Source organism: Janthinobacterium sp. GW821-FHT03C08 (assembly GCF_059420905.1).
Map to the genome: position 1 here is coordinate 55962 of NZ_JBWKUP010000017.1, position 57671 is coordinate 113632.

Consider the following 57671-nt stretch of genomic DNA (forward strand, 5'->3'; position numbering starts at 1 on the left):
TTGACCAGTATGGTCCTGTCGGAGCGGTTGTGCAGCGTGAAGTCGTACTCCGGCATCTCGATCGATTCGCCGTTGCGCAAGGCCTGGATGTGCTGCACCAGTAATGGCCACTCGAACGCCTGCGGATGGTCGTAATTCTGCTGGCGGCGCACTTCCGGGGAAAGGTGGGTCTGGTCGCGGTAGTAGTCGTCCTGCATCACGACAGAGACCATATCGGCGCCAAACGAGGCGAGCACTTGCTGGGATACCGTGGACTTGCCGCTGCCGCTACCGCCTGCGACACCGATGACAAATGGTTGGAAAGGAATATTATGCATGCCGAATGATACCGGAAACGCGGCCAAACGGACAGGGAGCGGCTGACTCACAATGCGGCATGCGGCAATTCCGCGGCCCCTGCCGCCCGGCCGCCCTGCGCCCCGGACGCGCTAATCGGCGCGCGCCCCTGCGGCGGCATGCCGATATTGCTCAAGCATGCCGCCAGCATAATCTACTTTCCATGCTGCAAGGCAGACTCGCCCGCAGCTCAGCGCTTTTCCTTGTTGATCGCTTGCAGCAGCTTGAACGCTTCGTGCTCGATCGCCGGTTCAGCCTCCGCCAGCTCCTTGCTCGCCCGCACGTACGCGGCCCGCTTGCGCTCCTTCTTTTCTTCCGGCGCGACGGCCGCCGTCATGCCGGGCATGATGAGCTGGGCACCGGAGTTGTACTTCTTGTGGATGACCTGCTTGCCGTAGGGGGTGGTATAGAAGCGGGTCATCTCGGTGGCCGTATCGGCGGAAATGACGCGCGTGAGCGCGGGCGCCAGGCGCTGGTATATCTCTGCGGGCGGAACCTTGTCGAGCTTGGCCAGCACGGCCTGCTTCTGGCCTTCGTTGGAGTAGCGGCTGCGGGCGGCGACGCCTTTCAATACTTTTTCAATCTGCATCGCGCCAAGCAGGTCCTGCACGGCCTTGAGATGTGCCGGCGCAGGTGCGGCGGACTGCGTTGCCGGCGCGGCGGCGGCACCGGCGGGGCCTGCGCAAACCAGCGACAGGCCCAGTACGACTTGCATTGCAAACTTCATGAGTTTCCTTTGGATGAGGAGGTAAATGCCCGCTGCACGCGCTGGCAACGCCACGGCAGACGGGGTCATGCCGGTCGAACCACGGGGCGGTCGGATCTTGCCGGCCGCCAGCAGTCACCGGTAGCCGCCAAACAGGTTCAGGGCAAGGTACGCCAGGACAACGACGATGAAGGCAATGCCGCAGTAAGTAGACCACATCATGAACTTGCCCTCGGCGCTACCCTCCTTGCTCAGCCTCGAATAATAGGCCCAAGCATCTCCCGGCTCATAGGCTTTCTTCTTGCGGTGTTTGTAGTCGATGATCTGGTTGGGGATGCCAAAAAAGATGATAAACAGCAATAAAATACCCTTTAACACTAGCATATCGCTCTCCGCCTGTCGTTGCCTGCATGTCTGTACCGCCAGGCTGGTCGTCAGCGTGGCGGATGGTTTACCGTATGGGATGGCGGCACGAGAGCATAACGAAATACCATGCAAAAAAAAGTCACACATTGTCACATTCGCATGCATGGCTGCTGATGGCGCGGTCGGTGAGCCCGGCAGCGGCACTTGGCGGACTGGTCAGCTGCCATGCAGCAGCTGCGCGTACAGCCCGGCTACCCGCCCGGCCGTGATGCCCTCGCGCTGCTCCACGGCCAGCGGGTGCTCCGTCGGCTCCAGCTCGATGGACGGACGCAGGCCATCGTCGCGCAGGTGCACGCGGGTCTTCAGGTTCAGGGTGTCGGGATAGGCAGGCAGGCGCGTGCTGAGCCAGCCGAAGAAGGGGCCGATGTGGGCCCGTTTGGCATCGTGGAAACAGGCATCCCAGGCGTCGAAGCTGTCGCCGCTCAGCGACACCCACACGCCCCAGCTGAACGGCTCATCGGACCCATGCACGGGGATATCGATGGTGGCGGGCACGAAGCAGTACGCTTCGTCGACGACGCAGGCATCGCTGTCGAGCTGGCAGCGCGCCGCCCGTTCGGCGGGCGCGATCTGCTCGTACAGCCACGGCGCATCGGCGCCGAAGCCGGGCATGCCCGTGTGGGTCTCGCCGCATTCGCGGCACAGGAAGGAAAATGTCACGCGGGAAGGACACCTTACTCGAATTGCTTGCGGAACGCCTCGAACTGTGCCGCCAGGCCGTCGAAATCGCTGCGCAGCTGCAGCACTTCCTGTTCCAGCTGGGCGACACGACTGCCCTGCTGCGGCACGCTGACGGCGCCGGCGAAACCGGCCGCCGTCTCGCTCTGCGCCAGCGCTTCCTCGCCGCCCAGCAAATGGCCGTAGCGCGGCTCCTTGGCGCCGGGCGCGACGGCCAGCCTGGCCACCAGCGGCGGGTATTTGTCGATCAGGAACTGCAGGCCGGACTCCACTTCCGCCACGGACTTGAATTCATGCACCCGGCCGCTGCGGCTGCGGATCTCGCCCGCCGTCTGCAGGCCGCGCAGCATCAGGATCGTCAGGATGGCCAGTTTATCCTGCTCCAGCGACCACTTGATGCGCATGCGGTGCTCGTACTTGGCAACCCGGGCGCCCGCCTGCGTGATGCCGTTGACGAATTTGCGCTGCATCAAGCGCTGCAGCACGTCGTACACGGTTTCCTCGGACAGAGCCATGACGGGGTCGCGGCTGGACAACTGGTTGCAGCCGTTGGTCAGGGCGTTGAGCGACAGCGGGTAGCTGTCCGGCGTCAGCGCTTCCTTTTCGGCCAGCACGGCCAACACGCGGATCTCGAAGGGGTCGAGCAGGTTCGGATTGTCGCTGCTTTTATCAGCTGCCGTCACATCAGTATTCATGCATGGATCCTTAATCGACCAGTTTGTTCATTTGCTCGGAATCAAATTTATCACATTCAGGCACGCCCTGGCAGCAGATGCCCGCCGCCTTCAGGGTGGCGAGGATGGTTTCGATGCGCTGCTCCTGCGCCACGGCATGCGTGATCAGGCCTTGCAGGGCCTTCGACAGCGGGTCGTCGCCGTTCGGCGTGACGCCATACGCGGCAAACAGGTGCGCCGTGCTGCCTTCGCGCAGGGCGTTGACGTCCTTTTGCACGATGTGCGCGGGGTTGCCGACAGCAGTGCCGCCGGCCGGCACGGGTTTCAGGAGCACGGCGTTCGAGCCCACCTTGGCGTACTCGCCCACGGTAAAACTGCCCAGCACCTGCGCGCCGGCGCCGACGATGACGCCCCGTTCCAGGGTCGGATGGCGTTTGCTGCCGCTGTGCAGCGAGGTACCGCCCAAAGTGACCCCCTGGTAGATGGTGCAGTCGTCGCCGACGACGGCCGTCTCGCCGATCACCACGCCGAAGCCGTGGTCGATGAAGACGCGCCGGCCGATGGTGGCGCCCGGGTGGATCTCGATGCCCGTGATGATGCGGCCGATATACGAAATGAAGCGCCCTACCCACTTCATGTGCCGCGTCCAGCACCAGTGCGCCCAGCCATGCATGACGATGGCGTGCAAGCCAGGATAACAGGTCAGCACCTCCCAGCCGTTGCGGGCGGCGGGGTCACGTTCGATGATGCTGTTGATGTCTTCGCGCAAGTGGTGGAACATAAGACGGATTTCTGAATGGGTAAGAGACAAGACGCAAATGGTAGCGTATTCGGCGGCGTGCTGCCGGAGAGGCAGATAAACAAGCGCCGCCTCGAGGGCGGCGGCTGATCAAAGAAGCGCTACAAAACGTTCAGGGCAAGGCGCATTGCCGAAGACAGTACGCAAGTACGGCGAGACAGTGCAACGCCGCCCTGGACGTTTTTTAGCCTTCTTTCGCGATGCGCTGGCGGCGGGCTTCGTACAGACACACGCCGGAGGCCACGGATACGTTCAGGCTTTCGACGGAGCCGAACATCGGGATGCTGACGAGGATGTCGCAGGTGTCGCGCGTCAAGCGGCGCATGCCCTCGCCTTCGGAACCCATGACGAGGGCCGTCGGGCCCGTGAAATCGGCTTCGTACAAGCCTTTTTCGCCGTCGTCCGAGGTGCCGATCAGCCAGATGCCGCGCTCTTTCAATTCGCGCATGGTGCGTGCCAGGTTCGTCACGGTGATGTACGGGACGGTTTCGGCGGCGCCGCTGGCGACCTTGGCGGCTGTGGCATTCAGGCCTACGGCACGGTCCTTCGGCACGATGACGGCATGGGCGCCGACGCCGTCGGCCACGCGCAGGCAGGCACCCAGGTTGTGCGGGTCGGTGATGCCGTCGAGAATCAACAGCAGCGGCGGGCCGTCGATGGCGTCGAGCAACTCATCGAGATTGCGCGCCAGCGACAGCTGCGAGGCAAAGGCGATCACGCCCTGGTGGCGGCGCGTGCCGACGATTTTATCGAGACGCGAGGAATCGACGGGCATGACGCGCACGTTGGCTGCCTTGGCGGCGGCGATCATGTCCTTCATGCGGCCATCGACGCGGCTGGCATCGACGAAAATTTCTTCCACGGACGACGCTTCATGACGTAGACGCGAGGTGACGGCGTGGAAGCCGAAAATCATTTTATTCTTCATTATTTATCGTTTCTTCTTGCTTGTTTTTGATGCAGATACAGTTTTTGCTGCTCGTGGTGCCGCCGCAGCGGGCGCCGCGGCTGGTTTCTTGCTGCGCTTCGGCTCGGCTGCCTTGGGAGCTGCCGCCTTCGGCGCTGCCTTGGCTTGCGCCTTGGCGGCAGGTTTGGCGCCATTGGCACGGCCGCCGGAACCATTGCCGGACTTGCCGCCGTTGTTGACGCTGGCCTTGATCTCGTGGCGCTGCTCGGTCGCGGGACCGGGCTTGACCATGGATTTCTTTTCGCCCTTGCGCTTGCCGCCGCCGTTCGGCTTGGCCGGCTCATCTTCGCCCGCCAGTTCCGCGTCGGTGACCAGACGCAGGTCGATCTTGCGCGTTTCCAGGTCGACACGTGCCACTTGCACCGTCAGGCGGTCCGTCAGCTGATAACGCTTGCCCGTGCGTTCGCCGCGCAGCTCATGGCGCGCATCGTCGTACTGGAAGTAATCGGTGCCCAGCTCGGTGACGTGCACCAGGCCTTCGACGAACAGGGTGTCCAGTTGCACGAAGACGCCGAACGTCGTCACGCCCGTGATGGTGCCCGTGAACTCTTCGCCCAATTTATCCTGCATGAAGTAGCACTTGAGCCACGCTTCCACGTCGCGCGACGCTTCGTCGGCGCGGCGCTCGTTGGCCGAGCAATGCACGCCCAGCGCGTCCCAGATGGTCAAATCGGTCTTCTTCGGCTTGCCGTCCGCCTTGTCCTTGGCCTGCTGCTTGCGCGTGGCGTTCGACACGTTGGTGTTCAGCACGACTTTATCGGACAGCTTCGGCTCGTATTTCTTGCCTTGCAGAATGGCCTTGATGGCGCGGTGCGTCAGCAGGTCGGGATAGCGGCGGATCGGGCTGGTGAAGTGGGCATACGCCTCGTACGCCAGGCCGAAGTGGCCGATATTGTCCGGGCTGTAGACGGCTTGCTGCATCGAGCGCAGCAGCATCGTCTGCAGCAGGGCCGCGTCGGGACGCTGCTTGATCTGCTGCATCAGGGTCTGGTAATCGGAGGCCGACGGCGTATCGCCGCCCGTCAGGTTCAGGCCCACCTGTTTCAGGAAGGTACGCACTTGCGTGAGCTTTTCCTTGGTCGGGCTGGCGTGGATGCGGTAGGTGCCCGGGTGCTTGTTACGCAGCAACAAGTCGGCCGCGCAGACGTTGGCCGCCAGCATGCACTCTTCGATGATCTTGTGCGCGTCGTTGCGCGTGCGGGGGATGATCTTTTCGATCTTGCCGACGCTATTGCAGACGATATACGTTTCCGTCGTCTCGAAATCGATGGCGCCCCGCTCCGTGCGTGCTTTCAGCAAGGCGCGGTAGACGGCTTCCAGGTTCTGCAGGTGCGGCAGGATGTCCGCGCGGCGTGCCGCCTCGGGTCCCTTGGTGTTGCCCAGCACGGCAGCGACTTCGTCATAGGTCAGGCGCGCGGCCGAATGGATCACGGCCGGATAGAACTGGTAAGCCTTCAGCTCGCCCTTGTCGCTGACGACGGCGTCGCACACGAGGGTCAGGCGGTCGACGGCCGGATTGAGCGAGCACAGGCCATTCGACAGCTTTTCCGGCAGCATAGGGATCACGCGGCGCGGGAAGTACACGGACGTGCTGCGTTCGAGCGCGTCGATATCGAGCGCGTCGTTCGGCTTCACGTAATGGCTGACGTCGGCAATCGCCACGATCAGGCGGAAGCAGTTGGCGCGGCCCACCTTGACGGGTTCGCAATACACGGCATCGTCGAAATCGCGCGCATCCTCGCCGTCGATGGTAACGAGCGGCACGTCGCGCAGGTCGACACGGTCCTTCAGGTCGGCGGCGCGCACTTCGAAGGGCAGCTTTTCCGCCTGCTTCAGGGCGGCAGCGGAAAAGACGTGCGGCACGTTGAATTTACGTACAGCAATCTCGATTTCCATGCCGGGGTCGTCCAGGGCGCCCAGCACTTCGACGATCTTGCCGACGGGCTGCTTGAAGCGCATGGGCTGTTCCGTCAGCTCGACGCTGACGATCTGCCCGGCCTTCGCCTTGCCCACGGAACCGGTGACAAGGATATCCTGGCCGATGCGCTGGTCTTCCGGCGCCACCACCCAGTTGCCGTTTTCCTGGATCAGGCGGCCAATGACGTGGGTGTTGGCGCGCTGCGTGACTTCGACGATCGTGCCTTCCGGGCGGCCGCGGCGGTCGGTGCCGACGATGCGGGCCATGACCTTGTCACCATGCAGTACTTTCTGCATTTCTTTCTCAGGCAGGAACAGGTCGGCGCTGGCGTCGTCGGGAATGACGAAGCCGAATCCATCGCGGTGGCTGGTGACGCGGCCGGCGACGAGCGCGCTCTGGTCGGCCAGCGAGAAGACGCCGCCGGCATCAGACTTGAGCTGGCCGTCGCGCTCCATCGCCTTCAGGCGACGGACCAGGACATCCATGGAATCGGCATGCACTTGCAGCGTTTTCCCGAGAGTCTGCGGATCGAGAGGCGCGTTGACGCTGCGGAATATGCCGAGAATGTCCTCCCGGCTGGGGATGGTGTGGGTATTTTGGCTCAAAAGTATTTCTATAGTTGTTATTGACAGTGATCAAACGGAGAACAAAGACCGATGACATCACCGTCAATATTGACACGGTGATGTCCGGTAGTGTACCGGACGACGCCTTGGTTTGCCTAACGGACAGCGTGTCGGAAACAGTACAAGACGCCCGCCGATGAAAAAAAGGAGAAAAGCTGCGCAATGCATTTGACTTCGGCAAATATTGCTCTATAATCTCGGTCTCTTGCAGCGACAAACCTTCACGGGAATGCAGTTGCAGGAAAGCGGTACAGGGTTGATGTGCAGTATGGAGCGAAAGCTCATCTGGCGCAAAACTCTTCAAGTCGCTATAATAGCAGAATTGTTGCAGTGAGTTGTTTTGCAACAAATACTCGAGCAGTAAAATGTAGTAAGTCACAGCAGCATCAGTGCCCACGTGGCGGAATTGGTAGACGCGCATGGTTCAGGTCCATGTGCCTTCGGGTGTAGGGGTTCGAGTCCCTTCGTGGGCACCATACCTAATTCGCTAAAAAGCCGCAAACTTTCACGAGTTTGCGGCTTTTTTCATTGTCGACGCCAATCATCCTGTCGGCATTCTTGACAGTTGCCAGCCTCGCAAGCGCCAAGTCCCTGATTTTAAAGCCGAGCACGCTTCTTGCCTGAAGGATGGCATCGCCATTTCCGGAGCGCTGCCATGAAAAGCCTCGTCGCCGTCCTCGCCCTGATCCTGCCTGCCGGCACCATCGCCTCACCCCTGTTCCATCTGCAATACGTGCCCGGTACCTCGCTGCAGGCGCAACTGGGATTCCAGGCGGCGGCCGCGCGCTGGTCGCGCGTGCTGACAGACAATGTCACCATCGACCTGACGGTGGGCTTCAATTCGCTGGGAGGCAATATCCTGGGACAGACGGGCTCGTCGGAAGCGTTTTACCGCTACAGCGACTTTCGCAGCGCCCTCGCCGCCGACGCCACTTCCGCCATCGACCAGCAGGCACTGGCGCACCTGCCCACGGGCGACAGCTTCGGCATGCTGATCAACCGCACAGCCAACAATCCCAACGGCCCCGGCAGCGCCCTGCCCTATGTCGACAGTAATGGCGACGCCAACAATCGCCTCTTATCATTGAGCAACGCAGAAGCCAAGGCCGTCGGCCTGGCGCCGCCGCCGCAATCACTGGACGGCTGCATCGGCAATTGCGACGGCTTCATCCAGTTCAACAGCGATTTCAACTTCGATTTCGATCCCGGCGACGGCATCGGCGCCAACAGCATCGACTTCATCGGCGTGGCCATGCATGAAATCGGGCACGCGCTGGGCTTTCTCAGCGGCGTGGACATCCTCGACTTCAATTCGCCGCCGTTGGGCGGGCCATACGACGACACGGAATTTACCTACGTCTCGGGACTGGACCTGTTCCGCCACTCCGCCGAGAGCGCCGCAGCCGGGGTGATCGACTGGACCGCCGACAAGCGCGACAAATATTTTTCGCTCGACCGCGGCGCCACGCGCGGGCCCCTGTTCGCCAACGGCGTCTACCACGGCGACGGCGACCAGGCCAGCCACTGGCGCGACAACCTGCACCTGGGCATCATGGACCCGACGGTGGCGTATGGCGAATTGCTGCGCCTGCGCTGGAACGACGTGATGGCCCTGGACGCCATTGGCTGGGATATCGCCCCGAACGCCATCCCGGCGCCGGGCACCGCATGGCTGCTATGCCTGGCGCTGATGCTGCTGGCATTGCAGCAACGACGCCAAATACGCTGAAAAAACAGGCAGTTTTCATAGGGAAAAGCCATTTTCGGAAGAAAAACCATGTTTCTTGAAGAAAAGTGCAAAATGTTGATTGACCGAATGCGCGCCAGCCCTTATGATTTTGTCCTCGCTGCAGAACATGCAGCGACAAGCAGCAAGCAGTAACAATGCCCACGTGGCGGAATTGGTAGACGCGCATGGTTCAGGTCCATGTGCCTTCGGGTGTAGGGGTTCGAGTCCCTTCGTGGGCACCACCAGCAGCGAGTTGTTCATCGTTGTGGTCCGCAGTAAAAAGTAGTAAGGTAGCAAAGTAGTCAGCAGCATAATGCCCACGTGGCGGAATTGGTAGACGCGCATGGTTCAGGTCCATGTGCCTTCGGGTGTAGGGGTTCGAGTCCCTTCGTGGGCACCACCAGCAACGAGTCGTTTTCGTTGTGATCCGCAGTACAGTAGTAAGACATCGCAGTAAGCAGCAACAAGCAGCATCAGTGCCCACGTGGCGGAATTGGTAGACGCGCATGGTTCAGGTCCATGTGCCTTCGGGTGTAGGGGTTCGAGTCCCTTCGTGGGCACCATTACCTAATTCGCAAAAAAGCCGCAAACTTTCACGAGTTTGCGGCTTTTTTCATTTCTGCATGTCTTCCACGGCAGATGCCGCGCGGTTTTCCCGCCTGCGGCACCCTTTCCTCTTGCTTACTTGCCCAGCGCCGCCTTGACGGCGTCGGCCAGGGTCGTCGTCGGACGGCCAATCAGCGCGCTCAATTGCTTGCCATGGTCTTCCAGGCCGCCCTTGGCCGCGCCCGCATCGGAATCGGCCAGCAGGTCGGCAAAGCCTTCCGGCACGCCCACGCTCACCAGCGCCGCCTTGAAGTCCGCCTGCGGCAGATTCTTGTAGACGATCGCCTTGCCCGACTGGCGCGCCACTTCGGCCGCATATTCCGTCAGGGTAAAGCCGTGGTCGCCGGCCAGTTCATAGATGGCTTGCGGCTGGGCCGCCGTCAGCACGGCAGCGGCCGCCGCCGCGTAGTCGGCGCGCGCGGCCGACGAGAAACGCCCGTCTTGCGCCGCGCCCAGCACGACGCCATGCTCAAGCACGGGTGCCAGGTGTTCCGTATGGTTTTCCAGATACCAGCCGTTGCGCAGGAATGTGTATGGCAGGCCCGAGGCGCGGATGGCCGCTTCCGTGACCACATGCTCGGCGGCCAGGCCCAGCGGCGAGGTATCGGCACGCAAGACACTGGTATAGGCCAGCAGGGACACGCCGGCGCGCCTGGCCGCGTCGATGACATTCTGGTGCTGCTGCGCGCGCTGGCCCACTTCGCTCGACGAGATCAGCAGGATCTTCGTTGCCCCCTTGAAGGCACTGTCGAGACTGGCGCCATCGTTGTAATCGGCCTGGCGCACTTGCACGCCCTTGGCGGCCAGGTCGGCGGCCTTGGCGGGAGTGCGCACGGCGGCGATGATGTTGGCTGCGGGAACGGATTGGAGCAGGCTGGCAATGACGTGATGACCCAGGTTGCCTGCGGCGCCGGTGATGACGATCATGATTTCTCCTTGGAAGGTGAGTGGTAAAACCCTATAATAAAAGTATTACTAACTTATTGTAAGTACGTACCTTTTGGTAAGTATAGGATTTCTTTTTTGCCACGAACTAGCCGCGCCTGACGGCGTCAACCAGACGGACACCCTATCATGGATATAGACACTCCCGGCGCCAGTCTGCGCGCCGCCCTTGCCCGGCAAAACCAGGCGGCCCACCTGCTGGCGGCCGCCTGCCCCTCGCGCGCCGTGCTCAGCCACCTCACCAGCCGCTGGGCCGTCCTGGTGCTCGTGTTGCTGCTGAGCGGCACGCGCCGCTTCAGCGAACTGCGCCGCGAAGTGGGCGGCGTCAGCGAAAAGATGCTGGCGCAAACCCTGGAAGCACTGGCGGGCGACGGCTTCGTGCTGCGCCAGGCCTACATGGTGATCCCGCCGAAGGTGGAATACAGCCTGACGCCGCTGGGGCGCGAGGCGGCCGAGCGGCTGGCCGCGCTGGTCGACTGGATCGAGGACAACTACCCGCGCATCGAGCAGGCGCGCGCCGACCTGGCGGCCGCGCCCGCGGCAAAAAACGCCGCGTGAACGCGACCCGTCTGCATTGCTTTTCGTCATCAAGAATTATCGTTTACTCCTACTTGCCTTGATGTAATACTAGTCCCATGAACCGCGTAAGGGCGCGACACCATGAATCAGTTGATTTCCTCCATCACCGACCGGGCCAATGTGCTGCTGGTCAGCAATTCGCCGAACGATGTGCGCGAACTGCTGTATGTGCTGGACCGCCACAACCTGGGCACGGGCCTGGCGGGCGACGTCGATGCAGGCGTGGAACTGGCCGCGGGCGGCACGGACCTGATCCTGCTCGATGCGGCCCTGGCGGGCACGAATATCGGCGCGGCCTGCATGCGCCTGCGCAATGCGGGCGGGCGCCACGGCGTGCCGCTGCTGCTGATGTCGGCCACGCCCAGCGCCGAGGAACAGGGCCGCAGCGTGGGCGCTGGCGCTTCCGACTACATCAAGATGCCCTTCAATGCGCGCGACGTGGCGGAAAAGATCCTCATGGAACTGGCGCTGCACAAGGCCGACGCGCCCATGCCCCGCCCCGCCACGCCGCCGCGTCCCCTGCACCCGCAGACGCTGGAAGTCAATTACCACTCCATCCTGGCCGGCTCGCCCGATGCCGTCCTGCTGTTCGACATCGACAACAAGCTGCTGATCGACGCCAACCACCTGGCCGAGGAGCTGTTCGGCATGCCGCTGGCCGAACTGCTGCAGGGCGGCATGGAACCGCTGTTTCCCCGCACGCAGGAAGATGGCCGCGCCTCGCCGCAGTTGCTGGAAGAAAAGATACGCGCCACCCTGCAAGGCAAGATCGTCGTCTTCCGCGCCAGCTGCTGCCACCGCGACGGCCATGCGATCGCCTGCGAAATCCGCCTGATGCGCTTGTCCGTGCCGGGCCGCCAGCTGGTGCATGCGCGCGTCATCGATTTGACGGAGCGCAACCTGGCCGAAGCGATGCGCTCGGGCCAGAGCGCCCTGCTGGAAATGGTGGCCAAGGGCGCGCCCCTGGTTCCCACCCTGAACCAGCTGCTGCTGCTGATCGAAGGCCAGTCGCGCGGCGTGTACTGCTCCATCATGCTGCTCGACGACGACGGCATCCACATGCACAGCGCGGCCGGCCCCAGCCTGCCGCCCGAATACATGGCCCTGCTCGAAGGCGTGGCCATCGGCCCCGGCGTGGGTTCCTGCGGCACGGCCATGTTCCGCCGCGAACCCGTGGTGGTCAGCGACATCATGCGCGACCCGCTGTGGGCGCCCTACCGCGAGCTGGCCGCGCCGTTCGGCTTGCGCGCCTGCTGGTCGCGCCCCATCTTCGGCCAGGATGGCGCCGTGCTGGGATCGTTCGCCATGTATTACCGCGACGTGCGCAGCCCCGATGCGCACGACCTGGGCCTGATCGACACGGCGACCGACCTGGCCGGCATCGCCATCGGCCGCATGCGCCACGAACGGGAACTGCAGCGCCACCGCACCCACCTGGAAGAACTGGTGGCCGAACGCACGGCGGCCTTGACGCAGGCCAAGGAACAGTCGGAACAGGCCAACCGCGAACTGGCAGCCGCGCTGGAAAACCTGTCCATCACGCAGGGCGAACTGGTGCGCCGCGACAAGCTGGCCGCGCTGGGCGCCCTCGTGGCCGGCATCGCGCACGAACTCAATACGCCCATCGGCAACGGCCTGGTCGTCGCCACCACCATGGCCGAGCGCACGCGCGAGATCCAGGCCAGCTTCCACGACGGCCTGCGCCGCTCCGAGCTGGAAAGCTACCTGGCGCAGGCCGGCGAGGCGGACGCCATCATGCTGCGCAACCTGCAGCGCGCGGCCGACCTGGTCTCCAGCTTCAAGCAGATCGCCGTCGACCGCGCCAGCTCGCAGCGGCGCCACTTCCTGCTGCGCCAGTTCATTGCCGAACTGATGCTGCCCCTGTCCACGCAGCTGAAAGCGGCCGGCCTGAGCCTGGCGCAAGACGTGCCGGAAGGCCTGGCCATGGACAGCTATCCCGGCCCCCTGGGCCAGGTACTGAGCAACCTGCTGGAAAACTGCCTGCGCCACGCCTTCGAGGGCCGCAGCGGCGGCAGCATCAGCATCACGGCGCGCGGCAGCGAGGATGGACAAGACGTCATCCTCGCCATCGCCGACACGGGCGTGGGCATCCCCGCCGACGACCTCACGCACATCTACGACCCCTTCTTCACGACGAAACTCGGTTCCGGCGGCTCCGGCCTGGGCCTGCATGTGGCGCACAACATCGTCACGGGCGTGCTGGGCGGCCATATCGATGCCAGCAGCAGCCCCGCCGGCACCACCTTCACCCTGCTGCTGCCCGCCGCGGCGCCCCAGGCGGGTGCCATCTGACTGGCAGGCGCGCTACAATGCTGCCAACGTTCTCTGATGGAGCAGTGCCATGAAATACATCCTTGCCACGATCCTGCTGGCCATGTGCGCCGGCGCAATGGCCGGCCCGGCCCCCTGGTACAAATGGCGCAGCAAGGTCGACGGCACCCTGTCGTGCGCCCAGTCCACCCTGGGATTTGGCTGGGAACTGGCCTCAGGACCGTACAAAGATAGCCGTTGCGAAAAACCGGCGCTTGTTAAATAATGGGGTCATGACAACACGGGAAAACCGGCTTGAACACAAGCGATGGCAATGCGGCGTCGAAAGAGTATGGAACGATAAGAACGTATCTATTCAAACCGAGGAGACCACATGTTTACGAATCCAGAACAATTCGCATCGGCCACCAAGGCCCTGTTTGAATTCCAGCTGATGACCTTCAACACGCTCACCACCAAGGCCGTGCAAGGCGTGGAACAGGTGCTGGCACTGAACATGGCCACCGCCAAGTCCGGCATCGAGGATGGCCTTGCCGCCGGCAAGGAAATCAGCCAGGCCAAGGACCCGAAGGCCGCCATGGCCGCCGCAGCCGCCCAGCTGCAACCGGGCGTGGCCGGCGCGAAGGCGTATAAACAGCAGCTCGACGACATCATCAAGGAAATCCACACGGAATTCACCACGGCCGCCGAAGCCCACGTGGCCGAAGCGAAAAGCAACCTGAGCGCCCTGATCTACGACGTCACGAAAAACGTGCCGCCCGGCTCGGAAAACGCCGTGGCCATCGTCAAGGCCGCCATCGACAACGCCTTCCTCGGCTACGAGCAAGTCACCAAGGCCACGAAACAGGCCGTGAAAACCGTGGAAGAACAGATCGCCAAGGCCAGCGCACAAGTGGCGCAAGCCACGGAAAAGGCGACGAGCGGCGCCAGCGCCACGGCTGACAAGGCGGCGCCTGCGGCCAAGCCGAAAGCGGCTAAAAAGTAACACGCCCCAAGAGCAGGTCCCGGGGGCGTACCCTGCAAGGTACGCCCCCGGCCTTTGCCGGGATTCACCCCACCGGCACGATCCGGTACACGCAGCGCCGCCCCCCCTCCAGCAGATACTCGCTGCGCGCCACCGTGCAATCATCCCCCAACACCCGCTGGAAGATGGCCAGCTCGGAGCGGCAGAAATTCTGGCATGCCGTGGCTGCCGCACAGATGGGGCAATGGTTTTCCACCAGCAGCACGCTGCCATCGTCCTGCGGCTCGGCATGGGCCATGTAGCCCTCGCCGTCGCGCGCGCGCGCCAGGCTGTCCACTCTTTGCGCCAGATCAAGCCGCAGATCGACCAGCTTGCCATACGCCAGCTCGCTGCTGCGCTCGCGCGCGCCGATCAGTTTGTCGAGGCCCGCGTCGCCGAACAGGGCTTGCACTTGCGCGATCAATTCCACGGTCAGGTCGGCATGGCGGTCGGGAAAGCGCGCATGCCCTGCCGCAGTCAGCTGCCAGCGGCGCGACGGGCGCCCCACCTTGTCGGCCATATCCTCGTGCGCCACCAGGCCCTTGTCCTGCGCCGCTTCCAGCTGGCGCCGCGCGCCCATGGAGGTGATGTCGAGCAAGGCGGCCAGCTGCTGCGCCGTCTGCGGCCCCCGCATCTTCAGCAGGAACAGGGTGTGTTCGGACGTGCCCGTGCTCATGCCACCGCCTCGGCGTCGACGGCACCGTCGAGCTGGCGGCGCCACGCCGCCATGCGCCACGCGGCCCAGGCGGCGCAGCCAGCGCCGGCGACGAGGATCAGCCGCGTGTCGATCAGGGTCAGCACGGAGCCGCTGAGTGCCACGACGATATTGGCGATGCAAAAGGTGGTGGCCAGCAAGCCCATCACGGCGCCCTGCCCGTGCGCGCTGAAGCGCTCGGCGCACCAGCCCTGTATCACCGTGTTGTACAGCGCGTTCGGAATGCCGAACAGCACGATGGCGGCGATGCCCACCCAGATATTACCCAGCGCCAGAATGCCGACGGCCAGCGCCACGCCGCAGGCATACCAGCTGGCCCGCAGCAAGGGCGCGTGACGACTGGGGCCGCCCGCCAGCAGGGACGTGATCGTCATCGTGCCGCACAGGCCCACATTCACCCAGGCAATTTCCTGCGCATGGTAATTGGCCGTCTCGACCAGCCACAGCGGATAGAATTCGTAGAAACTGGCCACGCCGCAGGTGAGCGCCAGCTGCACGATGAACAAGGTGCGCAGCTCCGCGTGGCGCAGCAAATTGAGCGAATGGCGGTCGCGCGCCACTTGCCACCACGACGTCGTCAATAGCGAGGGCGTTTCGCGCGGCAAGCCCACGGCCACCAGCACGGCGACGAGCATCAGCGCGGCGGCGGCGATCCAGAACGGCACCGTCACGCCCCAATGCAAAGTGGCGCCCGCCAGGATGGGCCCCACCAGCCAGCCCAGGTAAAACGCGCCGTTCAGCCACGACATGGCGCGCAGGCGCAGCGGCCCCTGCAATTGGTCGGCCAGCATGGCGCGCGCCACGGCGCCGTTGCCCTCCAGCAAACCCGTGATGAAGCGGGCGACGATGAACAAGGGATAGGACTGGATCACCAGCGCCCAGGCCGTGATGGCATGGCCGATGGCGGCGCCCACGGCCGTGCGCATCAGCAGGGGACGGCGGCCATAGCGGTCCGACAGGGGGCCCAGCAGGGCCGAGCCGATCAGCAAGCCCAGCGGGTTGATGGTCAGCGCCAGGCCAAACAGCAATTTCGACGGCAAGCCGAGGAAATTGTTGAAGGCATTCGGCGCCTCGGCCGCGAACAGCGGAGGCAGGATCGGGTATGGCAGGGAGGCGCCGATGGTCGACAGCAGCGCCAGCAGGCAGGCGGCGGAAATCAAGAGAATATTTTTCATGCAGCCTCGGCGTAGGTGATCCGGCAAGAATACGTGGCCATGCCAAATAAGTAAACGGATATGTTTATTAATTACCCCCTCCTTGCCGCCGTGCGCGCCACCGCCTCGGCTATCATGGCGCCATGATTCACGTTTCCAGGGCAAACATGACACTGACAGAGATCGAACAGCGGCACGGCTACACCTTCCCTTCCCTGTATCGCCAGCTGGACCGCGACGGCATGCTCGCGGTCGGCGAATACGGCCCCGACTGGTACGAGCGCGTATATCCCGCCTTGAAGGACACTCCCACCCTGCTGCTGCACGCCGACGATTTTGAGTTGCTGAGCGTCAAGGCCGTTGCGGCAGCCATGGAAGAACTGGCCGATCCCGACGACTACCGGCACATCGATCCCGCCTTCCGCTTCATCCCGTTCGCGCAGACGGGCGCGGGCGACCACTACTGTTTTTTCGCTTCAGGCCAGCAGGATGGCGACATGCCCGTCGTGCTGCTGTGGCATGACCAGAATGAAGCCCAGTACCTGGCGAAGAACCTGCAGGACTTCCTGTTCCACATGTTATTAAACAGCATGGCGGACCAGGATACCTACAACGAAGTCAGCGACGAGGAATTCAGGGAGCAACTGGCCAGCATGCTGGGCACGCATGCGCGCTACCTGACGGTGCCCCAAGCCGACGTGCTGCGAACCTTGCTGGCCAGGGACATCGTCGATTACGAGGTGGTGTTGCCGAAAGGACGCAGGCAAGCGCACCGGGGCTTGCTGACCGATATCGAAGTGGCCCGCCTGCGCGAGGAACTGATTCCCTACGAAAAGTTCGACAGCGATTTTGCCTACGGCACGGCTGGCTGAACATGAAATCGCTGGGCAAGCGGCGGCTGAAGGTTTAAACTGTATATAAACACAGTAAAATACTTTACCTTGCCACTTGCCCTGTTGCCATCCCCATGCTGAGAGTCCTGGAAAATCCCCTGTACTATCTGGACAATTTCCAGGATGTGCTGAACTGGATAGCCGCGCGTTACGCCGACCTGCTGAGTATTGAGGAAACACAATTCATTGCCGACTTCGGCGCCCTGCCGCAGCCGTCGCGCGCCCTGTTCGTGCGCCTCGTCATGCGCAAGGGCTGCCTGTTTCGCGCCAGCAAGCTCAATTACCCGGAAATCGGCGACACGCGCGCGGCCGCCCTGCCCCTGCTGGCGACGGGCTGGGTGGAGGCCGATCCCGCCATTTCGCTGGCCGAACTGTTCGAGCTGCTGCTGAAAGGGGAAATCGTCCAGGCCTTCGGCCTCGTCGCGCCCCTGAAGGCGGCGCGCAAGACCGAACAGCTGGACGCCTTGCGCGAACTGCATGCGGACGATCAACCGCTGACTGCGTGGTTTCCAGCCTGCACCGACGTGCTGTACCGCATCGGCTTGCAGCCCCTGTGCGACCGCCTGCGCCTGATTTACTTTGGCAATTATCACCAGGACTGGTCGGAATTCGTGCTGTCCGACCTGGGCGTGTACCAATATGAAAAAGTGGAATTCTCGCCCGAGTCGCGCGGTTTCCGCACGCGCCAGGATATCGAGCACTATGAAGTGCTGCACCAGTGCCGCGAACGCTACAACGACAGTGCGCCGGCGAACGAAGTGCTGCAGGAACTGGCGGCGCTGCCATTACCCCAAGACAATACCTGGCTGGCCAGCCGGCGCGACAAGCTGCGCTTCCAGATTGCCCAGCACCTGGAAAAATGCCAGGACTGGCCCGCCGCCTACCGCGCCTACGCCGATTGCTGCTATCCGGGCGCGCGGGGCCGCGCCATCCGCGTGCTGGAAAAAGATGAACAGCCGCAGGCGGCCTACGAGCGCCTGCTGATCGCCCTGGCCGCGCCGGAAAGCGAGGCGGAGCAACAATTGCTGCTGCGCATGGCGCCCCGCTTGCGGCGCAAGCTGGGGCACGCCAGGCAGGCGGCCAGCGCCCCCGCGCCCGTGGAACGCATCGACCTGCTGCTGCCCCATCCGGGCGCGGCGTGCTACGTGGAAGGCGTGGTGCAGCAACACCTGATGCAGGAAGACTCTCCCGTGTACTACGTGGAAAACACCCTGATCAACTCGCTGTTCGGCCTGCTGTGCTGGCCCGCCATCTTCAAGGCCATGCCGGGCGCCTTCTTCCACCCCTTCCACCGCGGCCCGGCCGACTTGCACAGCGCCGATTTCTACCTGCGCCGCAGCAGCGACTTCGCCGCCTGCCTGGCCCGGCTGGACGACGGCAGCTACCAGGCCAGCATCCGTGCCACCCTGGCCGCCAAGCACGGCATCGTCTCGCCCTTCGTCAGCTGGGAGGTGCTCGATGGCGGCTTGCTGGACCTGGCGCTGGCCTGCATGCCGGCCGTTCATCTGAAGAAGGCGTTCGAGCGCATCTTGCTCGACATCAAGAGCAACCGCAGCGGCTTGCCTGATCTGATCCAGTTCTGGCCGGCCGAACGGCGCTACCGCATGATCGAAGTCAAGGGTCCGGGCGACCGCCTGCAAGACAACCAGCTGCGCTGGATCGCCTATTGCGCCGAACACGCCATGCCCGTCAGCGTGTGCTACCTGCAATGGGAGGGTGCATGAAATACACGATCGCCGTGCGCGCCCTGTGCGAATTCACGGCCAAGGTGGGCGACCTGGACCTGCGGTTCACGCCCTCGCCCACGGCGCAGGAGGGCATGGCGGGCCACGCCACCGTCACTGGCCGGCGCGACGACGATTACCAGCGCGAAATCAGCCTGTGCGGCGACTTCGGGCCTTTGCACGTGCGGGGCCGCGCCGATGGCTACGACCCGGCGCGCCGGCAGCTGGAAGAAATCAAGACCTACCGGGGCGAACTCGACGCCATGCCCGCCAACCACCGCCAGCTGCACTGGGCGCAGGCGCGCATCTACGGCCACTTGCTGTGCCAGCAGCTGAACCTGCCCATGCTGCGCGTGGCGCTCGTGTATTTCGATATCGTGAGCCAGAAGGAAACCGTCATGCACGAGGAATGCACGGCCGAAGCCCTGCGCCTGTTCTTCGAGCAGCATTGCGCCCTGTTCCTCGACTGGGCCGAGCAGGAGCTGGCGCACCGCGCCAGCCGCGATGCGCAGCTCACGGCCATGGCCTTTCCCCATGCCGACTTCCGCCCGGGACAGCGCCAGCTGGCCGAAGCCATGTACAAGGCCAGCAGCCGCGGCTGCGGCTTGCTGGCGCAGGCGCCCACGGGCATCGGCAAGACGGTGGGCAGCCTGTTTCCCATGCTCAAGGCGACGGCCGCGCATGGCCTCGATAAACTGTTTTTCCTCGCCGCCAAGGTGCCGGGCCGGCAAATGGCGCTCGACGCCTGCGCCATCCTCAAGGACAGCGCCCCGCTGCTGCCCCTGCGCGTGCTGGAAATGAGCGCGAAAAACAGCGCCTGCGAGCATCCCGACAAAGCCTGTCACGGCGAATCGTGCCCGCTGGCCAAGGGCTTTTATGACCGCTTGCCGCTGGCGCGCGAGGTGGCGCTGGCCAGCGGTTTGATATTGGACAAGGAAGCCGTGCGCGCCATCGCCTTGCAGCAGGGTATTTGCCCCTACTATCTGGGCATGGAGCTGGCGCGCTGGAGCGACGTCGTCATCGGCGACTACAATTATTATTTCGACCTCAGCGCCATGCTGTACGGCATGACCCTGGCCCACGACTGGAAGGTCAACGTGCTGGTCGACGAGGCGCACAATATGGTGTCGCGCGCGCGCAGCATGTACACGGCCGAACTGGCGCAGATCGACCTGAAAATGCTGCGCAAGTTCGCGCCCGACACCTTGAAAAAGCCGCTGGACCGCCTGGCGCGCCAGTGGACGGCCCTATTGAAGGAGCAGGATGGCGACTACCACGTGCATGCGGTGTTGCCCGAGAAATTCTTTGGCGCCCTGCAAGGCGTGGCGACGGCCATCGGCGACTACATGGCCGAGCACGCGGCCACGCTGGACGAGGACTTGCAGCGCTTTTATTTCGACGTGCTGCTGATTAACCGCCTGGCGGAAAGCTTCGGCGCGCACTCGCTGTTCGACGTCAGCAGGACGGAGACCGGTTCCACCGTCTGCATCCGCAACATCGTCCCGGCGCCGTTTCTCAAGGAACGCTTCGCGGCCAGCCACAGCACGGCCCTGTTTTCCGCCACCCTCAGTCCGTGGAATTACTACAGCGACACCCTGGGCATGCCGGACGACACGGCCTGGGTGGACGTGGAGTCGCCCTTCCAGGCGCAGCAGCTGTCCGTGCGCGTGGCCGACAGCATTTCCACGCGCTACCAGCACCGCGCCGCCTCGCTGCTGCCCATCGCCCAACTGATGGCGAAGCAATACGCGGAAACGCCGGGCAACTACCTGGCCTTCTTCAGCAGCTTCGATTACCTGGAAAAGACGGCCACCCTGTTCGCCCAGCATTACCCGGACGTGCCCATCTGGCAGCAGCCGCGCCGCATGGACGATGCTGCCCGGGCGCAATTTTTGGGCCGCTTCGGCCTGGAGACGCGCGGCATCGGCTTTGCAGTGCTCGGTGGCGCCTTCGGCGAAGGCATCGACTTGCCGGGCGCGCGCCTGATCGGCGCCTTCATCGCCACCCTGGGTTTGCCACAGATCAATCCCGTCAACGAGCAGATCCGCCAGCGCATGGGCGACATCTTCGGCGCCGGCTACGACTACACCTATCTGTATCCGGGCATGCAGAAGGTGGTGCAGGCGGCCGGCAGGGTCATCCGCACCACGTCCGACCAGGGCGTCGTCTACCTGATCGACGACCGTTTTTCCCGGCCGGAAATCCGCCAGCTCTTGCCAACCTGGTGGGATGTGCAGCTAGCCCACCAGTAATCTGAGTTTCTGGTAGCCGGCCTTGCTCACGGGTATCCTCGTATCGTCGCGCAGGATGGCCACGTGGCTGTCTTTCGTCGCCGCCTCGATGCGGCGGATGCCGTCGATATTGAGCAGGTAGGAACGGTGCACGCGCAGGAACTTGGCGGGGTCCAGCTGCGCCGCCAGCTCGCTCAGGCGCTGGCTTTTCAGGTAGGACTTGCCTTCGGAGCGGATGCTGATGTAGTCGTCCTGCGCCTCGATGTAGTCGATGCGCGCGCTGGCGATGACGTGGACTTTCGCGCCGTCGCGTATCAGCACGCGGTCCAGCGGCGCGGCGCGCGTGGCGGCCTCGCGCGCCACCGCCTGCACGGCAGCCGAAGCGTCCGGCGTGCTGCGCTGGGCGCGCGCATGGGCCAGCGCCTGCTCGAAGCGCTGTTCGCTGAACGGTTTCAGCAGATAGTCCAGGGCATGGCATTCGAACGCTTTCAAGGCATACTGGTCGTAGGCCGTGACAAAGATCAGCCGCGTCTTCGCGCCGATCAGCTCGGCCACTTCAAAACCGTCCAGGCGCGGCATCTGGATGTCGAGGAACACCAGTTCCGGTTCCAGTTCCGCGATGGCCTTGACGGCTTCGAAGCCGTTGGCGCACTCGGCCACGATGTCGATATCGTCATGGCCCGCCAGGTATTCGCGCAGCACGCCGCGCGCCAGCAGTTCATCATCGACGATGGCCACCCGCATTCTTTCCTGCATCATGCTTCCTCCGTGTCGCCGGTCTGCGCCGGCATCGATAAGGTCACTTCAAACGTCCCGCCCCGCCGCGCCCAGTGCACGCTGGCCTCGTGGCCATAGGCGCTGGCCAGGCGCTGGCGCACATTGTCCAGTCCTACGCCATTGCCGCGCGATGGCCCTTGATCCGCATCAACCGGGTTGCGCACGGCGATCTGCAGCAAGCTGCCCGCGCGCCGCGCCTCGATGTCGAGTACGCCGCCCTCCGTCAAGCCGCAGATTCCATGCTTGACAGCATTTTCCACCAGCGGCTGTATCAGCATGGGCGGCAGCAAACAGGCCAGCGCGGCATCGTCGATGGCCACGGCGACTTGCAGCCGCTCGCCGAAACGCACCTGTTCGATGGCGAGGAAATGGCGGATCAGCACCAGTTCCTCCTGCAGGGTGATGTGCTTGTGCGCTTCCAGGCTGAGGCTCTGGCGAAAGAAACTGGCCAGCTGCACCGTCATCTGGCGCGCCCCGGCAGCATTGATGGAAGTCAAGGCGCTGATGGAATTGAGACTGTTGAACAGGAAGTGCGGGTCGATCTGCGTGCGCAGCATGCGCAGCTGCGCTTCCTGCGCCATCAGCTGCGCCTCCAGGCCCCGCTGTTCCGCCGTCTTGGCGCGCACGAATTCCAGCAGCAGATAGTGCACGGCGACGGCCAGGCAATACAGCAGCACGCCCAGGCCGAAGAACAGGGCCAGCAGCGGCTGCGTCAGCTGCACGCCCAGCCAGTGCAGGTCCAGCAGCAGGCTGACGCTGTTCGAAAATTGCAGCAGGGTAGCCCACAGCAAGCCCGCGAACAGGGCCGCCACGCCCATCACGCCCGCGATGGCGGCCGGATGGCGGGTGCTCAAAGGGTAGGCGCGGCACAGGTAGAAAGCGGAAAACCCCGTGCCGATGGCATACACGAGCGTGGCGGGCACCACCAGCAAGGCCGCATTGAGCCACGGCGCGCCGGCCACCCTGGCCAGTACAAACGCCAGGGCCAGCCCCAGCATCATGCACACCAGCAAACCCGCCACGGCGCCGCGCCGCTTCGACAATGGCCCGGACATGCGCGCCTAGTTGCGGATTTCCAGGCCGCCCATGATGGCGTAGCCCGTCACGTACAGGCGCTTGTCCTGGTTCGGCGGCACGATGGTCTTTTCCTCGAAGCCGCCGAGGATGGGCGTGCCCTGCAGCACCACGCTCCAGTCGGGTGGAATCTTGATGGTGATGCCGCCGCACATGGCAAACACGTTGAGCACGGCTTCGCCTTCGATGGATGCCTGGCGCAGGTCGATTTCGCAGCCGGCCATGATGACATTGATGTCGCCGCCCTTGAAGCGCTGCGAGGACACGCGCCGCACGTAGCCGCCCAGGATGGCCGTCACTTCGATGATGCTGTCGTCGTCCGCCGCCCCGTCCGTGCCGGACGCCGCCGCGACGGCTTCCTTGTCCAGCGACACGGCGCCATTCCTGGCCTGGCCGAAGGCGTCCGGCTGCGCGCCGCCATCCTGCCGCGCGGCAAAGCGCCGGCGGCGCTGGCGCTGCTGCGCGCCGGGCAGGGACTTCGAGACGACGGCCACGCCCAGGCCGATGATCAGCAGGGGCCACAGCATGTCCCAGTTCATGTAGAAAATGCCCATGTGCTTGAGGGTCCAGACCAGGCCCAGCAGCACCAGCATGCCGCCCAGCAAGTAACCGTTGGCGCTGCGGCTTTGCGACAGTTTCAGCAAGCCAAACACGATCAGCGCCGTGGGCCAGAAGCGGAAGGTATAGCGCACGCTGATGAAGCCCAGGTTATCGAGCAGGAACAGCAGCCCCAGGCCGATGACGATGACGCCCAGCACGATCTGCGATGGCGAGTGCAGCGGCGGTTTATTTTTCATGCTCGGACTCCCGGTAGGCAATAAAATGTTTGTTCAACAGCGGTTCGATCACGAGGCCCACGCCCCAGGCAATCAGCAGGGCCGGCCAGCTATTGTAGAAACTCAAGTTCCACAGTTCTTCATAGGAAACATACCACCATGCGGCGAAAAAGATCAGCCACAGGCCGCTGAGCACCTGCTTGGCGGAGACGGGCGCGAGCAGCTTGTTCAGGCCGAAGAGCGCCATGATCACCGGCCAATAATGCCATAGCGCATAGTAATCGTGGAGGATGATCACATCGAGCCGGTCCAGCAGGATGATGGTGCCGATGGCAATGAGCAGCACGCCCCATAGCAGCTGGGTACGCCGGCAATATGCTTGTTCAGGTTTCACGGGACCCCCTTGTTGTTGGTTGATCGTAAGATACGCGTGATGGGCGCGCAGCGACAGCCTTCTTCGGCGAATGGCGGATACGGCACGGTGGATGGCGAGGCGGGACAAACGGGCGAAAAAAAAGACCGGCTGATGCCGGTCTTGAAGGGGTTGATGCAGTACACGACTTGCGGATCCCATGCGCAACATCGGGCTGCGCATGCAGAGGAAATATGGTGCCGATCCTTGAGGCGACCGGCTGACCTGCTGGAAGATCGAACATGCCGCCCACTTCACGGCAGTGCGTCTCAACCAAGCAAAGTCATCATACTCCCGATTCGGAAAACATACCGTTCGCTAGCGCACACAGATGCGGTTTTGCTGAGCTGCATCAAACCCGCGGGCCTTTCAATGGGGCGGCTGCAGCATGTCCTTGCCGATCCACGCCAGCACGGATGGCCCCTGCGGCTGCCAGCCCAGCAGCTTGCGCGCCCGTTCGCCCCGCACGCGGCTGTTGGAACCGAGGCCATACGAGGCCATTTCATAGCCCCATGCGGCAATCGCTTCCGGCAACGGCCAGTCCTGCGCGGGACCGAGGTCCAGTGCCTGGGCGATGGCGGCCGTCATGTCGCGGAAAGCCGCTTCGCCCGATTCGACGAAGTAAAAGGTGCCGGGGGGCGACTTTTCCAGCGCCAGCAGATACAGGCTGACGACGTCGTCGATATGCACGTTGGACCAGATATTGCGGCCCGGCCCCACGTGGCGCACGATGCCGCTCTTGCGCGCCTGTTTGAGCAGGCGCGGCAGCTGCACGCTGTCGCGCGGCAAGGCGCCGTGGCCGTAGATCAGGGTGTTGCACAGCACGCTGGCGCGCACGCCCTTGCCCGCGCTGGCCAGCACGAGGTCGTCGATGGCGACCCGGGCCGCCTTGTCGGCCGTGGGCGCCGCCAGCTGGTCTTCAAAGTAAATTTGTTCCGTGCCCTCGCCGCCCGAGGCGTCGCCCACGATGGACGAACCGCTCGTGTGCAGGAACGGTTTATTCGTGCCCGCCAGCGCCTCGATGATGGCTTCCACGGCGCCCCGGTGGTCGCTGCTGGCCGCGTTGATGACGGCATCGGCCGCCTTCGCCTGCTCGATGAGCAATGCGCGGTCATTCAGCTCGCCCTGCACGCCCAGCACACCGATGCTGGCCAATTCCGCCACCTGCTCCGGCTTGCGCACGAGGCCCGTCACCTGATGGCCGGCGCGCACGAGGCCCGCCGCAATGGAACTGCCGATGAAACCCGCCGCGCCTGTCAAGAATATTCGCATCATTACTCCTTTGTTGGTTCAGAGTGCAATCAATCACAGCAACAAAGTATGCGCGCTTTCGTCTTTCGCACAAAGCGGCCACACAGCAAAAGATTTATGACTTGGGCGCAACAATCTTGAGCTGCAGGGCGGCGATGTACCGGCTCCGCCAGGCGGGGTCTTCCGGCGTCAGCAAGGTCAGCCGGTCGCGCGCCCGCGTGGCGGCCACGTAGAAGCGGTTTTCCTCTTCCAGCGGGTCGGTCTTGCTGCGCGGGAATTCGTCGACGGCCAGGTAAGGCAAGATCACGTGGTTATATTCCAGGCCCTTGATCTGGTCGATGCAGGCGATGACGAGTTTGGCCTTGCCGGTCGAGACCATTACGGCCTCTTCCATTTCGCCCAGCCAGCCGGCAAAGCCGTCCAGCGCCACGCCCGCTTCGCTGCACACGCCGATGAAGCCGTGCAGGGAGCGGGCCACGACGCGCGCCTGGGCCGGGTCGACATAGATGCGGCGCGCCGTCTGTTCCAGCTGCATCAGGCCAAAGATGTGCTGCAGGGCCGCGCCCGCCGGCGCATCCGCCGGCAAGGCGCGCAGGTAGTCGACGGCCGCCAGGGTCAGGGCCGCCTTGGCCTGGTTGTGCGACTTGGCCAGCTGGTTGCTCAAGAAACCTTCCAGCAAGTCCGGGTAATTGGCCACGTCGGCCTTGGCTTGCTGCAATTCGGTGCGCGTAAACGGGATTTCCGCGAAGGCCACCAGGGCTTCGAGGATCTCGCCCCGGCGGGGACCGCTCTTGATCGCGTGCAAATCCTTGCGGGCAATGGCGACCATGCCGCGCAACATCAGCACTTCCTGGCTCAGCAGATAACTGTTCATGTCCACCAGGCCATACGCGATGCCGCTCTGGAACAGTGCCGTTTCCACGCGGATGGCCTGGTCGCGGTCGCGCAGCAAGATGGCCGTCGTGCCCGCATGCGCGTGTTCGAGCGCGGCGATCAGCTGGGCGCTGCACGCTTGCGGCTGCGCATGGTCGTACTGCAGCAGCTCGATGTGCGTGGCGCGCGCCAGGGCCGACACGCTGGCCTTGTTCTTCAGCACGCCGACGGCCTGCGCCAGCTGCGGGCCGTAGCGGTAGGACGCCGTCAGCGGCAAACGCTGCAAGGCGGGAAATTCCTGCTCGAAGCGCTGGCGCAGGAAGCGGTGGTCGGCGCCCGACCACGTGTAAATAACTTGATCCTTGTCGCCGGCGCCGCAGAAAAACGCATTGCCGCGGCGTATCAGCATGGTCAGCAGGCGGAACGACGCTTCGTTCAAGTCATGCAATTCATCGGCCACGATGATCTGGAAGGCGGGCAGTTGCTGGCGCAGCGGTTCGTCGCCATCGAGCATGCGCACGAGGTCGTAGGTGGCGTCGAACGGGGCGCGGAACTGAATGTCGCCCGTATCGGCGCCGCGCAAGCCTTCGTATTCGCGCAGCCACAGGTAATGCGTGCGCGACATGCCCAGCAGCTCCAGATTATCTTCCAGGGAATTGCTCTCGAAGTCGGGATGCTGGAAGTCCATGCGCGCCTTGGTGCGCAGCTGCAGCTTCAGGAATTCGGCGATGGCGCCATTCGTCGTGTTGATTTCCAGCGCATAGCGGTCGGCGTATTTCTCGGCGACGACTTCCAGCGCTTCCCACGCCACGGGGCGCAGCTCTTCATCGCTGCGCATGGCCGCCACCTGCACGCGCTCCATCTGCTGCAAGACCTTGGCGGCAAAGGCGTCGAAGGTGTCGATGACGAGGCGCTTGACGACGCCCAGCGGCACGCCCACTTCCAGCAGGCGCTGGCGCAGGGCCACGCGGGCCGCTTCCGTAAACACGAGGGCCAGCATGCGTTCGGGCGCGCGGCCCCGGTGCAGGGCTTCGGCCAGGCGCAGGGCCAGGGTCGTCGTCTTGGCGGCGCCCGCATTGGCGTCGATGAGGACGACTTTCTTTTGCGCCGTCTGGATGGCGACCTGCTCGGGCGTGGGCGTGATGCGTTTGGGAAGGAATTGCGGGGCGTTATCTATGCTCAAAAGGAATCCTGAAATTATGACTGACTTGACAGCATCACCAGGCGCAGGTGCGCAAGCCGGCAAAGATGTCGTTGCGCTCCGGCGCGTGGAAGGCGCGCAGGCGGGGCGAGCGCAGGCGCGGCGGCGTAGCGAACGCGGCGCCGCGCAACACCTGGTGCTGCATGAAATACGGCGCCGAATATTCGCGCCAGGCGTCCACGGCAAAGCCCGGATACGGCTCGAACGGCGTCGCCGTCCACTCCCACACCTGGCCCCACTGGAAGCGCGGATGGCCGGACAGCGCAGCATACTCCCATTCCGCCTCCGTCGCCAGGCGGCGCCCGGCCCAGGCGCAGTAGGCTTGCGCTTCATACAGGTTGATGTGGCGCACGGCTTCGTTCGGCGGCAAGGTGGTGCGCTGGCCGAAGCGCATGGTGCGCCATTGCGTGGCCTCGCGCAGCCAGTACAGGGGCGACGAGCGCTCCTGCTGCATCAGCCAGGCACTGCCGGCCGCGCTCCAGAACTGGCGGTTCTGGTAGCCGCCGTCGCCGACAAAGTCGGCAAACTGGGCGTTCGATACGGCGCAGGCATCGATGGCAAACGGCGCCACGTAGCAGGCATACGGCGGACATTCATTGTCGAAGGCAAAACCGGCGGCGCGGCGCGAGCCCAGTTCGATGGTGCCACCAGGAAAGGCAATGTCGCCCGCCCCTGGCGGCAAGGCGGGGCTGGCCGCCAGGGCTTCCGGCGCTTCCAGTCCCAGCCATTGCAAGCCGGCCAGCATTTCCTCGCCGCACAAGTCTTCATGGGCCAGCGCCAGCCGGTACGGATACAGGGCGCTGTCGACATTCGCTTCGCGCGACAGCTTGTCCAGCACCCGGTCCAATACTTCGTGGCAATACGTCTTCACGGCGCCGGGACTGGGCAAGTCCAGCTTCCAGCGCGCGCGCTGCTCCACCATGTTGGCGTCGAACAAGTCGTCGCCGCGCGTCAGCAGGGAGTTATACACGGCGTCGGCCGGGTGGCTCGACGGAGCTTCGCGCAGGATGTACCACTCGGCAAACCAGGCGATATGCGCGAGCTGCCACAGGGGCGGATTGAGCTGCGCATGGCGGGGCATGCGCTCCACCACGTCCAGCCCGGCGGACACATAACAATCGAACAGGGAAAGGGTGGCCTGGCGCGCGGCCACCAGCGACTGCGCCAGTTGCTGCGCGCCGGCGTGGCGAAAAGAAGCGTTGATTAAAGTCATGGCCTGATTGTAACGACTTTTGCCAACATTGCACCAGTCGCCGGGGAAACAGGGGGACGCTATCTCCCCCTGCGGCCTACTTGACGAGCAAGTCGCCCTGCAGCGGCGTGACGACGGACTTGGGCATGCTGACGATGAAGCTGCTGCCCTTGTCGGCCACGGACTGGATGGCCAACGTCCCGCCGTGGCGCAGCAGCACGTGCTTGACGATGGCCAGGCCCAGGCCCGTGCCCTGGGTTTCGCGCGAACGGCTCTTGTCGACGCGGTAGAAACGTTCCGTCAGGCGGGAGATATGTTCCTGGCTGATGCCGATGCCCGTGTCCTGCGCGATGAATTGCGGTCCGGCCGGGCCATCCTGCCAGCGCAGGGTGATGGTGCCGCCGGCCGGCGTGTAGCGCACGGCGTTCGAGGCCAGGTTGCCGAAGGCGCTGTAGAGTTCGTCATAACTGCCCAGCACGTCGGGACCGTTGCACTCCATCTTGATCTCGTGCTTGCCTGCCGACAAGGCCTTGGCGTCGCGCAAGACCTGCTGCATCAGCTTCCTGATGTCCACGGGCTCGGGGCGCAGCGGGTAGTCGACCGATTCCAGGCGCGACAGGGTCAGCATGTCCTCGATCAGGTGCTGCATGCGGTGGCCCTGCTCCGTCATCAGCTTGAGGTGGGCGGCGCGCGTGGCGGCGTCCAGGTCCAGCTCGGCGGAGGCGATTTCCAGGAAGCCGACGATGACGGTGAGCGGCGTGCGCAGTTCGTGCGAGGCGTTGGCGATGAAATCGCGGCGCATCATCTCGATGCGTTCCGTCTCCGTCACGTCGTGCGTGACGAGGATCTGGCGGCGGTTCTCGAAGGGGATGATCTGCACGATCAGCTTGCGGTTGCGGAAGGTGATCGTCAGCGGCTGGTCGTAGCGGCCCAGGATGATGTAATCCATGAACTCGGGGCTGCGGATCAGGTTGGTGACGCGCATGCCCTTGTCGCGCTCGTGCGTGAGGCCCAGGTGCTTCTCGGCGGCGGGATTGCACCATTCGAGGAACAGCACGTCGTCCATGATGACGACGCCGTCGGGCAGCAAATGCATGGCCTGGCGGAAACGCGCCAGCCATTCCGTCAGCTCGGCCTGGTTTTTCTCGTCGTCGCGGCGCATGCGGTACAGGCGCGCGAAGATGCTGGTCCAGGCGCCCCAGCCGTCGGGCAACTTGGCGCTTTGCGGATTGTCCAGCCAATTGCTCAGCTGGAACAGGTAGGACAGCTGCACGAACACCATCATGGCCATCAGCACGAAGGCGATGCCCAGCGCATACGTGGCGCCAAACAGATACCAGACGATGGCCACGCCCAGCAGCGCCAGCACCATGCGCAAGGCGGCCGGTACCCAGAACAGCAATTTCGGATTCATAGAGTCAGGCTTTACTTTTCAGACAACATGTAGCCGACGCTGCGCACGGTCTTGATCAGGCTCTCCGCCTCTTTCAAGGCTTTGCGCAAGCGCAATACGTGGACGTCGACCGTGCGTTCCTCGATCACCACATGGTCGCCCCACACCTTGTCGAGCAGCTGGCTGCGCGAAAACACGCGCTCCGGGTGGGCCAGCAGGAATTTCAGCAGCTTGTATTCGGCATGGCCGATATCGATCTTCTGTTCATCCATCATCACGGTGCAGCTGACGGGGTCCAGGGCCACGTTGCCGGCGCGCATGGGCGCCTGCGCGTGTTCCGGGCTCTTGCGTCGCAGCAAGGCCTTGGCGCGGGCCAGCAGCTCGCGCGGCGAGAACGGCTTGGTGACGTAGTCGTCGGCGCCGCTGTTCAGGCCGGCCAGCTTGTCTTCTTCCATGCTCTTGGCGGTGAGCATGATGACGGGGATGGCGGCGAAATTGCGGTCGGCGCGGATGCGCGACAGCAGGCGCAGGCCCGTCTGGTCCGGCAGCATCCAGTCCAGCAGGATCAGGTGCGGCGTGCGGTGCTGGATGAAGTCCCAGGCATCGGCGACGTTTTGTACGGAACAGCAATTCCAGCCGGATTCGCGCAGCGAATAGGTCACCAGTTCAACGATGGCCGGCTCATCTTCAACAATCAATACCGTGGTTTTATCAGATGCCATAAAGCTTACTCAGGGAGCTCCTCGGAAATGGCGGGAGCAGCCACCTTGGTGTGGCGGATGTCCCTGCCTTCAACCACGTAAATCACGTATTCGGCGATGTTTTTCGCATGGTCGCCGATCCGTTCGATGGCCTTGGCCACCCACAGGGTATCGAGCGCCGCCGAAATCGTGCGCGGGTCTTCCATCATAAAGGTAATCAGGTTGCGCATGATAGACCGAAACTCATGGTCGATGATGGCATCTTGTGCAATTAATTGTAAGGCCTGCTTGCCATCGTTGCGCGCGAAGGCGTCCAGCGCGTCATGCAGCATGTCGGTGGCAGTGTTGGCGATGCCGCGCACCATTTCGTAATGGTTGACGACGCCGTTGCCCCGCTTGTGCAGATTCTTCGCCACGCGGGCGATCTTCGTCGCCTCGTCGCCTACGCGTTCGAGGTCGGTAATCACCTTGATGGTGGCCATGATGGTGCGCAAATCGTTGGCGGCCGGCTGGCGGCGCACGATCAGGTGGCTGCAGGCGTCGTCCAGCGACACTTCCAGTTGGTTGACGACGTCGTCTTCGCGCATCACGCGGTCGGCGCGTTCCGGGTTGCCGATGCGAAAGCACGTCATCGCGTCGAGGAACTGGGTTTCAACGATGCCGCCCATCAGGAGCACTTTCGAGCGGATCGCTTCGAGTTCGTTGTCGTATTGCTTGGATGAATGTTCGCCTATCATGCTGTCTCTCCGTATTCAGTTGTCTTGTGTATGCGCGGGGCGGATCAGCCGAAGCGGCCCGTGATGTAATCCTGGGTTTCCTTGCGGGCAGGATTCATGAAGATCTGGTCCGTTTCGCCGAATTCCACCAGCTCGCCCAGGTACATATAGGCCGTGTAATCGGAGCAGCGTGCCGCCTGCTGCATATTGTGCGTGACGATGGCGATCGTGTAATCCTGTTTCAGTTCGCTGATCAGCTCTTCCACCTTCGACGTCGAGATGGGGTCCAGCGCCGAGGTCGGCTCGTCCAGCAGCAGGACGTCCGGCTTCACGGCCACGCCGCGCGCGATGCACAGGCGCTGCTGCTGGCCGCCCGACAGCGACAGGCCGCTCTTCGTCAGCTTGTCCTTGACTTCGCCCCACAGCGCGGCCTTCTTCAGGGCCCACTCGACGCGCTCGTCCATCTCGCCCTTCGACAGGTCTTCATACAGGCGCACGCCGAAGGCGATGTTGTCGTACACGGACATGGGGAACGGCGTCGGCTTCTGGAACACCATGCCGACCTTGGCGCGCAGCATGTTGACGTCCTGGTCGGCATCGAGCACGTTGCGGCCGCGATACAGGATGGAGCCTTCCGCGCGCTGGCCCGGGTACAGGTCGTACATGCGGTTCAGGGTGCGCAGCAGGGTTGATTTACCGCAACCGGACGGGCCGATGAAGGCCGTGACCTTCTTCTCGTGGATGTCCAGGTTGACGTTATGCAAGCTTTGCGTTTTGCCGTAAAAAAAGTTCAGGCCCGAAATCTCGATGGTTTTTTTCTTTGGTGCCAGGTCTTGGGCTGGATTCATTTGCGTATTCATAGGGGTTCGCTTCGCTCGGTATCTGTTTAATGAGGGACTTTTTGGCTGAACACGGTGCGCGACAGGATATTCAAGGCCAGCACGCTGAAGGTGATCAGCAGTGCGCCGCCCCAGGCCAGCGAGCGCCAGTTGTCGTACGGGCTCATCGCGAACGAGGCGATGACGGACGGCAAGTTGGCCATCGGCGCATTCATGTTGAAGCTTTGGAACTGGTTATTCAGGGCCGTGAACAGCAGCGGCGCCGTTTCGCCGGCGATGCGGGCCAATGCCAGCAGTACGCCGGTGATGACGCCAGCCTTGACGGCGCGCAAGCGCACCAGGGTGGCCACCTTCCAGCGCGGCGCACCGAGGGCAAAGGCGGCTTCCAGCAGGCTGTTCGGCACCAGGCGCAGCATGTTGTCCGTCGTGCGCACCACCACGGGCACGGCGATCAGCGACAGCGCGATGGCGCCCGCATAACCGGAAAAGTGCTTCACGTGCGCCACGTACAGCGCGTACACGAACAGGCCGATGACGATCGACGGGGCCGACAGCATGATGTCGGTGACGAAGCGCGTCACTTGCGCCAGCTTGTTTTCTTCGCCGTATTCGGCCAGGTAGATGCCGGCCAGGATGCCGATCGGGGTGCTCACCAGCGTGGCCAGGCCCACCATCAGGGCGCTGCCGACGATGGCATTGATCAGGCCGCCGCCTTCGCTGCCGGGAGCCGGCGTCGTTTGCGTGAACAGGTCGATCGACAGGGCGCCAAAGCCCTTGATCACGAGGGTGAACAAAATCCACACGAGCACGGCCAGGCCCAGGGCCATGGCGGCCACCGACAGGGCGATGCCGACACGGTGCATCAGCAGGCGCTTGCGGTAGACCGGGTTCATGGCCGGCTTGGCCGGAACGTCGAGAGTGCTTACTTGGCTCATTTCGTGCCTTCCTTGCGGGACATGCCAGCCAGCATCAGCTTGGCGGCGGATAAGACGATAAAGGTGATGACAAACAGGATCAGTGCCAGCGAGAACAGCGAGGACACGTGCAGCGCCGATTGCGCTTCGCCGAATTCGTTCGCCAGCAGGGAGGTGATGCTGTTGCCGGCGGCGAACAGCGACCAGGACAGCTTGTTCGCGTTGCCGATGACGAAGGTGACGGCCATGGTCTCGCCCAGCGCGCGGCCCAGGCCCAGCATGACGCCGCCGACGACGCCGGTCTTGGTGTACGGCAAGACGATCTTGCGCACCACTTCCCAGCGCGTGCAGCCCAGGCCGTATGCGGATTCCTTCAGCACGGCAGGCACGATCTCGAACACGTCGCGCATCACGGAAGCGATGAAGGGGATGATCATGATGGCCAGCACCAGGCCGGCCGTCAGCAGGCCGATGCCCATCATGGGGCCGCTGAACAGCTGGCCGATGAGGGGCAGGTTGCCCAGGGTGGCTTTCAGCAGGGGCTGGACGTGGTCGGCAAACAGGGGCGCGAAGACGAACAGGCCCCAGATGCCGTAGATGATCGAAGGCACGCCGGCCAGCAGCTCGACAGCCGTGCCCAGGGGGCGGCGCAGCCAGGCCGGGCAGATTTCCGTGAGGAACAGGGCGATGCCGAAGCTGACGGGAAAGGCGATCAGCAGGGCGATCACCGACGTCACCAGGGTGCCGATGATGGGGATCAGGGCGCCGTACTGGTCATTGACGGGGTCCCATTCGGCCGACACGATGAAATGCAGGCCGAAGTTGCGGAAGGCCGGTATCGATTCCATGATCAGCGAAATGATGATGCCGACCAGCACGACCAGCACCGACATGGCGAACAGCATCGTCACCTTGTGGAACAGGAAGTCCTGGATGCGCTGCTTGCGCATGGTGGAAAGCATCTGTGCGTGACTGATGGAATCGGTCATGTTGCCGCCTGGCATGGGGATCGTGGAGGAGGTAGATTGTGCGCTCATATTGTGCCAGATGTGGGTGGTACTGCCGGTATCGCTATTTTGAACTCTTGTTTTATTGTTGCTTCTTTAGCCAGGACCGTCTGCAAGGGCTTGCGGGCGGTCCTGGCTAACTCCCTGCCCCGCCGTGCTGCTGGCGGGGACAAGGATCGGTACTTACATGGTCAGGCTATCGAATTAATAGATGGCCTTGCCCGATGCATCTTTCAAATTGGCTTTCCACGATTCCTGCACCAGCTTCACGACCGATGCCGGCATTGGCACGTAGTCCAGTTCAGCAGCGGCGGCGCCACCGTTCTTGTAGGCCCAGTCGAAGAATTTCAGGACTTCCTTGGCCTTGGCTGCGTCAGGCTGGACTTTGTGCATCAGGATGAACGACACGCCCGTGATAGGCCAGCTGTTCTTGCCAGCCTGGTCGGTCAGTACCACGCCGAAGCCAGGGGTTTGCGTCCAAGGTGCCGAAGCGGCAGCTGCCTTGAAGTTGTCGTCGTCAGGCTGCAGGAAGTTGCCGTCCTTGTTTTGCAGCTGGGTGTGCGACATCTTGTTTTTCTTGGCGTAAGCCCACTCGACGTAGCCGATCGAACCCTTGATGCGCTGTACGTTGGCGGCAACGCCTTCGTTACCCTTGCCGCCCACGCCCACGGCCCATTTCACAGCCGAGCCAGCGCCGATTTTCGATTTGAATTCCGGGTTGGTTTTCGACAGGAAGTCGGTGAACAGGAAGGACGTGCCCGAACCGTCGGCGCGATGCACCACGGTGATTTCCGTGTCCGGCAGCTTGACGCCCTGGTTCACGGCGGCGATTTCAGGAGCGCTCCACTTGGTGATCTTGCCCAGGTAGATGTCGCCGACGATCTTGCCCGTCATTTTCAGCTGGCCTGGGGTTACGCCATCGAGGTTGACGATGGTCACCACGCCGCCCATGATGGCCGGGAACTGCATCAGGCCGGACTCTTCCAGCTCTTCCGCCTTCAGCGGCATGTCGGACGCGCCGAATTCAACAGTCTTGGCCTTGATTTGCTTGATGCCGGCGCCGGAACCGACGGACTGGTAGTTCAGGCCGTTGCCCGTGTTGGCTTTGTAGGTTTCAGCCCATTTGGCGTAGATCGGGTACGGGAAGGTTGCACCAGCACCTGTCATATCTGCCGCCATGACGGAAGCGGAAGAAAATGCCATCGCTGCCGAAGCACCCACGACGATAAATTTGAACATTTGCTTCATTTGCATATCAAGTCCTCAGGGTTGTTAGGGCTCAAAGTCCCGGTTGAATGCTGCGCAGTCTAGCAAGCGAATATGACAGCTTTATGACATGCGCCAAATTTCCTGAAATATTTGCCTACGCCCGGGAAATGGCCATTTTCGGCGCCGTAAATGACATCCGCGCCGGCGCTTTATGACAGAATATGTCACGGCCATGTCATATTTCATGATTACACTTGTTGTGCGTCACATAAGTGTCAAATGCGGTAAAAATACCGCTAGAATTAATCATCAGTAAAGACAAAAGAATATGAAACCTGAACTGCACACGGAAGTGACCAAATCGGGCATCCTGCTTGACCGCGAGCTGTCGCAACTGACTTTCAACCGGCGCGTGATGGCCCAGGCGGAAGACCCGAACATTCCGCTGCTCGAGCGCCTGCGCTACCTGTGCATCGTCAGCAGCAACATGGATGAGTTCTTCGAGGTGCGCGTGGCCAGCCTGCTGGCGGCCGGCAGCATCGGCGGTTCGCTGGCCGGCCACCCAGCCCTGGCGGCCAACCTGGAACGCATCGGCAAGGAATGCCATGCGCTGGTGGAACGCCAGTACGAGATATTAAATAGCGACGTCTTGCCGGCCCTGCGCGAGGCGGGCGTGCATTTGCTGCGCGACAGCGACCGCAACGAGGCGCAGCGCGCGTGGGTGAAGGAATACTTCGACCGCGAAGTGCGTCCCCTGCTGACGCCGATCGGCCTCGACCCGGCCCACCCCTTCCCGCAAGTCGTCAACAAGAGTCTCAATTTCATCGTCTCGCTGAGCGGCAAGGATGCGTTCGGCCGCGGCACGGCGATCGCCATCGTCAAGGCGCCCCGCGTCCTGCCGCGCGTCATCAAGCTGCCGGACGACATTTCCGGCGACGGCGTGTCCTTCTGTTTGTTGTCTTCCGTCATCCATGCGCATATCTCCGACCTGTTCGCCGGGCGCGAAGTGATTGCCTATTCGCAGTTCCGCGTCACGCGCGACAGCGACCTGTGGGTGGACGAGGATGAAGTCAAGAATCTGCGCCAGGCCCTGAAAGGCGAACTCGTGGGGCGCCAGTTCGGCACCTCCGTGCGCCTGGAAGTGGCGCGTAATTGCCCGCCGGAACTGTCGCAATTCCTGCTCGACCAGTTCAGCCTCGATCAAAGCCGCCTTTACCGCGTCAACGGCCCCGTCAACCTCGTGCGCCTGTCGGAAATGATCGACCACGTCAAGCAGCCCGAGCTGCGCTTCCCGCCCTTCTTCCCTGGCCTGGCGCACAAGGCCATCGGCAATGACATCTTTGCCGCGCTGAACAAGCACGACATCCTGCTGCACCACCCGTACCAGTCGTTCCAGACGGTCATCGACTTCGTGCGCAGCGCCGCCTACGACCCGTCCGTCGTCGCCATCAAGCAGACCATCTACCGCACGGGCATGAACTCGGACTTGATGGAATCGCTCATTACGGCGGCAAAGATGGGCAAGGAAGTGACGGTCATCGTGGAACTGATGGCGCGTTTCGACGAGGAAGCCAACATCAACTGGGCCGACAAGCTGGAGCAGGCCGGCGCACAGGTCGTCTACGGCGTGGTGGGCTTGAAGACACACGCCAAGGTGGCGCTCGTCATCCGCCGCGAGGAAGGCGCGCTGCGCTTCTACGCCCACTTGGGTACCGGCAACTATCACCCCACGACCACCAAGCTGTACACGGATTTCGGCCTGCTGACGGCCAACCAGGACTTGGCCGTGGAAGTGAATGAAGTGTTCATCCACCTGACCAGCCTGACCAAGCCGCACAACCTGAACCACCTGTGGCTGGCGCCGTTCGGCCTGCAAAGCGAAATCATCAAGGCCATCCGCAACGAGGCGAAGATCGCCCGCGCGGGCCGGCGCGGGCGCATCATCGTCAAGATCAACGCGCTGGTGGATGAATCCGTGATCCGCGCCCTGTATGCGGCCTCGACCGACGGCGTGAAGATCGACCTGATCGTGCGCGGCGCCTGCACCCTGAAGCCGGGCGTGCCGGGGCTGTCGGAAAACATCAAGGTGCGTTCCGTCATCGGGCGTTTCCTCGAGCATAGCCGCATCTACTACTTCCGCAATGATCTGGCGCACGATGTCTACCTGGCCAGCGCCGACTGGATGAGCCGCAACCTGTTCCGCCGCGTGGAAGTGGCCTTCCCCGTGCTGGACCGGGCGCTGAAGCGGCGCGTGATCGCCGAGGGCCTCAATCCATATTTGAAGGATAATACGAATGCATGGGAACTGGAGCCGACGGGCCATTACGCGCGCCGCAAGCCGCGCGGCAAGCAAAGCCCGTTCAGCGCCCAGCAATACCTGATGCACACGCTGGGCACGCCGGGCGCGGAGGTCGGCGAATAAGCGTATTTCGACTCTCAACACTGAGGAGCACAACATGGATCTCATCTTGTGGCGACACGCGGAAGCCGAGCCAGGGGTACCCGACCTGGAGCGCGCCCTGACCGTGAAGGGACAGAAACAGGCGCGCCGCATGGGCGAGTGGCTCGCGTCGCAGCTCTCCGAGAACTGCCGCATCCTCGTCAGCCCCGCCCTGCGCACCCTGCAGACGGCCGAGGCGCTGGGACGCAAGTTCAAGCTGATGCCGGAACTGGCGCCCGGCGCCGAAGCGGAAGACATCCTCAAGGCGGCCAACTGGCCCAGCGGCAAGGAAACCGTGCTCATCGTCGGCCACCAGCCCACCCTGGGCCAGGCGGCCGCCCTGCTGCTGACGGGCGAAGAACAGGAATGGGAAATGCGCAAGGCCAGCGCGTGGTGGTTCTCGCAGCGCGAGCCAGGCGATCCCATCAGCGTTTACCTGAAAGCCGTGATGGCGCATGACCTGGTGGTGAAGTAGGGAAAAAGCGCACGGCCGGCGCCGGCATGGGCAGGCGCCCCGTCAGCGTACGCCTATCAGCCGTGATGGCGCATGGCCTGGCGCTGCCCTCAGAGTGATGGGCCTGGAAGATGCGCAAAAATGCGCTGGAACAAATTCTGGTGAAATTCACAACTCGGCAGCCTTGTAAAGCGCTGCCGATCTGCTAGAGTTTAATTGCATCAACTACGTGTTGGAGCGCTGCTCCGGCACATTGAGCAACCCAGCGGACAGCCGTCCAACGGCGGCTGAAAGACCATGTTAACCTTCCTCGTTTTTCTCTTCATCGCCATCTTCGCCGCCATCATCGGCTTTGTCGCCTTTGAATTGATCGAAGAAATGCGCGGCAGTCACCACAAGCTGATGGACCGCTACCACGAGTAGTGTTACCTCGGCACTATCGAATGGCGCCAGTGACGGCCTACCGGCCCGTCCCTCGCGCCATCCTTGTTTTTACACTCCCCCTCTTACACACCCGTCTTGAACTTCGTATAGATGCGCGTCATCAGGCGGCGGATATCGGCCGTCGTCGCTTCCGGCGCGGCCATGCGCTGCTTGTCGGCGTCCGGCAGGAAGATGGCCTTGTTCTCGCCGATATCCTTGCGTACATATTTGATGCTGGCCGGATTCGGGTTCGCGTAGAACACCTTGTTGCTCAGGCTGGCATGCACTTGCGGGCGCAAAATATAGTTGATGAACAGGTGCGCATTGTTCGGATGGGGCGCGTCGGCCGGAATGGCCATGGTGTCGAACATCAGGGCAGCCGTCTTCGGCACCAGCACCTGGATCACATTGCCGTTTTTCGCATCGATGGCGCGCTGGCGCGCGATATTGATGTCGCCCGACCAGCCCAGCGCGACGCAGACGGAGCCGTTGGCCATGTCATTGATGTAGCCGGACGAGCTGAACAGGGTCACGTAGGGACGGATGGCTTGCAGCACCTTGCCCGCTTCCTGGTAGTCGGCGGCCGCTTTCGAGTACGCGGGCTTGCCCAGGTATTGCAGGGCTGCCGGCAGCACTTCCGATGGCGAATCGAGGAAGGACACGCCGCACGACTTCAGCTTGGACGCATATTTCGGGTCGAACACCAGATCCCAGGCGTTCTCGGGCAGGGGCATGGCGCCCAGCGCCGCCTTGACCTTGTTGACGTTGATGCCCACCGTCGTGTAGCCCCACAGCCAGTCGACCAGGTAATCGTTGTTCGGGTCGATCTTCGACAGCTTGGCCTGCAGGTTCGGGTCCAGGTTGCCCAGGTTCGTCAGCTTGCTCTTGTCGAGCTTGCGCAGCAGGCCCGCATCGATCTGCAGGCGCGCCCACTGGGCCGTCGGCACGACGATGTCATAGCCGGACTTGCCCGCCACCAGTTTCGCATTGAGGATTTCGTTATTGTCGAAAACGTCATAGCGGACCTTGATGCCCGTTTCCTTCTCGAAATTTTTGATCGTATCGTCGCCGATATAGTCCGACCAGTTGTAGATGTTCAGGACCTTTTCTTCCTGAGCCTGAGCCTGGGCAGACAATGCCAGCATGGCCGCCGCCAAGGTCAATCCCAGTCCAATGCGCCGTCCTGCCTGCCATGTGTGTGCCATCGTACCGCCTCCGAAAATTAGTCAGAAAATAGTGACGATGATAGCAAGAAGGGCGCGATCAGGTCTAGCCCGATCGCGCCCTGCCTGAGGACGTTTAACAAAACCTACTGCGCGTCGCGCTTTGCGCGCCTGCGATGCTCACCGTACTAGAGTATGGTTGCGCTTCTCTGCCACAAATCACTGCCGCTCGCTACGGTTTTGTCAGCCGTCGCAAATCGTCGCAAATCTTCCTCACTGCAAATGCCGTAAAACTGGGGTCAGTCCCGACGGGGGAAGCTAGCCCCAATGAAACAGCTTCCAATCCCGCAGGGACTGACCAGACAGCATTACACCTTCTCCAGCCCCACCGGCGCACCCGTAAATACGAGGTTGCCGTTCTGGGCGTCGATGCGGATCTCGTCTTTCGGGCCGAAGCGGCCTTCCAGGATCAGCTTCGACAGCGGATTTTCGATCTGCTGCTGGATCGCCCGTTTCAGCGGACGGGCGCCATACACCGGATCGTAGCCCGCTTCCGCGATTTGCTGCAAGGCCGCGTCGGTCAGGCTCAGCGCCATGTCCATGCTCGCCAGGCGTTCTTCGAGGATCTTCAGCTGGATCTTTGCGATCGCGCCGATGTTCTTCTCGTCGAGGCCGTGGAACACGACGATTTCGTCGATACGGTTGACGAACTCGGGACGGAAGTGCGAGCGTACCTCGGCCATCACGGCCAGCTTCACGACACCGGGATCATCGCTTTCCATCGCCTGGATCTTGTGCGAACCCAGGTTCGACGTCATGATGATGACGGTATTCTTGAAGTCCACCGTACGGCCCTGGCCGTCCGTCATGCGTCCATCGTCGAGCACCTGCAGCAGCACGTTGAAGACGTCCGGGTGGGCCTTCTCGACTTCGTCGAGCAGGATCACGCTGTACGGCTTGCGGCGCACGGCTTCCGTCAGGTAGCCGCCCTCGTCGTAGCCCACGTAGCCGGGCGGCGCGCCGATCAGGCGGGCCACGGAATGCTTCTCCATGAACTCGCTCATGTCGATGCGGATCATCGATTCTTCCGTATCGAACAGGAAAGTCGCCAGCGCCTTGCTCAGCTCGGTCTTGCCCACGCCCGTCGGTCCCAGGAACATGAAGGAACCATACGGCCGGTTCGGGTCCGACAAGCCGGCGCGCGAGCGGCGGATGGCATCGGCCACGGCCGTGATCGCTTCATCCTGGCCCACGACACGCTCATGCAGTTTCTCTTCGATGTGCAGCAGCTTGTCGCGTTCGCCCTGCATCATGCGCGACACGGGTATGCCCGTCGCGCGCGACACCACTTCGGCGATTTCCTCGGCGCCCACTTCCGTGCGCAGCAGCTTCGGATGGTCGGGATCGACCTTCGGCATGCCGCTGTCGGCCTGCTTGAGCTGGGCTTCCAGCTGCGGCAGCTTGCCATATTGCAATTCCGACACTTTTTGCCAGTTGCTCTCGCGCGTCGCCTGTTCCATCTGCAGCTTGACTTGCTCGATCTCTTCCTTGATGTGCGTGCTGCCTTGCACCACGGCCTTTTCCGCCTTCAGGATTTCCTCGAAATCATTGTATTCGCGCTGCAGCTTGACGATTTCCTCGTCGATCAGGGCCAGGCGGCGCAAGGATGCCTCGTCCTTTTCCTTCTTGACGGCTTCCTTCTCGATCTTGAGCTGGATCAGACGGCGCTCCAGCTTGTCCATCACTTCCGGCTTCGAGTCGATCTCGATCTTGATCTTCGCCGCCGCTTCATCGATCAAGTCGATCGCCTTGTCGGGCAGGAAACGGTCCGTGATGTAGCGGTGCGACAGCTCGGCGGCCGCAATGATGGCCGCGTCCGTGATTTCCACCTTGTGGTGCAGCGCGTATTTGTCCTGCAAGCCGCGCAGGATGCCGATCGTCGCCTCCACGGTCGGCTCGTCGACGAGCACCTTCTGGAAGCGCCGCTCCAGCGCCGCATCCTTCTCGATGTACTTGCGGTACTCGTCCAGGGTGGTGGCGCCCACGCAGTGCAGTTCGCCGCGCGCCAGCGCCGGTTTGAGCATATTGCCCGCGTCCATCGCGCCGTCGGCCTTGCCCGCGCCCACCATGGTGTGCATCTCGTCGATGAAGACGATGGTTTGCCCTTCATCCATGGCCAGCTCCTTCAGCACGGATTTCAGGCGCTCTTCGAACTCGCCGCGGAACTTGGCACCGGCAACCAGGGCGGCCATGTCCAGCGCCAGCACGCGCTTGCCCTTCAGGGACTCGGGCACTTCGCCGTTGACGATGCGCTGCGCCAGGCCTTCGACGATGGCCGTCTTGCCCACGCCCGGCTCGCCGATCAGCACGGGATTGTTCTTGCTGCGGCGCTGCAGGATCTGGATGGTGCGGCGGATTTCGTCGTCGCGGCCGATCACGGGATCGAGCTTGCCCTTGCGCGCCCGTTCCGTCAGGTCCAAGGTGTATTTTTTCAAGGCTTCGCGCTGGCCTTCGGCTTCTTGTGTATCGACCTTGTTACCGCCGCGCACGGCCTCGATGGCCGACGCCAAAGCCTTGCGGGTCAGGCCGTTTTCGCGCGCCAGCTTGCCGCAGTCGGACTTGTCCTCCGTCATGGCCAGCAAGACCATTTCGCTGGACACGAACTGGTCGCCCGCCTTTTGCGATTCCTTGTCCGCCAGGTTCAGCAGGGCCACGAATTCGCGGCTGACCTGCACGTCGCCGCCCGTGCCGGATACCTTCGGCAGGCGTTCGATCGAGGCGCCCAGGGCCTTCGACAGGCCGTTCACATTGACGCCGGCCCGCTGCAGCAGCGAGCGGGCACCGCCGTCGTCCTGGTTCAACAGGGCCGTCAGCAGGTGGACTGGTTCGATATAGGGGTTGTCGTTGCCCACGGCCAGGCTTTGTGCGTCGGCCAGGGCTTCTTGTAACTTGGTAGTGAGTTTATCTTGTCGCATGAAAAGCGCTCCCGGTTAATTAGTTGTTAACCAAATTGGGGTGAGGCAGTACTTTTCAAGCATACACAAAGCAGAAAACCGATGCACTTTGGCAAATGCTACCGTGCGCGGCGGGTACGATTCAAATGGGGCTTGCTTTTGCCGTCCATTTGTCCAGGGCCGCCCCGTCGCTGTCGCGCGCATCGACCCAGCGCGCCCCTTCTGGCGTATCTTCCTTCTTCCAGAACGGCGCTTCCGTCTTCAGGTAATCGATGATGAATTCGCAGGCGGCAAACGCCTCGCCCCGGTGCGCGGACGACACGGCCACCAGCACGATCTGCTCCTGCGGCAGCAGGGGCCCCACGCGGTGGATCACCAGTGCGCCGGACAGGGGCCAGCGCTCCCGCGCCTGCTCGATGATGGCTACAATGGACTTTTCCGTCATGCCCGGATAATGCTCGAGCTCCATCGCCGCCACGTCCAGCCCCTCGTTCATGTCGCGCACCGTGCCGACGAAGCCGACGACGGCGCCTACCTTGGGGTTGCCTGCACGCAATTGTGCGATTTCTTGACTGAGGTCAAAATCGGCTTGCTGGACGCGGACGGCAATGCTCATTTGGCATGTCCTCCGATGCGGCGCAGCAGGGTTTCGATGCGGCTGGCCGTGCGCGCGTCCGTGACGGCGGGAATGGCGCACAGCTGCATCAGCTGCGACACTTGCGTGAGCGGCTTCTGGCCCGATTTCAGCGACGATTGCAGCACTTCCACCTGCATCTTCAGGCGGTCGCGGGCAAATTCCGCGCCGCTGTCGACGCCGGCGACGATTTCCAGGCGCAGCACTTCGTCGAGCAAGCGGGCCTCGTTGGCCTGCAACTGCCGCACGTAGGCGGCGGCGCCCTCGCCCAGCGCGGCCTGGGCGGCGGCAAAGCGCTGCTGCAGGCTGCGTTCGTATTGGGCGTCGAGCGCCGGCAAGGCGCTCCAGCGCCCGCCCCACGCCTGCGCGTCGGCACCGGCATCGCCATCGGCCAGCGCTGCTTCCAGCGCCTGCACCAGGCGCAGCTTGTCGCGCAGGGCATTCGCCTGCGCCGCGCCGGCGCGCTCGGCGATGGCGTCGGCCTGCGCCTGCACGCCGGCCACGGCTGCCTGGTAGCGCTGTTCGATCTTCGCTTCGCTGGCGCGCGGCACGGGACCCGTGGCGTTCCACGCGCTGCGCGTGTCGCGCAGCAATTGATTGATGGCGGACGTGCGGGCCTTGTCGTCGCCGTCGGGGATGACGGCCGTTTCCAGGCTGGCGCACAGCGCCTCGCGCGCATGCAGGTGTTCGCGGCGCTCATGGTCGGCCGCATGGGCCGTTTCCTTGCGCTTGGCAAAGATGTCGTCGCAGGCGGCGCGGAAGCGCTGCCACAGCGCCTGTTCGGCGCGGCGTTCCAGCGGCAGGGCCTTGGCCAGCTCCTGCCATTTTTCCTGCAAGGCCTTCAGCATGTCGACCGTGTTGCGCTCGGAGGGTTTCAGCAGGCCCACTTCGACGATCAGCTGCTCGCGGCGCGCCGTCTCGATCTGGCGCTGGGTTTCCAGCGGCTTCGACAGGGCGTCCAGCGCGGCGCCAAATTCCGTATCGAGGCGCTTCTTTTCCTTGCGGTCGATGGTGCCCAGGCGCGTCCACGCCTGGCGCAAACGCTGCGAGGCGGAGGCGACCTGTTTCCAGTCCGTGCTTTCCTGGGCCGCCAGGGCCGCCGTTTCCGCGATCAGTTCCTGGGCCTTGGCCGCATTGCCATGGCGCTCTTCGGCCAGCTGCTTGAAATGCTGGGCCGCCGGCGCGTAGGCCAGGCTGCAGGCGGCGTCGAAACGTTCCCACAGGGATTTCGGTGCGGGACCGGACAGGGTGTCAAGCGACTTCCAGCGCTCGCGCAGGCTGCCCACCTTCTTGGCCAGCTCGGCCATCGGCAACTCCTGCGCCGGCAATTCCTCGCCCGCCTTGACCAGTTCCTCGCGCGAGACGTTGCCGCCCCAGCGCGCCCAGTCGGCCAGGCGCTTGAATTCGGCCCGCACGTGTGCCAGGCGGTCGGCCTGCGCCGGCGTCAAGCGGCCGTGCTTGGTATCGCGCAAGGTCTTGTCATGCTCGGAAGCCACGTGCAGCAAGCCATCCTGCAGGGCCGCTTCCATGGCGTCGAGCGTCTTGAAGAACTGTTCCGTCGCTTCCTTCGACACGGACGCGTGTTCCTGGCGCGGCTTGCGCGGCGCCGGTTCCGCATGTGCTGGCGTGTCCACGGCTGCGGCAGTGACGACCGGCGCCGGCGCGCTGGCCAGCAGGGCCGCAAATTGCTGCTGCAGGCTGTCGGACAATGGCGATTCCGGCAGGCGCGGCAAGGCTTGCCAGGCGCGTTTCAGGGCGGCGGCGTCCAGCGTGGCGGCATCCTGCGCCTGCCATTCGGCCAGGGCAAGCTGGCGTGCGTCGAACACGGCCTGGTGCTGCTGCAGCGCCTGCAAGGCGGACTGCGCCTGCTCGCGCGCTTGCGTAAAGTCCAGTTCCAGGTGTTTCGGCAGCGAGGCGCGCTCGGGCGACTGCGCATGCCGGGCATGCTCCGCGTCGAGGTCCGCCAGCGCCTGCGCCAGCTCGCCGGCGCCCTGGCCATTGCTCGCCAGCGCGCGCGCGGCGGCGACGGCGTCAATGACGGCGCGCTGCAGCAGCACCTGCGCTTCCAGGCGGGCCGCCAGCGCGGCGCGCGCGGCGGCAAAGTCCGTGGCCAGCGCGGGCGTGGCCTTGATGACCTGCCATTGGCGGTCCAGCTCGGCCACCTGGTTGGGGCTCAGCTTCTCGTCGCTCAACAGGCGCTGGGCCGCGGCGATGCTGGCCTGGGCGCGCTGGGTCTCGGCCGCCTGGTGGCGGATCAGGTCGATACGGCCCTGCATCAGCTTGGCGACGCGGCGGTCCGTGTTGCGCATGGCCTGGTGGGCTTTTTCCAGCAGGGGCAGGGAGTGGACATGCTCGGCCGCGATCAGACGGGCATCGGCAAATTCGCTGGACACGATAAATTCAAGGGCGGCGGCTTCGTCGCCCGCCACGGCATGGGCACGCGCCACCTGGTCGGCGCGGCGCGATGCGCTCTGCGCCGAGGCGGCGGCCTGTTCTGCGACGACAGGATCGGGGGCGGCAGTCTTGCTGGCAGAACGTTTGAAAAGAAATTCGAACATGACGGGTTTCGCGTGGATCAAAACCACCATCATAACAAAGCCCGGGGTATTGCATCGGACAGGGCTGAACAAGTTATCAAATGAGTAAATCGAACATTTTCCCCATGTCGGCAGACCGCCGTGCCGCCCGAAAACCAGCGCCACTCCGGACGGCACGGCGGGGTGGGCGCTTGCTACCCCGTCAAGCCTGCGCGCGCAGCGGCTGTGGCGCCGCCAGCCGCGCCGCATGGGCGTCGACACTGGCGCCAGCCTGCCTGCCGGCAGCGGCGCCCTGCCCGCCGGCGGCCGCCGTGCCCGCCGCCGGCAGGACGAAGGGCAGCACCTGCGCCTTGTCGCGGCGCGCTTCCTGCGCGCGCGCGTCATGGGCCAGGAATTGATAGGCGATGGCAAACCATGTTTCACCCACGATCACCTTGCGCGCCAGGGCGAACAGCTCGCGCTCGTCCTTTTCCAGGCGCGCCAGCAAAGCCGCGCAAAAGGCGTCGATGGCGGCGCACAGCTGCCCGGCCTGCAGTTCCGTACTGTCGATGGCGGCAGCGGCGCGCTGCTGCACGGCATTGATGCTTTCCAGCGCCGCATGGTTCAGGCCGTTAAGTTCATTGAGCAGGCCGTCCGCATGCGGTGCGGCCTGGCGGATGGCGGGAATCAGGTACATCTCCACCTTGCGCCAGTAGCCGCCCTGGTAGAGACGGTTCAGCCAGTCGCCCGCATACTGCAGCTGCGCCAGACTCAGGCAGTTCTGGTGCCGTAGCTGCACGTGCATGTATTTCTGAAAAGCCAGCAGACTCATGCGGATGCTGGCCTGTTCCACCGACAAGGACACCAATATATATGTTGCCGTAAGCATGCACTCACTCCCAAAGCACGTCGGACGTATCATCCTGGAAGTGAAAGTGTAAAGACTGCCGACAGGGCAGGGTTTGATCCTGCACAAACCCGCAGCCTGCCGCGCGCATCATTTTCAGCGCGGCGGCCGCAATCCGATGTGCAGGTTGACGACGCCCGGCTCTTCGGACGGCGTGACCTCGCCGCCGAAGCTCTTCACCAGCCGCTGCATGCCCTTGTTGCGCGCCATCGCCTCGCCCACCAGCGCTTCCGTGCCGCGGCCGCGGAAGTAGTCGACCAGCTTCTCGAACAGGATGTGGCCCAGGCCCTTGCCCTTCAGGGCCGAACGGACGGCGATGGCGAAATCGGCATGGATATTGTCCGGGTCGGCCACGGCGCGCACCACGCCCAGGGTTTCCGGCTGGCCATCCGGCCCCGTGCGCGTGGCGATGAAGGCCATGGCGCGGTCGTAATCGATCTGCGTCAGGCGCGCCAGCTGCGACACGGGCAGCTCGCGCATGGACGTGAAAAAGCGCAGGCGCACATCGTCCGGGTCCAGCGCGTGGAACAGTTCCATGTGCTGCGGCGCGTCCTCGGGGCGGATGGGGCGCAGCAAGATCGGCTGGTCCATCCACGTCACCTGCTCTTCCAGCTCCTGCGGATACGGGCGGATGGCCAGGCGGTCGCGCTGCTGGCCCGGCTGCAAACGGATGCGCGCGTCGAGGGCGATCACGCCATCCGCATCGGCCACCAGGGGGTTGATGTCGAGTTCGGCCAGCTCGCCGATGTCGGCCACCAGTTCGGCCACCTGGATCAGGGTGTAGCAGATGGCGTCGATGTCGGCCGGCGGCTGGTTGCGGTAGCCGGCCAGCAGTTTCGACACGCGCGTGCGCGCCAGCATGTCGCGCGCCAGCACCATGTTCAGCGGCGGCAGGCCGATGGCGTGGTCCGCCGTCACCTCCACGGCGATGCCGCCCTGCCCCACCAGGATGACGGGGCCGAAGGCGGCGTCCGTCGTCACGCCGACGATCAGTTCATGCGACTGCGGCCGGCGCGCCATCTGCTGCACCGTGAAACCGTCGATGAGCGCGTCGGGCCGCATGCGGCGCACGCGCTTCTCCATGGCGGCGGCGGCCGTGCGCAGGATGTCGGGCGTGTCCAGGTCCAGCGCCACGCCGCCCACGTCGGATTTGTGGGCGATGTCGGGCGAGTGGATCTTCAGCGCCACCGGGTAGCCGATATCGGCCGCCACGGCCAGCGCCTCTTCCACGTCGGCCGCCATGCGCGTGGTGGCGACGGGAATGCCGTAGGCGGCGAGGATTTCCTTCGAGCGGCATTCGCCCAGCACCGTCTGGCCGGCCGCCAGCGCGGCTGCGACGATCTCGCGCACCCGGGCGCGGCGCGGCGTGGCCGACATGGGCAGCTGCGCCGGCACCTGCATCAGCGTTTCCTGGTTGCGCCGGTACTGCACGATCTGCATGAAGCCATGCACGGCCTTTTCCGGCGTGTCGTAGGTGGGAATGCCGGCGCGATTGAGCACCTGGCGCGCGGGCGCCACGGTGGTGCCGCCCAGCAGGCACGACAGCACCGTGCGCGAAGTGGCCTTGATCAGCGGCGTGACGGCTTCGGCGATGTCGATCGACGAGACCATGGCCGTGGGCGCGTGCAGCAGCAGCAAGGCGTCCGCCTGCGGCTCGTCGAGCAGCGGCGCGATGGCGTCCACATAGCGCTGCACGGCCGAATCGCCGGGCAGGCCGACGGGATTGTCGTGCGACCAGCCGCGCGGCAGCGCCTTTTCCAGCGCGATGACGGTATCGGGCGACAGCTCGGCCAGCTTGCCGCCGCTGCCCACGAGGGCGTCGGTGGCCATCACGCCCAGGCCGCCGCCGTTGCACAGGATCGCCAGGCGCTCGCCCCGCTGCGAGCGGATATGCGTGAGGGTTTCCACGGCGTCGAAGAGTTCCTCGGCCGAATACACGCGCAGCATGCCGGCGCGGCGGATGGCCGCGTCGTACACGGCGTCCGAGCCGGCCAGCGCGCCCGTGTGCCAGGCCGCCATGGCCGCGCCTTCCGCCTCGCGCCCCGCCTTCAGCACGATGACGGGCTTGCTGCGCGCCGCCGCCCGCGCCGCCGACATGAATTTGCGCGCCGCGTGGATGTCTTCCATGTACAGCAGGATGGCGGCCGTGTCGACGTCGCCGGCCAGGTAGTCGAGCAGGTCGCCGAAATCGATGTCGTAGCTGCCGCCGAGCGAAATGAACTTGGAAAAACCCACGCCGTGTGCATTGGCCCAGTCGAGCACGCCCGACACCAGCGCGCCCGATTGCGACACGAAGGCGATCTTGCCGCTCGTCGCGCCCACGTGGGCGAAGCTGGCATTGAGGCCCAGTTTCGGCACCAGCAACCCCATGCTGTTGGGGCCGAGGATGCGCAGCAAATGCGGCTTGGCCGCCTTCAGCATGGCCAGGCGCAGCGACTGTTCGCGCGCGGGGTCCAGGCCCGACGTCATGACGATGGCCGCGCGCGTGCCCAGCGCGCCCAGTTCGCGGATCAGCGCCGTGATGGTGGCGGGCGGCGTGCAGATGATGGCCAGGTCCGGCGCCTTGGGCAGCTGCGCCAGCTTGCGGTAGCATTTCAGGCCCATCAGCTCGTCATACTTGGGATTGACGGGCCAGATGTCTCCTTGATAGCCGCCCCCGAGCAGGTTGTACAGGGCGATGGCGCCCAGCTTGCGTTCACGCGCCGTGGCGCCGATCAGGGCCACCGAGGCCGGCTTGAACAGCTTGTCGAGATTACGGATACTCATGTTCTAGCCTCATGGATTGCCGGAGCGGGATTGCCGGAGCGACTATGCGCCAGTGTAAGGGATACATTGCCAAATAAATTTGACCTTGTCGTGCATTTCGCAAAAAAGCATGCCTACCAGCGCGAGCGGTGGCTTTCCGTCACGCCCGCCAGCTGCGCCACGATGCGCTTGGGCGATTCCGCGCTGGCGCGCACCCAGCCGCTGAAGGTGCCGATGGGCTGGATGTAGCGGCTGGCGGCGATCCACAGGTTCTTGTCCTCGCGCCGCGCGCCCTCTGGCTTGAAGTGCAGGTCCAGCAGATCGTCGTCCGTCCACACATGCCACGGCGCCAGCGGGTTGTCGGGGTTGAAGTCGAAATGCGCGCGGCCCAGCGGATACAGCTGGCCATCGAGCCACAGCGCGTTTTCATGCGCGCCGAAATAGCCGGCCTGCAGGTTGAAGCCCAGGTCCAGGCTGTGCGCCGACGCCCAGCGCCATTCCGTCTCGCGCGCCAGCAAGCCGTTCGAATAATCGAAGCTGGCCACGCCATCGTCCAGGCTGTAGCCCATGGCGCCGCAGCGCACGTTGCCCCACAGGGGCAGGCCGCCCGACTTTTGCGTGGCGTGCGCGCTGCCGCCCTCGCCCACGGGCCCGATGGCCAGCAGGGTGGGCGCGACGGGCGGGCCGAATTCCGCATCGATGCCGAAATGGCCGCAATCGAGCTGCAGACGGTAGCGGTGCTGCGCTTGCGCCTCGATGGCGATGTGGTGCGACAGGAAGCGGAAACGGCTGCCGGCAGCCGCATGCGGCGCCACGGAGGCGGAAAGGCCCGGTACGCCATCCTGCGAAAAGCTGGCCACGATCTTGCCCTTGTGGCGGTCGAAGGCATACGCGAACGCCGTGCTGGTCCAGCCCAGCTCGACGATGGCCACGCCGCAGAACACGGCCGGTGTCGACAGCGCCACGTAATGCCAGCGCTTGTGGTGAAACAGGCGCCAGAGGGCGCCGCGCGCGTGCGGCGGCGCCAGCGCGGCCCAGTCGAAGGCGCCCAGCATGCCCGTGTAGCGGCCGAAGCGGGGCTGGCCATCCGCGTCGAGCAGATCAGGGGGAGCGGGCGGCAGCATCATGCGGCCCGCCTTGCGGCCAGGCCGCCATCCTGCAGGGCCGCGGCCAGCTGCTGGCCGAACGGCGCCGGCTGCGCTTGCGCAATATCAACCTGCGGACAGGCATGCCAGAGCGCCAGGCGCCGCACGGCACCGGCCACGTCCTGCACCAGGCGGGGACTGGGGCGCACGCCCTCTTCCAGCGCCAGCGACTTGATCTCGAAACGTCCCTGCGCGCGGTGCGCCTTGGCGTCCAGGCGGCCCACGAGCGCGCCGCGGCGCAGGATCGGCAAGGTGAAATAGCCGTACTGGCGCTTCTCGGCCGGCGTATAGCATTCGAGCCGGTAGTCAAAGCCGAACAGTTCCAGCGCGCGGCGCCGGTCCCACACGACGGGGTCGAACGGCGACAGGATCGTCGTCAGGGTGGGCGCCAGCTTGCCGGCCGCCGCCGCGCGCGCCAGGTCCGCATGATCGGCATGCACGTACACGGCGTCTATCCAGCCGTCCACCGCGTAGCGCAGCAGCGCGCCCTCGTCCACCAGTATTTGCAGATCGCGCGCCAGGCTGGCGCGCGGCTGCTTCGTGCGGAAGTAGTCGCTGATCCAGCCGGCCCGCGCCAGGCCCAGCGCCTTCACGCTGGCCAGCAGCAGCCGGCGCCGCACCTCGTCTTCGGAGGGCAGCAAGCCATCGTGCCAGCCGGGCAGCACGCGCTCGGCCAGGTCGTAATAGCGCTGGAAATTGTGGCGCTTGGCGATCATCAGCACGCCCGAGGTAAACAGCACTTCCAGCGAGCGCTTTTCCGGCTTCCAGCTCCACCAGCCGCCCGCCTGGCCATCCGTGCGCTCGAAGTCGGCGGAACGGGCGGCGCCGTTGGCGCGGATGTGGGCCAGCACCGCGGCCACGGCCTCGCCCTGCTCGGCCATCCATTTGACGGAGTATTTCCAGCCCATGGCGGCCGGGTCGAGCATGCGGTGGCGGTACAAGCCATAGTCTTCGATGGGCACGAAGCAGGCTTCATGCGCCCAGTATTCGAACAGCGCGCCCTCGGCCAGCAACTGCTCCAGCCACGGCTGCGGATAGTCGCCCAGGCGGCTCCACAGCACCAGGTACGGGCTGCGCGCCACCACGTGGATGGTGTCGATCTGCAGCACGCCCATCTGGCGGATGGCCGCCAGCACGTCGGCCTTCACGGCTTTTTTACGCCGCGCCTGCAGCAGGCCCTGCGCGGCCAGGTGCAGCGAGCGCGCGGCGGCCAGGGACAGCGCCGGCGTCGGCGTCGGCGGGGATAGCGGTGCGGCGGACGGTATCGGCAAGGTGGGATCTTCCTCAGCAAAAAAGGTGGCGCGCATCATGCACGGGCATATCAGGAAGATACCGCATTCTCATCGCCGCTTCCGCATTTTTTCCTGAATTGTATTCATGCTGTCGCGCATTTTCATTCACCTTGCGCACCGCAACAGTGCAAAAAATGGCCGCCACATGACCGCTTCGTGACAACTGCACGGCGGCGCTTGACACGCCCCTGGCGATTCTATAACTTAAGGAAAATATTGCCACACGGCAATTAAATACACCTCAGCCTTGCCCGCCCTGCACGCCTCCCATCCCTGCCGCCGGCCGGTCGCAGGGCGCGGCGTGCGCGGCGCCGGTGTCCGACTTGCCGGTGGGCGGAGCGGAACAGGCTGGCCAATCCCACTGCATCAATAAAAACCAGGAAGAGAACATGCACACATCTTTGCTTTGGTCCGGGCGGCAGCAGGCCGGTCCCGGCCGTTTTTCCAGGCCCGGCCTGCCGCTGGCGCTGTCCCTGGCCCTCGCGCTGTCCGCGTGCGGCGGAGGCGGCGACAACGCCGCCGCGCCGGCCGCGGCGCAGCGGCTGCTGGCGGAAAGCGTATCCGAGGCCGCGCTCACGCCCGTCGCCGCCACGGCCAGCTCGGCCGAACGGGGCGACCTGTCGGCCGGCGCCGCCATCGACGGCAACGATGGCACGCGCTGGGGCAGCGCCTTTACGGACAACGAATACCTGACGCTCGATTTCGGCACCTCGCAAACCATCACGCGCGTGCGCATCGCCTGGGAAAACGCGCACGCCAGCGCCTACCTGCTGCAGGTGTCGGACGACAATGCGCACTGGACCACCGTCCAGCGCGTCGAAGACAGCCGGGGCGGCATCGAGGACATCACGGGTTTTTCCGCGCAGGGCCGCTACCTGCGCATGCAGGGCGTGAAACGCTCGGGCCAGTACGGCTATTCCATCTTTGAAATCCAGGCTTTCTCGGGCACGCCTGCCCTGCCGCCGGTGACGCCGCCCGTCACCGAACCGCCCCCCGTCACCAGCGATCCGACGCTGCCCGGCGCCGTCATCCGCCCCGTGAGCGCCACCTCTTCGCCCGTGGAAAACCCCGGCATGTCGGCCGCCATGGCCATTGACGGCAAGACGGGCACGCGCTGGGCCAGCAAGTTCGAGGACGGCGCCTGGATCCAGTTCGACTTCGGCGCGAAGACGCCGGTCGGCTACATGAAGCTGCTGTGGGAAAACGCCTATGGCAAGCAATACGCGCTGCAGGTGTCCGACGACGGGCAGGACTGGTCGCAGATCCGCTACGTGGGCAACGGCCACGGCGGCACCGAGGAATTCTTCAATCTGGGCGTCAATGCCCGCTACATCCGCCTGCAGGGCGTGGCGCGCGCCACGCAGTACGGCTATTCGCTGCTGGAAGTGGAATTCAAGACGCCGGGCAGCGACAACAGCCTGCCGTCCACCGCCACCTCGGCGCTGACATTCCCCGGCGACGGCGCGGGCATGGCGCCGCTGCCGGCCGCCGCGCAGCCGCTGGAAAGCCTGCAATTTACCCTCGCGGACGGCACCCTGGTGACGCGCTTCGGCGCGCGGGGCCTGGCGCGCCACGGCCGCGAACGGGGCGAGGAATGGAATGAGATCGGCTACGGCCCGAATGAAACGGTCGATCCCGTCACGGGCCTGCCGCAGGACAAGGGTCCCGGCAACTACCTGACCTTCGTGCCGCAGTACTTCAAGAACCGCACCTGGGGCGTGGAAATCATCGACAACAGCAAGGTGCGCGGCGTCACGAAACCTACCCTGATCGTCAACCAGTACACCACCGTCGACTTCCTCTCCGGCGGCGTGGCCTTCTTCCGCGGCTTCGACCGCCCCGGCGTGACGGGCTACGGCTGGATGTCGCCCGGCGAACTGGTGGACCGCAACGTCCCCGTCTGCAAGCCCATGGCCTACCCCGCCAATGATCGCCTGACGAACGCCAGCGGCATCAACGGCGCCTGCACCCTGCTGATCAAGGAATACCCGGGCCATGGCGGCCTCGATGCGGCCGGCATGCCGAATGGCACCGACGTCAAGGCGCGCGCGCTGACGGCAGGCGACATCATCGAAGTGTCGCCATCGATGTTTTCCACCACCGCCTCGATGGCCTCGAAGGGCGACGACGGCGGCATCCGCTACTACTCCTACGAATGGACGTATGTCGTGGGTGCTGGCCTGCGGCCATGGTACGGCGTGCAGCCGCGCCTCAATTCCGTGCCGCTGCCGGAGGAAACCCTGTCCGGCGGCCTCGGTTCCGTGTCGTACAACTACTCGGACAATGCCCTGTTCATATTCCAGCAGCCGCACAACCATATCGGCATGCAGAACATGCAGCGCTTCGTCGAGGGGCGGCGCCTGGTGCACACGAATTTCACCACCGGCGAGCATAACGAGGGCGGCAACGACCGCTACGCGCCAGCCGTCAGGCTGCAGGGGCAGCGCTACGCCCAGTCGGCGTGCATCGCCTGCCACGTCAACAATGGCCGCAGCCCCGCGCCCGTGGCCCTGAACCAGCGCCTCGACACCATGGCCGTGCGCGTCGCCAGCATCAATGCGGCGGGCCAGCAGGTGCCGCACCCGCAGTACGGCACGGCGATCCAGATGAATGCCGTCTCGCCTTCCGGCGCGCCGCAAAACTGGGGCAACAGCGTCAGCGTGGGCGCTTTCACGGCGCGTACGGTGGCCCTGGCCGATGGCACGCAAGTCGAACTGCGCAAGCCCACGCTGGCCTTTGAAGGCCCCGTGCCCGCCATCGTCTCGCTGCGCGCGGCGCCGCCGATGATCGGCACGGGCCTGCTCGAAGCCGTGCCGGAAGCGGACATCCTGGCGCGCGCCCGCGCCACGCCGGACGCCGACGGCGTCAAGGGGCAGCCCAACTACGTGTATGACCCGGAAACGGGCGCCGTGCGCCTGGGCCGCTTCGGCTGGAAGGCGTCGAAGGCCACCCTGCGCCACCAGGCGGCCGACGCCCTGCTGCTGGACATGGCCGTCACCTCGCCCGTGTACCGCAACCGCGCCTGCATGGCCGGTCCCGCGGCGTGCGCGGCGGGCGGCGCGCAGCCCGGCATCTCGGAAGCGGACCTGCAGTCGATCACGCAGTACCTGGCCCTGGTCGCCGTGCCGGCCCAGCGCAGCATCGCCAGCGGCTTCCCGCAAGGCGTGGCGCCGATCGAGGAACTCAAGGTCGATCCGCAGCAGGTTGCCGCCGGTTCGAGGCTGTTCCAGGGCATGCGATGCGCCGCCTGCCACACGGTGGAAATGAAGACGGGCGCGGGCCACCTGTTTGCGGAATTGCGCAACCAGACCATCCGCCCCTACACCGACCTGCTGCTGCACGACATGGGTCCCGAGTTGGCCGACAAGTTCAGCGAAGGCCAGGCGAAAGGCAGCATGTGGCGCACGGCCCCGCTGTGGGGCATCGGCTACACGGAAAAGGTCATGGGCAACGGCGGCAAGGCCGGCTACCTGCATGACGGCCGCGCGCGCAGCCTGACGGAAGCGATCCTGTGGCACGGCGGCGAGGGGGCGAAGGCGCGCCAGCGTTTCGAGAACCTGTCGAAGACGGAGCGCGAGGCGCTGCTGGCCTTCCTGAAGTCGCTGTAGGCGTTTGCAGCACCGCTGGCGCCGCCGTCATGGCAAGATGACGGTCACCACCAGCCCCCGGCCCTGCAGGCCGGCCCCCAGCACGATCTGCGCCCCATGCCGCTCGGCGATGCGGCGCACGATGGACAGTCCCAGCCCGCTGCCGGGCAGCTGTCCGCCGCCCAGGCGCACGAAGCGTTCGAACACGCGCTCGTGCATCTCTGCGGCGATGCCCGGTCCCGTATCGGCCACGCGCACGTAGCTGCGCCCCTGCTCCACGCCGCAGCTGACGGCGACGCAGCCGGGCGCCGGCGTGTAGCGCAGCGCATTGTCGACCAGGTTGCGCAGCAGGATCTGCAGGCTGTCCGCGTCCAGCGCGCACGGCGCCGGCGCCGCGTTCACCGCCAGCGCCAGCCCGTATGGCGCGGCCAGCGCCTGCCACGCTTCTTCCTGCCGCGCCAGCAGCGGCGCCAGGTCGCCCGGCGCCAGCGCCGTCCCCGCCGGCGCCTGCGGGTCGAGCTGGGCCAGGGCCAGCAGCTGGTTGACGAGGCGCGTGGCACGCTCCACGCTGGCACCCAGGCCGGCGATGAATTCCTCGCGCTCGTCCGCGCTGCGGGCCCGCTGCAGCACCTGCAGATTGGTCTTGATGGCGGCCAGCGGCGTGCGCAGTTCGTGCGCCGCATCGGCCGTGAAGCGCTGTTCGTTGTCGCGGCTGTGCCGCACCCTGCCAAACAGCCGGTTAATTTCCAGCAGCAGCGGATGCAGTTCGCCGGGCGCGCCATGCAAATTGACGTCGGCCAGCTCGTTCGGCGTGCGCGCCGACACTTCATCGGCCGACACCTGCAGCACGCGGAAGACGCGGTGGATGCTCCACCAGATGGCGATGGTGGCCAGCGCCGCGAGCAGCAGGCCAAACAGCGCGATGCGGTAAAAGAAGCCGCGGCTGATGTCGTCGCGGTGGCTGGTCGGCTCGGCCACCAGCAGCTGCAGGCTGCGCGGCTGGTCCCACAGCGAATACAGGCGCCAGCGCTGGCCGGCGATCGTCGTCCACGACAGGCCATCGGGCGCGCTGCGCGACAGGGTGATGTCGGAGGCCGCATCGTTGCGGTACAGCACGCGCTGCTGCGCGTCGCGCACCTTGAACAGCAAATACTGGTGGGGATTGCGCTGGCCGCGCAGGGGCAGGTCGATGGGTCCCGTCAAGCCATGCTCGCGCACATCCTTTTCCACCAGCGACAGCAGCAGGTGGCCCGTCTCGATGAGCGACTGGTCGAACAGTTCCTGGCTTTCGCGGCGCGCTTCCACGTACACGATGGCGGCGCTGCCCACCCACAGGGCCAGGGTCAGGCCCAGCAGCACGGCCAGCAGGGTGCGCCGCAGCGACCAGGTTTGCAGGACCGGCCCGCTCATGCGCCTACCGGCTCCGGATGCAGCTGCGTTTTCGGGCCGACGGTGGCGGAGACTATGAGCATGGGGCGCGCCTGAGGAAGAGTTTGCATGATGCCGCGGGCTTGTTAAGAATCTCTTAAGAACTTCTGCGCAAGATCCGGAGCGAAATATTTTATGGGAAGCCAGGTCCGCAATTGTAAATGATTCTTATTTTGCCAATGATTCCCATTACCGTAACAGCAGCGCCAGCAGCAGCACCAATCAACCTATAACAAAACAGTAAGCAATCAACCACCAGGAGTTTGCATGTCCAACAGTACCCGCCGCCCGCGCCTGCCGCGTCCCACCACCCTGGCACTGGCAATCGCCGCCCTGGCCTGCCTGCCCGCGCATGCGCAAGTGGCCGCGCCGGACAGCATGCCGGAAGTCGTCGTCTCCGCTTCCGGCTTCGAGCAGGATATCCGGCAGGCGCCCGCCTCGATCACCGTGCTGACGCGCCAGGAACTGTCCAAGGAGCGCTTCGGCAACCTGACGCAGGCGCTGGAAAGCGTGGAAGGCATCGACGTGGGCGCGGCGGCCGACAAGACGGGCGGCATGAACATCAGCATCCGCGGCATGCCCAGCGACTACACGCTGGTGCTGATCGACGGGCGCCGCCAGAACGCGGCGGGCAACGTCACGCCGAA

47 protein-coding genes and 4 tRNA genes (2 of these 51 cut by a window edge) are annotated in these 57671 nt (G+C 64.3%); 17 read left to right on the forward strand and 34 right to left on the reverse strand.

The window, feature by feature from the left end:
* The 8 genes from udk to rnr all read right to left on the reverse strand — a co-directional run.
* Positions 1 to 317, reverse strand: partial view of a uridine kinase gene (gene udk / locus AC07VL_RS22570; protein WP_494807837.1) — the beginning only. Its footprint begins 328 nt before the window's first position; the window shows 317 of its 645 coding nt (coding positions 1–317); the start codon lies at positions 315 to 317; its stop codon lies off the left edge, out of view.
* A 209-nt stretch (positions 318 to 526) separates the two neighbouring features.
* A complete protein-coding gene (locus tag AC07VL_RS22575; RefSeq protein ID WP_494807838.1) occupies positions 527 to 1063 on the reverse strand; it encodes a hypothetical protein in 537 nt (178 codons plus the stop codon).
* Between the two features lie 114 nt (positions 1064 to 1177).
* Positions 1178 to 1573: a hypothetical protein gene (locus AC07VL_RS22580; RefSeq protein WP_494807839.1), complete on the reverse strand. Its 396-nt coding sequence runs from the start codon at positions 1571 to 1573 to the stop codon at positions 1178 to 1180.
* 51 nt (positions 1574 to 1624) lie between these two features.
* Positions 1625 to 2128 (reverse strand): DUF2199 domain-containing protein, encoded by a 504-nt coding sequence (locus AC07VL_RS22585; RefSeq protein ID WP_494807840.1) that lies wholly within the window; start codon positions 2126 to 2128, stop codon positions 1625 to 1627.
* A gap of 14 nt (positions 2129 to 2142) precedes the next feature.
* Complete coding sequence (locus AC07VL_RS22590; protein WP_494807841.1) at positions 2143 to 2841, reverse strand: YceH family protein; 699 nt, start codon at positions 2839 to 2841, stop codon at positions 2143 to 2145.
* Positions 2842 to 2851: 10 nt separating this feature from the next.
* Entirely contained in the window at positions 2852 to 3601 is a 750-nt protein-coding gene (cysE, locus tag AC07VL_RS22595) for a serine O-acetyltransferase (RefSeq protein ID WP_494807842.1), read from the reverse strand.
* Positions 3602 to 3803: 202 nt separating this feature from the next.
* A complete protein-coding gene (gene rlmB, locus AC07VL_RS22600; protein WP_034784003.1) occupies positions 3804 to 4547 on the reverse strand; it encodes a 23S rRNA (guanosine(2251)-2'-O)-methyltransferase RlmB in 744 nt (247 codons plus the stop codon).
* Between the two features lie 3 nt (positions 4548 to 4550).
* The gene (gene rnr / locus AC07VL_RS22605; protein WP_494807843.1) at positions 4551 to 7109 is read right to left on the reverse strand and encodes a ribonuclease R; all 2559 of its coding nucleotides are present in this window, start codon (positions 7107 to 7109) and stop codon (positions 4551 to 4553) included.
* 412 nt (positions 7110 to 7521) lie between these two features.
* Here rnr and AC07VL_RS22610 point away from each other — a divergent pair.
* From AC07VL_RS22610 to AC07VL_RS22630, 5 genes are all read left to right on the forward strand, one after another.
* Positions 7522 to 7606, forward strand: a tRNA-Leu gene (locus tag AC07VL_RS22610).
* Between the two features lie 179 nt (positions 7607 to 7785).
* Entirely contained in the window at positions 7786 to 8859 is a 1074-nt protein-coding gene (locus AC07VL_RS22615) for an NF038122 family metalloprotease (RefSeq protein ID WP_494807844.1), read from the forward strand.
* 157 nt (positions 8860 to 9016) lie between these two features.
* Positions 9017 to 9101, forward strand: a tRNA-Leu gene (locus AC07VL_RS22620).
* A gap of 73 nt (positions 9102 to 9174) precedes the next feature.
* A tRNA-Leu gene (locus AC07VL_RS22625) sits at positions 9175 to 9259 on the forward strand.
* A 78-nt stretch (positions 9260 to 9337) separates the two neighbouring features.
* A tRNA-Leu gene (locus AC07VL_RS22630) sits at positions 9338 to 9422 on the forward strand.
* A gap of 118 nt (positions 9423 to 9540) precedes the next feature.
* Here AC07VL_RS22630 and AC07VL_RS22635 read toward each other — a convergent pair.
* On the reverse strand, positions 9541 to 10392 hold the full coding sequence (locus AC07VL_RS22635; protein WP_494807845.1) for an SDR family oxidoreductase: 852 nt from the start codon (positions 10390 to 10392) through the stop codon (positions 9541 to 9543).
* A gap of 147 nt (positions 10393 to 10539) precedes the next feature.
* Between AC07VL_RS22635 and AC07VL_RS22640 the strand changes: the two genes are divergently transcribed.
* From AC07VL_RS22640 to phaP, 4 genes are all read left to right on the forward strand, one after another.
* On the forward strand, positions 10540 to 10968 hold the full coding sequence (locus tag AC07VL_RS22640) for a winged helix-turn-helix transcriptional regulator (RefSeq protein ID WP_494807846.1): 429 nt from the start codon (positions 10540 to 10542) through the stop codon (positions 10966 to 10968).
* 102 nt (positions 10969 to 11070) lie between these two features.
* Positions 11071 to 13302, forward strand: coding sequence for an ATP-binding protein (locus AC07VL_RS22645; RefSeq protein ID WP_494807847.1), 2232 nt, complete (start codon positions 11071 to 11073; stop codon positions 13300 to 13302).
* 49 nt (positions 13303 to 13351) lie between these two features.
* The gene (locus AC07VL_RS22650; protein WP_290604601.1) at positions 13352 to 13546 is read left to right on the forward strand and encodes a hypothetical protein; all 195 of its coding nucleotides are present in this window, start codon (positions 13352 to 13354) and stop codon (positions 13544 to 13546) included.
* Between the two features lie 108 nt (positions 13547 to 13654).
* Positions 13655 to 14266, forward strand: coding sequence for a TIGR01841 family phasin (gene phaP / locus AC07VL_RS22655; protein WP_494807848.1), 612 nt, complete (start codon positions 13655 to 13657; stop codon positions 14264 to 14266).
* 64 nt (positions 14267 to 14330) lie between these two features.
* Here the strand turns inward: phaP and AC07VL_RS22660 are convergent, their stop codons facing one another.
* On the reverse strand, positions 14331 to 14960 hold the full coding sequence (locus AC07VL_RS22660) for a helix-turn-helix transcriptional regulator (protein WP_494807849.1): 630 nt from the start codon (positions 14958 to 14960) through the stop codon (positions 14331 to 14333).
* Positions 14957 to 16174 carry an MFS transporter gene (locus AC07VL_RS22665; RefSeq protein WP_494807850.1) on the reverse strand — a complete coding sequence of 406 codons (1218 nt, stop codon included), beginning with the start codon at positions 16172 to 16174 and terminating at the stop codon, positions 14957 to 14959. The genes AC07VL_RS22660 and AC07VL_RS22665 overlap by 4 nt, the downstream gene beginning before the upstream one ends.
* Positions 16175 to 16320: 146 nt before the next feature.
* Here AC07VL_RS22665 and AC07VL_RS22670 point away from each other — a divergent pair, with 146 nt between their 5' ends.
* The 3 genes from AC07VL_RS22670 to AC07VL_RS22680 all read left to right on the forward strand — a co-directional run bounded on the left by AC07VL_RS22670 (position 16321) and on the right by AC07VL_RS22680 (position 21022).
* On the forward strand, positions 16321 to 17025 hold the full coding sequence (locus tag AC07VL_RS22670; RefSeq protein ID WP_494807851.1) for an SMI1/KNR4 family protein: 705 nt from the start codon (positions 16321 to 16323) through the stop codon (positions 17023 to 17025).
* 95 nt (positions 17026 to 17120) lie between these two features.
* Positions 17121 to 18770: a VRR-NUC domain-containing protein gene (locus AC07VL_RS22675; RefSeq protein ID WP_494807852.1), complete on the forward strand. Its 1650-nt coding sequence runs from the start codon at positions 17121 to 17123 to the stop codon at positions 18768 to 18770.
* A complete protein-coding gene (locus tag AC07VL_RS22680; RefSeq protein WP_494807853.1) occupies positions 18767 to 21022 on the forward strand; it encodes an ATP-dependent DNA helicase in 2256 nt (751 codons plus the stop codon). Before AC07VL_RS22675 ends, AC07VL_RS22680 begins: the two co-directional genes overlap by 4 nt.
* Here AC07VL_RS22680 and AC07VL_RS22685 read toward each other — a convergent pair.
* The 14 genes from AC07VL_RS22685 to pstS all read right to left on the reverse strand — a co-directional run bounded on the left by AC07VL_RS22685 (position 21008) and on the right by pstS (position 35366).
* A complete protein-coding gene (locus AC07VL_RS22685) occupies positions 21008 to 21745 on the reverse strand; it encodes a LytR/AlgR family response regulator transcription factor (protein WP_494807883.1) in 738 nt (245 codons plus the stop codon). The genes AC07VL_RS22680 and AC07VL_RS22685 overlap by 15 nt on opposite strands.
* 11 nt (positions 21746 to 21756) lie before the next feature.
* Positions 21757 to 22833 carry a sensor histidine kinase gene (locus tag AC07VL_RS22690; RefSeq protein WP_494807854.1) on the reverse strand — a complete coding sequence of 359 codons (1077 nt, stop codon included), beginning with the start codon at positions 22831 to 22833 and terminating at the stop codon, positions 21757 to 21759.
* 6 nt (positions 22834 to 22839) lie between these two features.
* Positions 22840 to 23649, reverse strand: coding sequence for a LiaI-LiaF-like domain-containing protein (locus AC07VL_RS22695; RefSeq protein WP_494807855.1), 810 nt, complete (start codon positions 23647 to 23649; stop codon positions 22840 to 22842).
* Positions 23639 to 24223 (reverse strand): LiaF transmembrane domain-containing protein, encoded by a 585-nt coding sequence (locus tag AC07VL_RS22700; protein WP_494807856.1) that lies wholly within the window; start codon positions 24221 to 24223, stop codon positions 23639 to 23641. Before AC07VL_RS22700 ends, AC07VL_RS22695 begins: the two co-directional genes overlap by 11 nt.
* A 186-nt stretch (positions 24224 to 24409) precedes the next feature.
* Entirely contained in the window at positions 24410 to 25312 is a 903-nt protein-coding gene (locus tag AC07VL_RS22705; protein WP_494807884.1) for an NAD-dependent epimerase/dehydratase family protein, read from the reverse strand.
* A gap of 94 nt (positions 25313 to 25406) precedes the next feature.
* Positions 25407 to 27347 carry a UvrD-helicase domain-containing protein gene (locus tag AC07VL_RS22710; RefSeq protein ID WP_494807857.1) on the reverse strand — a complete coding sequence of 647 codons (1941 nt, stop codon included), beginning with the start codon at positions 27345 to 27347 and terminating at the stop codon, positions 25407 to 25409.
* Positions 27348 to 27381: 34 nt separating this feature from the next.
* Positions 27382 to 28578 carry a selenoneine synthase SenA gene (gene senA, locus AC07VL_RS22715; RefSeq protein ID WP_494807858.1) on the reverse strand — a complete coding sequence of 399 codons (1197 nt, stop codon included), beginning with the start codon at positions 28576 to 28578 and terminating at the stop codon, positions 27382 to 27384.
* A gap of 76 nt (positions 28579 to 28654) precedes the next feature.
* Entirely contained in the window at positions 28655 to 29971 is a 1317-nt protein-coding gene (phoR, locus tag AC07VL_RS22720; RefSeq protein WP_494807859.1) for a phosphate regulon sensor histidine kinase PhoR, read from the reverse strand.
* Positions 29972 to 29982: 11 nt separating this feature from the next.
* A complete protein-coding gene (locus tag AC07VL_RS22725; protein ID WP_094444609.1) occupies positions 29983 to 30672 on the reverse strand; it encodes a response regulator in 690 nt (229 codons plus the stop codon).
* Positions 30673 to 30677: 5 nt separating this feature from the next.
* Entirely contained in the window at positions 30678 to 31388 is a 711-nt protein-coding gene (gene phoU / locus AC07VL_RS22730) for a phosphate signaling complex protein PhoU (protein WP_494807860.1), read from the reverse strand.
* Between the two features lie 44 nt (positions 31389 to 31432).
* The gene (gene pstB / locus AC07VL_RS22735) at positions 31433 to 32215 is read right to left on the reverse strand and encodes a phosphate ABC transporter ATP-binding protein PstB (protein WP_373631409.1); all 783 of its coding nucleotides are present in this window, start codon (positions 32213 to 32215) and stop codon (positions 31433 to 31435) included.
* Between the two features lie 38 nt (positions 32216 to 32253).
* Positions 32254 to 33141, reverse strand: a complete 888-nt coding sequence (pstA, locus tag AC07VL_RS22740) for a phosphate ABC transporter permease PstA (protein ID WP_290604634.1) — start codon at positions 33139 to 33141, stop codon at positions 32254 to 32256.
* Positions 33138 to 34109 carry a phosphate ABC transporter permease subunit PstC gene (pstC, locus tag AC07VL_RS22745; protein ID WP_290604635.1) on the reverse strand — a complete coding sequence of 324 codons (972 nt, stop codon included), beginning with the start codon at positions 34107 to 34109 and terminating at the stop codon, positions 33138 to 33140. Before pstC ends, pstA begins: the two co-directional genes overlap by 4 nt.
* A gap of 222 nt (positions 34110 to 34331) precedes the next feature.
* Positions 34332 to 35366, reverse strand: coding sequence for a phosphate ABC transporter substrate-binding protein PstS (pstS, locus tag AC07VL_RS22750; RefSeq protein ID WP_494807861.1), 1035 nt, complete (start codon positions 35364 to 35366; stop codon positions 34332 to 34334).
* 298 nt (positions 35367 to 35664) lie between these two features.
* On the opposite strand from pstS, the gene ppk1 reads away from it, so the two are divergent.
* The 3 genes from ppk1 (at position 35665) to AC07VL_RS22765 (ending at position 38653) form a co-directional block, all read left to right on the forward strand.
* Complete coding sequence (gene ppk1, locus AC07VL_RS22755) at positions 35665 to 37758, forward strand: polyphosphate kinase 1 (RefSeq protein WP_494807862.1); 2094 nt, start codon at positions 35665 to 35667, stop codon at positions 37756 to 37758.
* Between the two features lie 34 nt (positions 37759 to 37792).
* The gene (sixA, locus tag AC07VL_RS22760; protein WP_290604641.1) at positions 37793 to 38251 is read left to right on the forward strand and encodes a phosphohistidine phosphatase SixA; all 459 of its coding nucleotides are present in this window, start codon (positions 37793 to 37795) and stop codon (positions 38249 to 38251) included.
* Positions 38252 to 38527: 276 nt separating this feature from the next.
* A complete protein-coding gene (locus AC07VL_RS22765; RefSeq protein ID WP_254926692.1) occupies positions 38528 to 38653 on the forward strand; it encodes a hypothetical protein in 126 nt (41 codons plus the stop codon).
* A gap of 83 nt (positions 38654 to 38736) precedes the next feature.
* Here AC07VL_RS22765 and AC07VL_RS22770 read toward each other — a convergent pair whose 3' ends face one another.
* The 8 genes from AC07VL_RS22770 to AC07VL_RS22805 all read right to left on the reverse strand — a co-directional run bounded on the left by AC07VL_RS22770 (position 38737) and on the right by AC07VL_RS22805 (position 52027).
* The gene (locus tag AC07VL_RS22770; RefSeq protein WP_494807863.1) at positions 38737 to 39858 is read right to left on the reverse strand and encodes a polyamine ABC transporter substrate-binding protein; all 1122 of its coding nucleotides are present in this window, start codon (positions 39856 to 39858) and stop codon (positions 38737 to 38739) included.
* A gap of 326 nt (positions 39859 to 40184) precedes the next feature.
* A complete protein-coding gene (gene clpB / locus AC07VL_RS22775) occupies positions 40185 to 42791 on the reverse strand; it encodes an ATP-dependent chaperone ClpB (RefSeq protein ID WP_494807864.1) in 2607 nt (868 codons plus the stop codon).
* 121 nt (positions 42792 to 42912) lie between these two features.
* The gene (moaE, locus tag AC07VL_RS22780; RefSeq protein WP_494807865.1) at positions 42913 to 43386 is read right to left on the reverse strand and encodes a molybdopterin synthase catalytic subunit MoaE; all 474 of its coding nucleotides are present in this window, start codon (positions 43384 to 43386) and stop codon (positions 42913 to 42915) included.
* Positions 43383 to 45962, reverse strand: a complete 2580-nt coding sequence (locus AC07VL_RS22785; RefSeq protein WP_494807866.1) for a DUF349 domain-containing protein — start codon at positions 45960 to 45962, stop codon at positions 43383 to 43385. The genes moaE and AC07VL_RS22785 overlap by 4 nt, the downstream gene beginning before the upstream one ends.
* A gap of 181 nt (positions 45963 to 46143) precedes the next feature.
* On the reverse strand, positions 46144 to 46809 hold the full coding sequence (locus AC07VL_RS22790; protein ID WP_494807867.1) for a hypothetical protein: 666 nt from the start codon (positions 46807 to 46809) through the stop codon (positions 46144 to 46146).
* Positions 46810 to 46923: 114 nt separating this feature from the next.
* Positions 46924 to 49593, reverse strand: a complete 2670-nt coding sequence (locus AC07VL_RS22795; RefSeq protein ID WP_494807868.1) for a bifunctional acetate--CoA ligase family protein/GNAT family N-acetyltransferase — start codon at positions 49591 to 49593, stop codon at positions 46924 to 46926.
* Positions 49594 to 49706: 113 nt separating this feature from the next.
* Positions 49707 to 50699, reverse strand: coding sequence for a DUF2804 domain-containing protein (locus AC07VL_RS22800; RefSeq protein WP_494807869.1), 993 nt, complete (start codon positions 50697 to 50699; stop codon positions 49707 to 49709).
* Positions 50696 to 52027 (reverse strand): winged helix-turn-helix domain-containing protein, encoded by a 1332-nt coding sequence (locus AC07VL_RS22805; RefSeq protein ID WP_494807870.1) that lies wholly within the window; start codon positions 52025 to 52027, stop codon positions 50696 to 50698. The genes AC07VL_RS22800 and AC07VL_RS22805 overlap by 4 nt, the downstream gene beginning before the upstream one ends.
* Positions 52028 to 52398: 371 nt before the next feature.
* Here AC07VL_RS22805 and AC07VL_RS22810 point away from each other — a divergent pair, with 371 nt between their 5' ends.
* Positions 52399 to 55617, forward strand: a complete 3219-nt coding sequence (locus AC07VL_RS22810; protein WP_494807871.1) for a di-heme oxidoredictase family protein — start codon at positions 52399 to 52401, stop codon at positions 55615 to 55617.
* Positions 55618 to 55644: 27 nt separating this feature from the next.
* On the opposite strand, the gene AC07VL_RS22815 is transcribed toward AC07VL_RS22810, so the two are convergent.
* The gene (locus tag AC07VL_RS22815; RefSeq protein WP_494807872.1) at positions 55645 to 57006 is read right to left on the reverse strand and encodes a sensor histidine kinase; all 1362 of its coding nucleotides are present in this window, start codon (positions 57004 to 57006) and stop codon (positions 55645 to 55647) included.
* Positions 57007 to 57291: 285 nt separating this feature from the next.
* On the opposite strand from AC07VL_RS22815, the gene AC07VL_RS22820 reads away from it, so the two are divergent.
* A protein-coding gene (locus AC07VL_RS22820) for a TonB-dependent receptor domain-containing protein (protein ID WP_494807873.1) crosses the window boundary here: on the forward strand, positions 57292 to 57671 show its start. Its footprint extends 1765 nt past the window's final position; the window shows 380 of its 2145 coding nt (coding positions 1–380); the start codon lies at positions 57292 to 57294; its stop codon lies off the right edge, out of view.

Bases quoted from the DNA above. Each gene is read 5' to 3' on its own strand.
- AC07VL_RS22695 (WP_494807855.1), bottom strand. From the start codon at position 23,649: ATGAAAAATAAACCGCCGCTGCACTCGCCATCGCAGATCGTGCTGGGC.
- AC07VL_RS22765 (WP_254926692.1), top strand. From the start codon at position 38,528: ATGTTAACCTTCCTCGTTTTTCTCTTCATCGCCATCTTCGCCGCCATC.
- AC07VL_RS22810 (WP_494807871.1), top strand. From the start codon at position 52,399: ATGCACACATCTTTGCTTTGGTCCGGGCGGCAGCAGGCCGGTCCCGGC.
- AC07VL_RS22800 (WP_494807869.1), bottom strand. From the start codon at position 50,699: ATGATGCTGCCGCCCGCTCCCCCTGATCTGCTCGACGCGGATGGCCAG.
- AC07VL_RS22615 (WP_494807844.1), top strand. From the start codon at position 7,786: ATGAAAAGCCTCGTCGCCGTCCTCGCCCTGATCCTGCCTGCCGGCACC.
- rlmB (WP_034784003.1), bottom strand. From the start codon at position 4,547: ATGAAGAATAAAATGATTTTCGGCTTCCACGCCGTCACCTCGCGTCTA.
- ppk1 (WP_494807862.1), top strand. From the start codon at position 35,665: ATGAAACCTGAACTGCACACGGAAGTGACCAAATCGGGCATCCTGCTT.
- AC07VL_RS22770 (WP_494807863.1), bottom strand. From the start codon at position 39,858: ATGGCACACACATGGCAGGCAGGACGGCGCATTGGACTGGGATTGACC.
- AC07VL_RS22795 (WP_494807868.1), bottom strand. From the start codon at position 49,593: ATGAGTATCCGTAATCTCGACAAGCTGTTCAAGCCGGCCTCGGTGGCC.
- moaE (WP_494807865.1), bottom strand. From the start codon at position 43,386: ATGAGCATTGCCGTCCGCGTCCAGCAAGCCGATTTTGACCTCAGTCAA.
- AC07VL_RS22635 (WP_494807845.1), bottom strand. From the start codon at position 10,392: ATGATCGTCATCACCGGCGCCGCAGGCAACCTGGGTCATCACGTCATT.
- AC07VL_RS22590 (WP_494807841.1), bottom strand. From the start codon at position 2,841: ATGAATACTGATGTGACGGCAGCTGATAAAAGCAGCGACAATCCGAAC.
- AC07VL_RS22675 (WP_494807852.1), top strand. From the start codon at position 17,121: ATGCTGAGAGTCCTGGAAAATCCCCTGTACTATCTGGACAATTTCCAG.
- AC07VL_RS22580 (WP_494807839.1), bottom strand. From the start codon at position 1,573: ATGCATGCGAATGTGACAATGTGTGACTTTTTTTTGCATGGTATTTCG.
- AC07VL_RS22805 (WP_494807870.1), bottom strand. From the start codon at position 52,027: ATGATGCGCGCCACCTTTTTTGCTGAGGAAGATCCCACCTTGCCGATA.
- AC07VL_RS22700 (WP_494807856.1), bottom strand. From the start codon at position 24,223: ATGCGCAGCCCGATGTTGCGCATGGGATCCGCAAGTCGTGTACTGCAT.
- pstB (WP_373631409.1), bottom strand. From the start codon at position 32,215: ATGAATCCAGCCCAAGACCTGGCACCAAAGAAAAAAACCATCGAGATT.
- AC07VL_RS22790 (WP_494807867.1), bottom strand. From the start codon at position 46,809: ATGCTTACGGCAACATATATATTGGTGTCCTTGTCGGTGGAACAGGCC.
- AC07VL_RS22785 (WP_494807866.1), bottom strand. From the start codon at position 45,962: ATGTTCGAATTTCTTTTCAAACGTTCTGCCAGCAAGACTGCCGCCCCC.
- AC07VL_RS22650 (WP_290604601.1), top strand. From the start codon at position 13,352: ATGAAATACATCCTTGCCACGATCCTGCTGGCCATGTGCGCCGGCGCA.
- phoU (WP_494807860.1), bottom strand. From the start codon at position 31,388: ATGATAGGCGAACATTCATCCAAGCAATACGACAACGAACTCGAAGCG.
- pstS (WP_494807861.1), bottom strand. From the start codon at position 35,366: ATGTTCAAATTTATCGTCGTGGGTGCTTCGGCAGCGATGGCATTTTCT.
- AC07VL_RS22705 (WP_494807884.1), bottom strand. From the start codon at position 25,312: ATGCGAATATTCTTGACAGGCGCGGCGGGTTTCATCGGCAGTTCCATT.
- AC07VL_RS22815 (WP_494807872.1), bottom strand. From the start codon at position 57,006: ATGAGCGGGCCGGTCCTGCAAACCTGGTCGCTGCGGCGCACCCTGCTG.
- AC07VL_RS22575 (WP_494807838.1), bottom strand. From the start codon at position 1,063: ATGAAGTTTGCAATGCAAGTCGTACTGGGCCTGTCGCTGGTTTGCGCA.
- senA (WP_494807858.1), bottom strand. From the start codon at position 28,578: ATGACTTTAATCAACGCTTCTTTTCGCCACGCCGGCGCGCAGCAACTG.
- phoR (WP_494807859.1), bottom strand. From the start codon at position 29,971: ATGAATCCGAAATTGCTGTTCTGGGTACCGGCCGCCTTGCGCATGGTG.
- clpB (WP_494807864.1), bottom strand. From the start codon at position 42,791: ATGCGACAAGATAAACTCACTACCAAGTTACAAGAAGCCCTGGCCGAC.
- AC07VL_RS22660 (WP_494807849.1), bottom strand. From the start codon at position 14,960: ATGAGCACGGGCACGTCCGAACACACCCTGTTCCTGCTGAAGATGCGG.
- AC07VL_RS22670 (WP_494807851.1), top strand. From the start codon at position 16,321: ATGACACTGACAGAGATCGAACAGCGGCACGGCTACACCTTCCCTTCC.
- cysE (WP_494807842.1), bottom strand. From the start codon at position 3,601: ATGTTCCACCACTTGCGCGAAGACATCAACAGCATCATCGAACGTGAC.
- AC07VL_RS22685 (WP_494807883.1), bottom strand. From the start codon at position 21,745: ATGCGGGTGGCCATCGTCGATGATGAACTGCTGGCGCGCGGCGTGCTG.
- AC07VL_RS22665 (WP_494807850.1), bottom strand. From the start codon at position 16,174: ATGAAAAATATTCTCTTGATTTCCGCCGCCTGCCTGCTGGCGCTGCTG.
- AC07VL_RS22680 (WP_494807853.1), top strand. From the start codon at position 18,767: ATGAAATACACGATCGCCGTGCGCGCCCTGTGCGAATTCACGGCCAAG.
- AC07VL_RS22725 (WP_094444609.1), bottom strand. From the start codon at position 30,672: ATGGCATCTGATAAAACCACGGTATTGATTGTTGAAGATGAGCCGGCC.
- AC07VL_RS22645 (WP_494807847.1), top strand. From the start codon at position 11,071: ATGAATCAGTTGATTTCCTCCATCACCGACCGGGCCAATGTGCTGCTG.
- AC07VL_RS22640 (WP_494807846.1), top strand. From the start codon at position 10,540: ATGGATATAGACACTCCCGGCGCCAGTCTGCGCGCCGCCCTTGCCCGG.
- AC07VL_RS22690 (WP_494807854.1), bottom strand. From the start codon at position 22,833: ATGTCCGGGCCATTGTCGAAGCGGCGCGGCGCCGTGGCGGGTTTGCTG.
- phaP (WP_494807848.1), top strand. From the start codon at position 13,655: ATGTTTACGAATCCAGAACAATTCGCATCGGCCACCAAGGCCCTGTTT.
- pstC (WP_290604635.1), bottom strand. From the start codon at position 34,109: ATGACCGATTCCATCAGTCACGCACAGATGCTTTCCACCATGCGCAAG.
- pstA (WP_290604634.1), bottom strand. From the start codon at position 33,141: ATGAGCCAAGTAAGCACTCTCGACGTTCCGGCCAAGCCGGCCATGAAC.
- sixA (WP_290604641.1), top strand. From the start codon at position 37,793: ATGGATCTCATCTTGTGGCGACACGCGGAAGCCGAGCCAGGGGTACCC.